A 57671-nucleotide genomic window follows, 5' to 3' on the forward strand; every position below is an offset into this window, starting at 1 on the left:
GCATACCTTTTTCACCTGTGACTTCAAGCCGCACACCCTGTTCGGCGCACTCCACCGCCAGACGGGCAATCGCCATGGTCTGATCCTTGAGCGGTGAATACATCGCACAGGTCACAACACCGACCTTGGCCCCGTCCTTGAACACTTCGGCCCCTTCGGCCGGGACTTCCTTGCCGTCAAACAGGATGCCAAAGATCTTGAAGCGTTCCTTGCCTTTCAGACGATAATGTTCCTCGGCACCGCGGAAGCCGGTCTTTCCCGGGCTGACAGTGAAATCAAGGCCAAGCTCCCACAGGGTATCGCCCGGACCTTCATTTTCGAACGGGTACATCTGCGAGTTATCGTAAGGGTAAAACAGCAGGTAGCTTTCGACACGCAGCATATCAAGCGTGGTAAAGCGGGTCGGGATGATGCCCATATCGTTGCCCTCGGCAACGATGCGATCCCAGATCATCCCGGCATCCTGACCACGACAGAAAATCTCATAGCCGCGTTCACCGGTATAGCCGGTGCGCGAAATCATTACTGGTGCGCCAAACAGCTGCGTCTGGGTGTGATGGAAATAGGGCAGATCGCGAATGCCCGGCACATATTCCGCCAGATAATCGACCGCAAGCGGCCCTTGCAGCGACAAATCATGAAGGTTGTCATCAAAACGAACCGACACATCACGGCCCATGGCGGCCTTGGTCAGTTCTTCGTGCCCGGTGCCCGATCCGTGCACCACCATCCATGAATTCGGCCCCATGCGATAAATCACGCAATCATCGGTAAACTTGCCCTGATCATTAAGCATGCAGGCATAGACCGATTTGCCCGGATAGATCTTTTCGACATTACGCGTGGTGGCATAGTCGATCACGTGGGATGCATGCGCGCCGGTGATGTGAACCTTTTTCAGGCCTGAAACATCCATGATCCCGGCCTTGGTGCGGATCGCGATATATTCCTCGTCCCAATCCTTGTCATAGGTCCAGGCGGTGCCCATACCGCTCCAGTCTTCAAGATTGGAACCAAGCGCGCGATGCCGATCGGCAAGGGCTGAAAATCTCCAGCTTGCAGTCATAGTGATGGCCTCCTGATATGATTGCCTTTGCGCACAATCAGCGCGCTATTATCGGCTTATTTTGTTCCATATTTTGGCGGCATCTTGTTCGCGAACGCAATAATTATTTTTCATATTATTCAATTTTTATTCCTTAAAGGCTATTTTCTACGGCATTGCAGCAACTTCCACCCCCACCCCTCATGTCGCCTTTGCGGAAATTTATTTTCCCTGGAGTTGATAAATATTTCCTGCCAGTGTAAGTCATGCCTATGGCGTATCGCCGACCAATAAGGGTAAAAGCCCGGGCGCATACGACTGATAAAAAAGCAGGCCGCATCAAGTGGCCGTTCGAGGAAACCAGAAACGAGCGGACCCGCACCGGGACAAAACCGGTGACGGAGGACAAGCCAGCATGGCAAATAGCAAAACAACACAAGCACCGCAGACCACCGCCAATAGCGAGCAAGGATCAGGCATGGACACCAAGAGCAAACCCGCCGCCCTCACCCAGGACCCGCACGCGCTTCGTGAACCCAAGGAAAACAATCTTGAAATTGCCATCGGCCATGAAGTCCGAGCGCTTCGTAAGAAGCTTGGCATTACGATTTCTGATCTGGCGTCGGCAACCGGGATTTCGATGGGGATGCTGTCCAAGATCGAAAACGGCGTTACCTCGCCATCGCTGACCTCGCTTCAGGCGCTGGCAAGTGCGCTGGGTGTGCCGGTGACAGATTTCTTCCGCCGTTATGAAGAACCGCGCAATGCTGTGTTCGTGAAATCCGGCGAAGGTGTTGCGATTGAACGTCGCGGCACGCGCGCAGGCCATGAATATAACCTGCTGGGTCATATCGATAACAACACCAGCGGCGTGGTGGTCGAACCCTATTTGCTAACGCTTACCGAGGAGTCGAGCAGCTTCCCCGCCTTCCAGCATGAAGGCATGGAATTCATCTATATGCTTGAAGGTGAAGTTCGTTACCGCCATGGCGATCAGCTTTACTACATGAAAGAAGGCGACAGCCTGTTCTTTGACGCCGATGCCCGCCACGGACCGGAAGAACTTCTTTCATTTCCAATACGTTACCTATCGATCATCTGCTATCCCGCCCGGGGATAAGCATTCACTCCGGTGAAAACATCAGTTCACTGAGAAGAAATTTTTATTCTTCATAGTTGATTCCGCATTCGCGAACAGGTAGTCTCCGTTTCAGAAACAGAATGGAGACTGTCCTGCCATGTGCGGCATTGTTGGTTTATTCCTTAAAGATAAAAGTCTGGAACCACAGCTCGGCGCGTTGTTGTCTGAAATGCTGGTGACCATGACCGACCGTGGTCCCGATAGCGCGGGCATCGCAATTTATGGCGCAGATCAGAATGATCTGGTCAAACTCACGATCCAGTCTCCGGAACCGGAAACAGATTTTGTCGGCTTGACCGAAGACCTGCGCAAAGCCGGGATCAAAAACGCATCCATCCTGCCCAAAAACACCCATGCGGTGATTACGGTTTCAAGCGAACAGATCGATGCGACCCGAAGCGCACTTGAAGAACTTCGTCCGAATGTCCGCGTCATGGGGACGGGTACGGCGATGGAAATCTACAAGGAAGTCGGCCTGCCCAAGGACGTGCTTGAACGCTTCAAGATTTCCGACATGTCCGGCACCCACGGGATCGGCCATACCCGCATGGCGACCGAAAGTGCGGTGACCACCCTTGGCGCCCACCCGTTTTCGACCGGTTCGGACCAATGCCTTGTCCATAACGGTTCGCTGTCGAACCACAACAACCTTAGGCGCGAACTGACCCGCGAAGGCATTCGCCTTGAAACCCAAAACGACTCAGAGGTCGCAGCCGCCTATCTGACCGGTGAAATGGCCAAGGGCAAAAACCTGGGCGAAGCCCTAACAAGTGCGCTTGATGACCTTGATGGCTTCTTCACCTTTGTGGTTGGCACCAAATCGGGCTTTGGCGTTGTGCGTGATCCGATTGCCTGCAAACCGGCGGTGATGGCGGAAACCGATGCCTATGTCGCATTCGGCTCCGAATACCGCGCACTGGTCAACCTGCCGGGCATCGAAGACGCCAGGGTCTGGGAGCCGGAACCGGCCACGGTCTATTTCTGGGAACACTGATTAACACGAACCCTGTCGGCTGCTGCGATGCGCGCACCGACCCGACTGCACTAACCCTGCAGTCCTATGAGGAAGGAACACAAATGCCAGTGTTTGATCTTGCAACCACCGAACTGCGCGCGCTCAATCAGGCGCTTCATGCGCTTGATAAAAGTGGTGTGCCTGAGGATTTCGAAATCACCAATCCGCGCGGTGCGCATGCCGTAGCTGTCGGCATCGACGCACCGGTCAATGTCACGATTAATGGCAGCGTCGGTTATTACTGTGCGGGCATGAATGAACAGGCCAATGTCACGGTCAATGGCAATGCCGGTCCGGGTGTGGCTGAAAACATGATGTCCGGCAAAGTCGTGATCAAGGGCGATGCCAGCCAGTATGCCGGGGCCACCGCCCATGGCGGGTTGCTGGTGATCGAAGGCAATGCATCATCACGGTGCGGTATTTCGATGAAAGGCGTCGATATCGTCGTCAAAGGCAATATCGGCCATATGTCGGCCTTCATGGCGCAGTCGGGCAACCTTGTTGTTCTGGGCGATGCCGGTGATGCGCTGGGTGATTCCCTTTATGAGGCGCGCCTTTTTGTGCGCGGCACGGTCAAAAGCCTCGGTGCCGATTGCGAGAAAAAGGAAATGCGGGCGGAACATATCGACCTTCTGACCAAGCTTCTTGCAGATGCAGGCATCACGGATGTGAAGCCCGAAGAATTCACGCGATATGGCTCGGCCAGAACGCTTTACAACTTCAGTGTCGATAATTTCGACGCCTATTGATGCGGCACGCTGAACGCCGCGCGGATCAAAACGCCGAGCGCGTCAGCCCAAAGACAGGATCAGACCATGACCTACAAAAATCCCGTTACGACGCCGCGTAAATCGGCAACCTTTGATGACTACACCCTTTCGGAAATCCGCCGCGCAGCCGCGACCGGTATCTATGACATCCGCGGTGGTGGCGCGAAACGCCGGGTCCCGCATTTTGATGACCTGCTGTTCCTTGGTGCATCCATGTCGCGCTATCCGCTGGAAGGTTACCGGGAGAAATGCGAAACCGCCGTCACGCTCGGCACCCGTTTTGCCAAGAAACCGATCGAGCTTAAAATTCCGATTACCATTGCCGGCATGAGCTTTGGCTCCCTGTCCGGTCCGGCCAAAGAGGCCCTTGGACGCGGTGCATCGGCGGCGGGCACATCGACCACCACAGGCGACGGCGGCATGACCGAGGAAGAGCGCGGCCATTCGACCCAGCTTGTCTATCAATACCTGCCGTCACGTTACGGCATGAACCCGCGCGACCTGAAACGCGCCGATGCGATTGAAATCGTTATTGGTCAGGGCGCGAAACCGGGCGGCGGCGGCATGCTGCTGGGTCAGAAAATCTCCGACCGCGTCGCTGAAATGCGCAACCTGCCGATGGGCATTGATCAACGATCCGCCTGCCGTCATCCGGACTGGACCGGCCCGGACGATCTTGAGATCAAAATTCAGGAAATCCGCGAAATCACCGATTGGGAAAAGCCGATCTTCATCAAGGTCGGCGGCGCACGCCCCTATTATGACGTTGCCCTTGCGGTCAAGGCCGGTGCCGATGTCATCGTGCTGGATGGCATGCAGGGCGGCACAGCCGCGACGCAGGAAGTCTTTATCGAACATGTCGGTCAGCCGACCCTTGCCTGCATCCGCCCGGCGGTAAAAGCATTGCAAGACATGGGCATGCACCGCAAAGTACAGCTGATCGTTTCGGGCGGTATCCGCAATGGTGCGGATGTTGCCAAGGCGCTTGCCCTTGGTGCGGATGCGGTTTCCATCGGGACCGCAGCCCTGGTCGCGATTGGTGACAACGACCCGAAATGGGAAGCAGAATATAACGAACTTGGCACCACCGCGGGTGCCTATGATGACTGGCATGAAGGTCGTGATCCCGCAGGCATCACGACACAGGATGCCGACCTGATGAAGCGGGTTGACCCGATTGCCGCCGGACGGCGACTGGCCAACTATCTGAAGGTCATGACCCTTGAAGCGCAAACAATTGCGCGCGCCTGCGGCAAAAATCATGTGCACAACCTCGAACCCGAGGATCTCTGCGCACTGAATATCGAAGCGGCCGCCATGGCTGGTGTACCGCTTGCCGGAACCAACTGGGTTCCGGGTCAGGGAGGATTCTAGAACAGCTAACCTACCACCGGACCGGGTGCGCCCCAAGGCGTGCCCGGGGAACCGATGGTTATTGATAAAATTCGTCAGGGGACTTCGATGACCAAGGATCTATCAGCCTTTGCCCGGGAACGCGGCATCAAATACTTCATGATCAGCTTTACCGACCTGTTTGGCGGTCAGCGCGCCAAACTTGTCCCGACCCAGGCAATTGCCGACATGCAGGAAGAAGGTGCCGGTTTTGCAGGCTTCGCCACCTGGCTTGACCTGAGCCCGGCCCACCCCGACATGTTCGCCATTCCTGATCCTAGCTCTGTCATCCAGTTGCCCTGGAAACCGGAAGTCGCCTGGGTTGCCGCCGATTGCATCATGGAAGGCACACCGGTCGAACAGGCCCCGCGCAACGTTTTGAAAGCACAGATCGCCAAGGCTGCCGAGCTTGGCCTCAATGTCAAAACCGGGGTTGAGGCGGAGTTCTTCCTTGTCACCACCGATGGGTCGGAAATTTCTGATCCGGCCGATACCGCCGAAAAGCCTTGCTATGACCAGCAGGCGGTCATGCGCCGTTATGACGTGATTGCCGAGATTTGCGATTACATGCTTGAACTTGGCTGGGGTGCCTATCAGAACGACCATGAAGACGCCAATGGCCAGTTTGAAATGAACTGGGAATTCGATGACGCGCTTAAAACCGCCGACAAGCATTCCTTTTTCAAGTTCATGGTCAAATCAATCGCCGAAAAGCACGGCCTTCGCGCGACCTTTATGCCCAAACCCTTCCCCGGCCTGACCGGCAATGGCTGTCACTGCCATGTGTCGGTGTGGGATAATGACGGCGCCAATGCCTTTGCCGATGATGACATGCCATTTGGTCTGTCGGCCAAGGGCAAGCATTTCCTTGGCGGCATCATGAAGCATGCCTCTGCCATGGCGGTGATCACCAACCCGACGGTCAATTCCTATAAGCGTATCAATGCGCCGCGCACCATGTCGGGTGCAACCTGGGCCCCGAACACGGTGACATGGACGGGCAACAACCGCACGCACATGGTCCGCGTTCCGGGTCCGGGGCGCTTTGAACTGCGTCTGCCGGACGGGGCAACCAACCCGTATCTTCTTCAGGCCGTGATCATCGCGGCCGGTCTTGATGGCATGGCAACCAATGCCGATCCGGGACCGCATTACGATATCGACATGTACAAGGAAGGGCATTCGATCAAGGATGCACCGCGCCTGCCACTGAACCTGCTCGATGCCCTGCGTGAAATGGGCTCTAACGAAGAGCTGCAACTTGCGATGGGCAAGGAATTCTCAAGTGCCTATCTCAAACTCAAACAAACCGAGTGGAATTCTTACGTTTCTCACTTTTCCCGCTGGGAACGTGAGAACACACTTGATATTTAATGCTTCTGCCCGGCCTTATCTCATTCCCCGATGGACGGGGCCGGGCAATTTTTGATTATTCCAAACGAGAAAGCCAGACGCGATGAAAAGCTACGTTCTGACTGTTTCCTGCGATTCTCAGCGCGGGGTGGTTGCTGCTATTTCGACCTATTTGGCAGATAACGGCTGCAACATTACCGATAGCTCCCAGTTTGACGACCAAGAAACCGGCTTGTTCTTTATGCGGGTTGCCTTCGTCAGTGAAGAAGGTGTTGATCAGGAAACCCTGATTGCAGGCTTTGAGGGTCCGGCAGCAGAACTTGGCATGAAGTACGAAATCCATGACAGCTCCGAGAAGATGAAGGTTCTTCTGATGGTGTCGCGGTTTGGTCATTGCCTGAACGATCTGCTGTATCGTTGGAAAATCGGGGCGCTTCCGATTGATATCGTCGGCGTGGTGTCAAACCATCTTGATTATCAGAAGGTTGTCGTTAATCACGACATTCCCTTCCACCACATCCCGGTCACCAAGGAAAACAAGCCCGAAGCCGAGAAAAAGCTTCTTGATGTTGTTTCTGACTATAATGTCGAGCTGATCGTTCTGGCCCGCTACATGCAGGTTCTGTCAGACAGCCTGTGCAAGAAAATGAGTGGCAAGATCATCAACATCCACCACTCCTTCCTGCCAAGCTTCAAGGGGGCTAACCCGTATCAACAGGCCTATGTGCGCGGGGTCAAACTGATTGGCGCAACAGCGCATTATGTCACCGCTGACCTTGATGAAGGCCCGATCATTGAACAGGACATTGCGCGCATCACGCATGCCCAGAACTCGGCCGACTATGTATCAATTGGTCGCGATGTCGAAAGTCAGGTGCTGGCGCGTGCGGTCCACGCCCATATCCATCACCGTTCGTTCATCAACGGCAACCGCACCATCGTCTTCCCGCCAAGCCCGGGAAGCTACGCGTCGGAACGCATGGGCTAAGCCCAGCACCTGCGACAATAAAAAACGCCCCGGCCAATACGGCACGGGGCGTTTTACTTTTTGGTGTGTGAAACCCTTGCGGCTTAGCGCCAGGATTTGGTCGCGCGACGGTCCACCGCACGGGGCACAATACCGCGTGCCGCATTGCCAATCCCGTCAAGCACGTTGCTTGCGGCGATATCACACTGGCGATCGGCCATGCGTTTGAAGCGTGCATCAAAGACCGGCTTGCGATCTACAATGTCGCGGGGATCGGATGCGACCTCTTCCCCACGTTTAAATGCGTCGGGATCAAGCCAATCCAGCGTTAGCCCGGTCAGATCAAGACGCAGCACATCGCCATCCTTAAGATAGCCGATTGCACCACCTGTAAAGGCCTCCGGCACCATATGACCGATACAGGCGCCCTTGGTTACCCCGGAATAACGTCCATCGGTGATCAACATCGATGATGCTTCGAGAATGCGGTGATGGCGCAAGTTCTGCGACGGCGAAAACATTTCCGGCATGCCGTAGGCCTCCGGCCCCTGCCCGCCGATGACAAACGCAAAGGACAGATGACCCTGTTCGAACATGTCCTTTGGCGCATCCATATCAACGCGGTTTCCGCCATTGCGGCGCACGACTGCAGCAATCAATTCTTCATCAACGCCATCGGTTTCAATCAGACGTGTGATCAGATCGGGCGAGGCAAAGTCAGCATTACAGACATGTTCATTTTCGTAATAGCGCACGATGAAGACATGATCATCAAAGTGCGACAATAACCGGTCGCTCATGCCCGATGTCTTGACCGCACAGTTTTCAAAGAAACTGCCGGTGATGACATCAACGCCGGAACGCTGCCTGACCGGGTTGGCACGAATGACCGAAGCATCGCCCAGCGACAGGTCGATCGGATTTTCCAGATTGACGATGCGTTCCGCCCAGGTTTTTCCAAGGATGGTCGGCGCATCAAGATCCATCGCCACGCCAAGGTCGGCCAGAATGCGATAGATGCTTTCCATACCGCGGTTTTTGCCTTCGGCCATTTGCTGGGCCAAAACAAAAGTGTCGCGGTTTTCTGTCAGGCTGTGGGCGAAAATTTCCGGCACCGGCGTTTTGGTGCGCACATCCTGATAATCATCAATCGAAATATCAAAACCGGCATAGCGCATCATGAATGGCAGATGCAAAAGCATGTTACTGCTGGATCCGGTGGCATTATGAACACGCACGAAATTGGCGAAGTTCGCCTTCAGCAAATTGCCAATCGCATATTCCGGCTTGTTGAAAACGCCAAACAGGGCATCGATCCCGGCTGCCACGGCCTCGAACGGCGGGACATCGGTCAGCAGTTCCAGCTCCGGCGGGGTCAGGCCAAAGGCCGCCAACATGGTGCGCGATGAATTGCCCGTGCCGTTAAAGGCACAAATGCCACCTTTTGAGTCACAGGTCGCCGTTGCCAACTCATCCAGGACCCGACGTTCCATCGCCCCGTCGATAATCCCCAAAAGCCGGGCACGTTCGAGCAATCCTGCAAACGCCTCGTCCGACGTGCATTGCAGGATATAGCGCATGTTTTCGCGGATATCGGCACCAAGGTCATCATGCCCTGCGGCATCAGAGTCAGCGGCGATTTTATCCAGCAAACGGCGCGTGCCTTCGGGAATTTCACCGCCTTTTAGAACATGCGACGGCGCAAACACCGCCCAGACCGGCGCCTGATCGCCGCGCCAGGCGCGTGCATGATCGGCCGCGGCCAGACCGGCCACCACAGCGGCGGGGGATTTATCACAGCCGGCAATCACATAGGCCGCATGATAGCTGTGGCCTTCAAAGGTAATATTGACTGCCGCCGCCGTATGGTTGCGCGATGCCAGTGAATAGCTTTGCCCGATATTGTTTTGCGCCGTGCCATCGCAAATCACCGGCACATGGAACAGGAACGGAACCCCACCCATTTCCCAAATGCGCAGTGCCGCCATCAGTGCCTGCGGACGATCCAGAAGATGGGCAGGATGATCAGGTGCGCCGGCAATGATTGCGATGCGCGGGCGGTTTTCCACCAGACGCCCGACCACGTCCTTGATTTCAGGAACGGCAAACTTGCGACCACTGGCCACAACCGGGTTTTCGTTCACAGCATCGCGCAGCAACCGGACGACTGTGATCGGCTGGTTGGCCAGCCCCTGAATGCAGTCGCGATACGGGTTTGCTTTTTCATCGATGATGATTGGCTGATCAGAGAGATTTGCAGGCGACATATACTGTTTTTTCCAAGTTCGAGCAGAGGTCTCGGGGTGCGCAGCGGTCCTGGCACCCGTCGAAACACACGATCAGACGATGCCGCCATCCACGATGAAGTTCTGTGATGAACAGGCCGACGAAACATCAGATGCCAGGAAAAGAACCATCTGTGCAACATCATCCCCCACCAGCCGGCGTTTGACGCATTGCTGCTCCTGAATGCGTTCTTCATCCTCGGGCGAAATCCAAAGATCAAGCTGGCGCTGTGTCATGATGCAGCCCGGCGTCACCGCATTGACGCGAATGCCATATTCACCCCAGTCCCGGGCAAGCGCACGCGTGAGGCCAATAATACCTGCCTTTGCGGTCTCGTACGTTACCAGATCCGGCAGGCCCATCATATAACTCACAGAACTGAAATTGATAATACTTCCGCACCGTTTTTCCTTCATGCCCGGTGCGACTGCCTGGGCACAAAAGAAATGATGGTTCAGGTTCACATCCAGGCCATCCCGCCACTTGTCAGGACTGATATCTTCGGGCGAATGCCGATCATCGCGCGCTGCATTGTTTACCAGAACGTCAACCGGGCCAATCGCAACCGACATGTCGCGAACCGCATCGGAAATAGATGATTGGTTGCGCAAATCAAGCGATTTGTAGATCGGGGTTACGCCGTGCTCTTCCTTAATGGAGGCGATCAGTTTTTGCGCGGCGGCATCATCGATATCGAAGAACCCGACCCGCGCCCCCTGCGCACAGAATGCGCGCACGATCGAAGCGCCAATCCCCGATGCACCGCCGGTTACAAGCACGGATTTACCGTCAATGTCGTGATAACTCGCTGTCATAACGTTCCCTGTCTCTTTTCATATTATTTTAGGTGAATAAATTAATTGCTGCAGCGCACCACGCTATAAACACCGTCAATTCAACCCTTAATCGCAAATTGCGATACAAAAATGCGTGAAAAGCGATGAATTTAATTTATTCACTAAAAAATATTTGACAGGACGCCTTCTTCACGTCAACATTTTTTCGATAACAAAAATAAATGTCACCAGAAGACACATTTATTCAGGGAAGAAACCGATGAAAAAACTCCTATCAACGGCCATGTTGGCCGGAACCGTTCTGCTGTCTGCAAATGCCTTTGCTGCCGATCTGACTGTTGGTGTCAGCTGGTCGAACTTCCAGGAAGAACGCTGGAAAACCGATGAAGCCGCCATCAAGGCTGCTCTGGATGCTGCGGGGGCTGAATACATCAGCGCAGATGCCCAAAGCAATCCGTCCAAACAGCTTTCCGATATCGAAAGCCTGATCGCACGTGGTGCCGATGCCCTGATCGTCCTTGCTCAGGACTCAGCGTCAATTGGCCCGGCTGTCGAGAAGGCCCTCAACGAGGGCATTCCGGTCGTTGGCTATGACCGCCTGATCGAAGACTCGAACGCCTATTACATTACGTTCAACAACAAGGAAGTCGGCCGCCTTCAGGCTGAGGCCGTTTTTGCCGAACAACCGAAAGGCAACTACGTCTTCATCAAAGGCGCACCGACCGACCCGAACGCCAACATTCTGCACGAAGGCCAACTTGAAATCCTGCAGAAGGCAATTGACGCAGGCGACATCAAAGTTGTTGGCGAAGCCTATACCGACAGCTGGCAGCCAGCGATTGCGCAGCGGAACATGGAACAGTTCCTGACGGCTGCGGATAACAAGGTTGATGCCGTTGTCGCATCCAACGATGGCACGGCCGGTGGTGTTGTTGCAGCACTGTCTGCACAGGGCATGCAGGGCATTCCTGTATCGGGTCAGGACGGCGATCACGCTGCGCTGAACCGTGTTGCACTTGGCACCCAGACGGTTTCGGTCTGGAAAGATGCCCGTCTTCTTGGCAAGCGCGCGGCTGAGATCGCCGTTGAACTTGCCAAGGGCACCAAACTTGACGAGGTTGACGGTACCGAAGATTGGCAGAGCCCGAATGGTGTCACCATGAAGTCTTACTTCCTTGATCCGGTTGCGATCACCCAGAACAAACTTGATCTGGTGATTGATGCTGGCTGGGTATCGAAAGACGTGGTTTGCCAGGGCGTAACCAACAGCAAGGTTGCGGCCTGCAACTAGGCCAGCCTGTTTCCTCCGACCTTGCATAAACCCGGGGCCGACTGCATTTCACGCATCGCGCAGATATCGCAGTTCGGCCCCGCTGCTTTACGAGCTTTTTCATGTCACGACTACTTTCGAAAATGGAAGTCGACCGTCGTCTGGTTGGCCTCGCCGTTGTCCTGCTGATTATCTGGGTGGGTTTTGACATTGCCTCGGGCGGTCGCTTTATCACGCCCCGAAACATCTTTAACCTGTCGGTTCAGACTGCCTCTGTGGCGGTGATGGCGTGCGGCATGGTCCTGATCATTGTCACCCGTCATATCGACCTTTCGGTCGGGGCCGTCCTGGGCGTTCTGGCCATGATCATGGGTGTCGTTCAGACCGATGTCCTGCCACAGTTTCTTGATTACAACCATCCCCTGACCTGGGTGCTGACGCTGCTGGTTGGCATTGTTGTCGGTGGCCTCATCGGTTCCATTCAAGGTGTGGCCGTCGGTTATCTTGGCGTTCCGGCATTTATCGTGACACTTGGCGGGCTTTTGGTCTGGCGCGGATCCGCATGGTGGGTCACACAAGGGCGCACCGTTGCCCCGCTTGATCAGAATTACATTTTGCTGGGCGGTGGCATCGAAGGAACGATTGGCGCCACCTGGAGCTGGATCGTCGCCTTGATCGCCATTCTTGCGATCATTTACGCCGCGATCATGGAACGCCGTCGTCGCCTGTCCTTCGAATTTCCGGTCAAACCAATCTGGGCCGAATACACCAACACGATTATCAAGGCCGGCTTGGTCCTGATTGTTGTCGCGACACTGAATGCCTACCACCTGCCAACGCGCGCGGCAGAACGCCTTTTGGAAAACAAGGGCATTCCGGTTACGCCAGAAAACCTTGAAATTTCGCATGGCATTCCGATCCCGCTTCTGATTGTTGCGCTTGTCGCGATCATCCTGACCATTGCGGTCAAACGCACCCGTTTCGGGCGCTATGTCTTTGCGATTGGCGGCAACCCGCAGGCGGCCGAACTGGCCGGAATCAACGTCAAACGCATGACGGTGGCGGTCTTTGCTCTGATGGGCGTGCTTTGCGCGATCAGTGCGGCGATTTCATCTGCCCGCCTGCAATCAGCGGGCAACGATCTGGGTACGCTTGACGAACTTCGCGTGATTGCAGCCGTGGTCATTGGCGGCACGTCGCTTGCCGGTGGTCTTGGCACGATCTATGGCGCGCTGATCGGGGCGCTGGTGATGCAAAGCCTGCAAAGCGGCATGGCGCTTTTGGGGGTGGATACCTCGTTGCAAAGCATCGTCATCGGCCTGGTTCTTGTCGTCGCCGTCTTTAGCGACAAGTATTTTCATCGCCGCTACAGCGACCCGACCGCGTAAGGAGACCCGTGATGACTGATCCAAACATGACCAAAGATCCGCTGGTCGAAATGCAAGATATCCATATCAGCTTTGGCGGGGTGAAGGCTGTTGATGGCGTATCCATTGATCTATATCCTGGCGAAGTGGTTGGCGTTCTGGGCCATAACGGTGCAGGCAAATCAACGCTGATCAAAATTTTGTCCGGTGCCTATCAGGCCGATAGCGGCCAGATCATTGTGGATGGCAAGGAAGCCAAGATCGAGAACGCGCGTGACGCACGCGACAACAACATCGAAACGATCTATCAGAACCTGGCACTTGCCGACAATCTTGATGCCGCCCAGAACCTGTTTCTGGGACGTGAAATCACCGACAAGTTCGGGTTTCTTGATGATGCCGCCATGGAACACAAGGCGCGTGAAGTTCTTCATCGCCTGAACCCGAACTTCAAAAAGTTCACCTCCCCCGTGTCTGCCCTTTCGGGCGGGCAGCGCCAGTCGGTCGCGATTGCACGTGCCTTGTTGTTTGAAGCACGCGTGCTGATCATGGATGAACCCTGTGCGGCCCTTGGCGTTCATGAAACAAAGATGGTCGGGGAACTGATTGACCAATTAAAGCGCGACGGTTTGGGTATTTTGTTGATTAGCCACGATCTTCATGATGTGTTTGACCTTTCTGACCGGTTGCATGTCATGAAGAACGGAAAACTGGTTGGCAGCGTTAGAACCGAAGATGTCACACATGACGACGTACTTGGGATGATCATTCTGGGCAAAATGCCCGAGCACCTTCTGCATCTGGCTGGCCCCGGCGCAACCAATGCAACGGGTGCCGCGAATGGCACCACCCACAGATAAACAAGCGAGACACCGAGATGACCACAGGCTTCCCCATCAACGCCCAAAACATCCTGCCCGATGACGCAAGTAATGCCGTCCTGATCGGGCGCATCTGGGACCCGCGCGTTTCCGGACCGACACCGGTGCTTCTTGATGGTGAAACGCTGCGCGATATCAGCAGTGTCGCACCGACCGTCAGCGAAATCCTTGAACTTGATGACGTTCTGGCAAAGCTTTCAAATCCGGCAAGCTTCCCGACTGTCGCCACACTCAGTGATATTCTTGACCAGTCCCGTCCGGGGGCCGATGAAAACACCCCGCATCTTCTGTCCCCCAATGATCTGCAGGCGATCAAGGCAAGCGGCGTGACCTTTGTTGCAAGCCTTCTTGAACGCGTGATCGAGGAACAGGCGCGCGGTGATTCAAGCAAAGCCGATCAGATCCGCACCGAGATCACCGGCATTATCGGTGATGACCTCTCACAGATCGAACCGGGTTCGCAAAAGGCCGCCGATATCAAGACCGTGCTGCTCGAAAAAGGCGCGTGGTCGCAATATCTTGAAGTCGGCATCGGTCCGGATGCGGAAATCTTTACCAAGGCGCCGGTCATGTCGGCTGTCGGGCATGGCGCGCATGTCGGCCTGCACCCGATTTCAACCTGGAACAACCCGGAACCGGAAGTGGTTCTGACCGTAACATCAAAGGGCAAGATCGTTGGTGCGACACTTGGCAATGACGTCAACCTGCGTGATGTCGAAGGGCGTTCCGCCCTGTTGCTGGGCAAGGCAAAGGACAATAACGCATCCTGCGCCATTGGCCCGTTCATCCGCCTGTTTGACGGCAAGTTTACGCTGGAAACCGTCAAATCGGCAGATATCGCCATGGCCGTCGATGGACCCGAGGGATATCACCTCGATGCGGTCAGCTCCATGAGCCAGATCAGCCGCACACCCGAAAGCCTTGTTTCACAGGCGATCGGCAAACATCACCAATATCCGGACGGCATTATGCTGTTTCTGGGAACGATGTTTGCCCCGACCGATGACCGGGGTGGTGCCGGCAAGGGCTTTACCCATGAAATGGGCGACCTTGTCAGCATCTCGACACCAAGCCTTGGCAAACTGGTTAATCAGGTCGACCGATCAGATGCCATTAAACCCTGGACGTTCGGGATCAGCGCGTTGATGAACAACCTTGCGCGTCGCGGATTGCTCTGAGCGCTGGCACATATAAATTGCCCGAACGGGCATGTTAACAAGGATACTGATCAACCACATGATGCGCCGTACAGAAAGCGAAACACCGCGCCAGCCCTCCCAGACGGCGATCTTGCGCTATTTGCGCATGCATGGCCCTGCTGCGCGCATTGATATCGGTACGGCAACCGGACTAAGCCCTGCGACTGTCACGTCGCTAACCGCCGACTTGATGGCGCAGGGTTTGGTAAAGGAAAGCGAAGGCAGCAACAATAACGGCACCGCAAACGGCAACAGCAATGGGAACGGCACCACGCGTGGCCGTCCCAAGGTATTGCTGGATCTGGTGCCGAATGCGGCCTGCGTCATCGGGGTCAAAATCACCATCAATCTGATCGAAATTGCGCTGGGCAATTTCAAGGGTGAAATTGAACGCAGCATAGAACACTGCATCAATACCCGCGATCTTGGCGCGGACGAGTTGACCAGAACCCTGATTGCGTTGATTGACCGGTTTCTCGAACGCAATCGCGATTTCTGCATCCATCCGCCCGCGGGCATCAGCATCGCCATTCAAGGGGTGACTGATAGCAACAGCGGCGAGATCATCTGGTCGCCCGCCTTGCGTCATCGCCATATTCCCTTGGTCAAATCACTCAGCGAGCGATATGGCAGCGCTGTTCAGATGTCGAACGATGCAAACTGCATCGCAACGGCGATCTCGCAAAACACCAACCTGCATAATGACGGCGACTTTGCCGTGATCATGCTGGGCTACGGGATCGGTATGGGACTGGTTTTGAATGGTAAGGTCTATAACGGTGATTTCGGCACTGCTGCGGAGTTTGGTCACACCAAATACCAACCCGATGGGCCGCTGTGCAACTGCGGTCGACGTGGGTGTCTTGAAGCCTATATCGGGGACTATGCCATTCTGCGTGATGCACGCGGTGTGATTGACCTGCCCGATACCAACAACCTGCACCCCAGCGAAGACCAGATGATGGATCTGGTGGCCCGTGCCCGCCGCGGCGATACCGGTCTTGCCGAACTTTTCCGCCATGCCGGCAAGGTATTGGGATATGGCATTGCCAACCTGATTGCCCTGCTGGGCCCCAAACAGATTTTCATTACCGGATCGGGTGCCCGGGCATTCGACATGATGGAACCGGAACTCAGGCGCGGTCTGGACGAGGCACAGGTGCCGGAACTCAGCCGAAATCCAACCATCACCTATCTTCCGTGGGACAAGGATCTGGCCCTTCAAGGGGCGATTGGTCAAAGCCTGCTCAGGCATGACGAAAACATGTTTCAGGCCACCGCAACGGTCCGGGACTAACAAATCCGCGACTAACAAAAAAGCCGCCCATTTTGGGCGGCTTTTTCTTTTCAGCAAAGCTGTCGCGAAGAGATATCGCTTAGACGATGTCTTTCGGCAGAACATCGGTCGGGATGTTCTGATAGCAAACCGGACGCAGGAAGCGACGGATCGCCATGGTCCCGACAGAGGTTGCCCCGAAGTTGGTCGATGCCGGATATGGTCCGCCATGCACCATGGTGTCGGATACTTCCACACCGGTCGGGAAGCCGTTGGCCAGAACGCGGCCAGCCTTATGTTCAAGGATCGGCAGAAGCGAACGGGCATCCGCCGCATCGCCTGCATCAAGATGCAGCGTGCAGGTCAGCTGACCTTCAAGCGATTTGGCAATCTTGCGCATTTCGGCAACGTCCTTGACGCGAACGACAAGGCCGAGCGGACCAAAGACTTCTTCGCCAAGTTCATGGTTGGCAAGCCAGTTTTCACCGGTGGTCTCAAACAGATACGGCGTCGCATTGCGCAGATCACAAGACGTGGTCAGAACTTCTTTGACACCCGAAGTCGCAGCCACACGCTTGGCACCGGCGCGATAGGTTTCTGCCATGCCATCGGTCAGCATGGTTTGCGGACCGACACCCGAAAGGCCTTCCTTGGCGGCGGCAACGAATGCATCCGCATCCGGACCTTCGATCACAACCGCGATCCCCGGATTGGTGCAGAACTGGCCGGCACCCATGGTCAGCGATCCTGCCCAGCCTTTGCCGATTTCCGCACCGCGTGCCTTGACAGCAGCCGGCAGCAGGAACATCGGGTTGACAGAACCAAGTTCGCCAAAGAACGGGATCGGTTCCGGACGGGCAGCACACAGATCATAAAGCGCACGGCCACCGCCAAGCGATCCGGTAAAGCCAACCGCCTTGATCAGCGGATGCTGTACCAGGCTTTGGCCAACGTCACGTTTGCCACCCTGGATCAGGCTGAATACACCCGGGTGAACACCACACTTCTTGATCGCGGCATCAATCGCCTGGGCAACGATTTCACCGGTACCAGGATGGGCCGAGTGGCCCTTGACCACGACCGGGCAACCAGCTGCCAGTGCCGATGCGGTATCACCACCCGCGACCGAGAAGGCCAGCGGGAAGTTGGACGCACCAAATACCGCAACCGGACCGATCGGACGCTGCATCAAGCGCAGGTCAGGACGCGGCAGCGGTGCACGATCCGGAAGAGCTTCGTCATAACGACGGTCCAGATATTCGCCATCAAGGATGTGGCTGGCAAACAAGCGAAGCTGACCGACGGTACGGCCGCGTTCACCCTGAAGGCGTGCTTCGGGCAGGCCGGTTTCCTGGGTACCGATTTCGGTGATTTCATCGCCACGCGCGTCGATTTCATCGGCAATGGTGTTGATGAATTTCGCGCGCTCTTCGCGGGTTGAATAGCCGTAAGTCCAAAAGGCTTCTTCGGCGGCCTTTGCGGCCTGATCAACCAGTGCGGGCGTGCCGACCGGGAAGGTGTTGGCCGGGCCGTGGGCCGGCTCGGACTGGAAGGTCGTCTCGCCAGCGACCCATTCACCGGCAATCAGATGTTTTCCTGTCAGGGTATAAGACATTTCAATCGATCCTCTGGAATGCGTGGATAGGGGTAAATTGATTACATGAAGGTCAACGTAACCGCGATTTTACTGACTTGCCAGCCATTCCTCATACTTTTTCTGATTCTCTTCTTTGGTGCAGGGATAAAGTCCGATAATTGACGCCCCATTGGCCACTTGTTCGATCACAAAGGCCTCGTAACTTTCCATGCCTGCACAGGCATCAGCGATCTCGTCTGCCAGATGTGCGGGGATCACCATGACCCCGTCCGTATCGCCAACAAGAACATCACCCGGGAAGACGGCAACATCGCCGCACGCGATCGGAACGTTGATATCAAGCGCTTCGTGCTTGGTCAGGTTGGTCGGCGCTGACGGACCGGCACAATAGGCTGGCATGTCAAGCTCACCGATCCCCTCGGCATCGCGGAAACCGGCATCTGAGACGATCCCGGCACCACCGCGTACAGCCAAACGGGTGACAAGGATCGACCCGGCCGATGCCGCAGACGCATCCTTGCGACCATCCATCACCAGAACATGGCCCGGCGGGCAGGTTTCAATCGCAACACGTTGCGGATGGTCTTCGTTGCGGAACACCTCGATCGGGTTGCGGTCTTCGCGTGCAGGGATATAGCGCAGCGTAAAGGCCTGCCCGACCATGTTCTTCTTTTTCGGCGCCACCGGTCGGACACCCTGAATGAACTGGTTGCGCAGGCCCCGCTTGTAAAGCTGGGTGGCAACAGACGCCGTCGAGGTGCGCATCAGCTTTTCGCGCGTGGCATCAGACAATACATATTCCGTCATGGTCGGTGTCCTTAGAAAATGTCAGGTTCGCCGGCAGTTTTGCCGAAATCGGTTTCAAGAAAGTCAAAATCGCAGCCCTGATCGGCCTGGGTCACATGGCGCGAGAACATGTAGCCATACCCACGTTCGAAACGCGGTTCCGGCGGTGTCAGGGCCTTGCGCCGCGCTTCAAGCTCTTCTTCGGGGACAAGCATATCAAGCGAGCGATTTGGCAGATCAAGGCGGACCGTATCACCATTTTTCAGAAGGGCGAGTGGCCCGCCGATATAGCTTTCCGGGCTGACATGCAGAACACACGCGCCGTAAGAGGTGCCCGACATGCGGGCATCGGAAATCCGCAGCATGTCACGATGGCCCTGTTTGATCAGCGCCTTGGGGATTGGCAGCATGCCCCATTCCGGGAAGCCGGGGCCGCCTTGCGGACCGGCATTGCGCAGAACCATCACATGATCCGGCGTGATATCAAGGTTCTCGTCATCAACGGCCTTTTTCATTTCCGGATAGCTGTCAAACACCAGTGCCGGACCTTCATGCACATGGTATTTCGGATCGCATGCAGCCGGCTTGATCACCGCACCGTTCGGGCACAGATTGCCCTTAAGCACGGCAAGCGAGCCTTCCTTGTAGACCGGATTATCAAGCGGGCGTATGACATCGTCATTATAGACCACCGCGCCTTCAAGGTTTTCACCAAGGGTCTTGCCGGTCACCGTCATGCAACTGGTATCCAGACGATCTTCCATCTGTTTCATCAGGGCGCGCAAGCCCCCGGCATAGAAGAAGTCCTCCATCAGGTAATCCTTGCCCGATGGCCGGACATTGGCAATCAGCGGCGTGGTGCGGCCAAGCTCATCCAGATCTTCAAGCTTAAGCCCCACACCGGCACGTTTGGCCATTGCGATCAGATGCACCACGGCATTAGTAGAACAACCGGTTGCCATGGCAACGATGGCCGCATTTCGGCAGGATGCATCGGTGATGATCTGATCGGGTGTCAGGTCTTCCCAGACCATCTCAACAATCCGGCGTCCGCAATCGGCCGACATGCGTTGATGGCCGCTATCGACCGCCGGGATCGAAGAGGCACCGGGAAGCGTCAGCCCCATTGAGTCGGCAATCGCCGTCATGGTCGATGCGGTTCCCATGGTCATACAGGTCCCGGCCGAACGGGCAATCCCGCCCTGAATACCCAGCCATTCTTCGTCGCTGATGTTACCCGCGCGGCGTTCATCCCAATATTTCCAGGCATCAGAGCCCGACCCAAGGATTTTACCGGCGTAGTTACCACGCAACATCGGCCCGGCAGGCAGATAGATCATCGGCACACCGGCCGAAATCGCACCCATCACCAGACCAGGTGTGGTCTTGTCACAGCCGCCCATCAAGACCACACCATCCAGCGGGTGGGACCGGATCATTTCCTCGGTCTCCATGGCAAGCAGGTTGCGGTAAAGCATCGAGGTCGGCTTGGTAAAGCTTTCATCAACTGAGAGCGACGGCAGTTCGACGGCAAAGCCACCAGCCTGCGCAACACCGCGTTTCACATCAACAACACGTTCGCGGAAATGCGAATGACAGGTATTGAGTTCCGACCAGGTATTCAGGACACCGATGATTGGCTTGTCACGAAAATCGTCTTCGGAATAGCCAAGCTGCATCATCCGTGATCGATGGCCAAATGTCCGCAGATCGTCGGGGGCGAACCAGCGTGCCGATCTCAGGTCCTGAGGCTGTTTCTTACTCATTGTCTTATCCTCGGAATGTAAAACGCGACCATGCTTGCAACGGGCGGTACTCAGAAATGCGGTCTCCGGTCTTGGACACAAACGCCGTGGCCTGAGGATTTCCGCCGCCGCTGACAGGCACAGAAAGATATTCACTTTTGTCTGTTTGATATAGTAATATATTAGTGCATGTCGGGCAAGACGCCTGTATACAAATTGTGTGACCAGAAATGAATTGCGGGAACATCATGGTCGAAAACCTGTTGAAAGACGCACCGATCGCCAAAAAGCGCCTGCCCAAACTCAAACGTGGCTCGGCAAGTACGCAGCTCCATGATTCTTTGCGCAAGCGCATCATCGATCTGGAACTTGCGCCGGGCCAATACCTGTCGCGGGCCGAAATCGCCGAAGAATACGGGGTCAGCCAGACGCCAGTACGTGATGCGTTGCTTAAGCTTGAAGAAGAAGGCCTTGTTGATACCTTCCCGCAATCCAAGACCGAGGTTTCGCGCATTGATGTCGAGCAAGCCCTGGAAACCCAGTTCCTGCGTCTGTCGGTCGAGCTGGAGGTCACCCGCCGTCTCGCCAATGCCAAAGACCCTGCCCTGACTGTCAAAGCGCACTCCATCCTTGCTCAGCAAAATGCGGTCAGTGCCGCAAACGATCTAGATACCTTTGGCAAGCTTGATCGCGATTTCCATTACGCGCTCTATGAGGCTGCCGGTGTTGCCCAACTCTATGGCGTGGTTGAAGCCAGGTCGGGTCACATTGACCGCCTTCGCAAGCTCAACCTGCCCGACCCAGGAAAATCGGCATCCATCCTTGATTGTCATGCGCGCATTCTGGCTGCGATTGACAAGGGCGACGCCGACACCGCCTGCGAGGTCGTTCGCGAACATCTGATGGGGACCCTTGCCACCGTCGATGCCATCCGCGAACGCCATCCGTCCTTCTTCTAGGACGGCACAGTTACCCCCAGGCGACCTAACCGATCAGGCCGTTTCCTTTCATAAAGCTTGAAAGCTTTTCCTGCTGGGCCTCAGTCAGCGGCCAGGCTGATGGCGGGCGTGTAGCCCCGCAATTGTCACCCAGTAATTTGAGCGCTGCCTTCACACCGGTCACGTTGGTGCCATTCATTTCCTCGGCCCGGACTTCTTCAAAGGCCTTCATTTCGGCAATCAACTGGCGGGCCTTGGCATAGTCGCTGGCCTCAAGGGCGCCGTGAATGGCCATGGAGCGTTCCGGCCAGACATTGATCAGGCCAGATGTAAATCCACGTGCGCCAACAGCATAAAATGCCGGCGCCCATGTTTCAGCAAGGCCACCCACCCAGACGATATCCGGATCACAGGCATGGATTGCCTCGGCCAGCTTCATCGGGTTTGGCGTTGCCCATTTCACGCCAGCAACACCTTCGACCGCACACAGTTCCGTAATGGCCTTGGTACCAATGGCGTCGTTACGCAGATACAGCATCATCGGCAAACCACCGGACGCATCGGCAATCCGTTTGATGTAGTCAACAACTCCGCGCGGTGCGACAAACGGATCTGGCGGCTGATGGATCATCAATGCCTCCGCCCCGGCCTCTGCCGATGCCTTGGCAAGTGCACAGGCATCACGCAGACCGCGACCAATCCCGGCCAGCATCGGGGCACGACCATCCAGCATTTCAGCGACCGACTTCGCCATCGTGATCGCCTCGTCGGTGGTCAGGGCATAAAATTCGCCGGTATTGCCATTCACAACCGGAAAATGAACCCCCGCTGCCAGCGCACGATCAATCACCGGCACGAGCTTCTTGGGCGCGACATCGCCATTGTCGTCATAGGGCGTGACAAGAATGCCCGAAATCCCCGACAAAACGGCGCGCAATTCAGTTTTTGAAAGTGCCATGGTTTCTTTATCCCCGTGCCGTGGCCCGCGTGCCGCAGATCAAATATCCGGCTGACTGGCGAGACCACCTTGTAATATTTAATTACATCTTGAATAACAAGTATACAGGGATATGGCAATTCCAATTATGCGTTCAAGACGCCGGAAAGCGTGGTTCAGGCAGACGTGTACTATTACACCTGTGTTGCAAACAGGTGATCATCAGAAAGTTACAAGTTGGGAAAAGCTGTTTACAGGTCAGGCAAAGCGGCGAAACAGACCATACCGTTCGCGACAGATCATGGTCAAACCGGCCTTGCGCGCAAGGTTCACCGCCGTCAATGTCGGGCCCGAAAGGGTTACAAGCCCGCCCACTCCGAATTGCACGGTCTTGGTGACAATTTCATAGGAACAGCGGCTGGTCATCAGAATGAACCCGCCGGTCGGATCAATCCCCTGTCGGGCCACCGCACCAAGCACCTTATCAAGCGCGTTGTGGCGTCCGATATCTTCGCGGACCAGAACGATGTTACCGCTACCATCGACAAAGGCGCTGGCATGTAGCAACCCACCGCCTTCGCGATTGCGGGTCTGATATTCCGGAAGTGCGTCAATCGCACGCAAGACGATATCCTGCGTCATGTTGGATGGTGTGACCGTCCCGATCTTGTCCATGGCGACGGCTTCAAGCGATTGCACACCACACAAGCCACAACCTGATCGACCTTCGAGTGTCCGTTGACGATCGGCAAGACGATCAAAGACATCTTCATGCAGGTCAGCCTCGATCACATATCCCTGCAGGGTCTTGCGCACGTCACGGAGCGTGATCTGGGAAACGTCATCGGCAATGCCTTCGGACAGAGCAAAGCCGACCATGAAATCTTCAAGATCATGCGGCGACACCATCATCACCGCATAGGAATGCCCATTGAACGTCAAAGCAGCCGGGACTTCCGGCTGCAACATGATCGGTGCGTCATCATTGACATCATCGCCCGAGACGGCACGCGCGAGATCGACGTCGCGCCCGTCCAGAATGCGATTTTCCGATGGCTTAGCCATCATGCGGTTTCCTTGACCTTCCGGATTTTCGGCGCGGCCTTGATCACCAAAGGATGGAAGTCGGCCTTGCCTTCGGCGATCATATCAAACAGCTGCTTGCGCATGCGCGGTTCCCAGAAATCGCTGATATGGTTGGCAACACCATCAACGCCCTCGCCCTCGGGCTGGGATTTGAAGAAGGTTGCGATCTGATTGGCCATATAGACAAGTTTGTCGGGTGCCATTGCGGTTCACTCTTTGACTGTAAACTTTGTATTCAAGCAGGAGAGCCAGACATCATGCCAAGGGAGTATAGCACAATGTCTGGCGCGTTATCCTATTCGGCGGCATCAACACGCGGTTTGATCCGGCGTGACTGTTCGGCCTGACGATCATATTCGACCTGCCATTCGGTCGGGCCATTGGAGGACGAAACCTGAACCGCAGTAACCTTGTATTCCGGGCAGTTTGTCGCCCAGTCGGTATAGTCGGTGGTGATCACGTTGGCCTGTGTGCCCGGATGGTGGAAGGTTGTGTAAACCACACCCGGTGCGACACGGTCGGTAATGGTGGCACGAAGGGATGTTTCGCCCGACCGGGATGCCAGACGGATCCAGTCGCCTTCACGAATGCCACGCTGTTCGGCATCGTGCGGATGGATTTCCAGCAAGTCTTCTTTGTGCCAGGTCGTGTTTTCCGTACGCCTGGTCTGTGCACCGACATTATACTGACTGAGAATTCGTCCCGTCGTCAGCAGAAGCGGGAAGCGCGGACCGGTACGTTCATCGGTTGCGACGTATTCGGTGACAACAAACTTGCCCTTGCCACGAACAAAGCCATCGATATGCATGACCGGGGTCCCTTCGGGCGCCTTGTCATTACACGGCCACTGAACCGAGCCCTTTTCTTCCAGCAGGTCATAGCTGACTTTGGCAAAGCTTGGTGTGGTCTTGGCAATTTCGTCCATAACCTGCGACGGATGGGTGTAGTTCCAGTCAAGACCCATCGCACGGGCCAGGTTCTGGGTGACTTCCCAATCGGCAAAGCCGTTCAGCGGTGTCATCACCTTGCGCACGCGGTTAATACGGCGTTCGGCGTTGGTGAAGGTTCCGTCCTTTTCAAGGAAGGTGGAGCCTGGCAGGAACACATGCGCGTAGTTCGCGGTTTCATTGAGGAACAGGTCATGGACGACCACACATTCCATTGCCGCCAGACCGGCTGCCACATGTTTGGTATCCGGATCTGACTGAAGGATATCTTCGCCCTGAATATAGATGCCCTTGAACGTGCCTTCGACAGCCGCATCGAGCATGTTGGGGATACGAAGGCCCGGTTCGTCATCAAGTTTCACACCCCAGATATCTTCGAAAATATCGCGGGTGGCACTGTCCTGAATATGGCGATAGCCCGGCAGTTCGTGCGGGAACGATCCCATATCGCACGATCCCTGCACGTTGTTCTGGCCACGCAGCGGGTTCACCCCCACACCCGGGCGACCGATATTGCCGGTCGCCATGGCAAGGTTGGCAATCGCCATCACAGTGGTTGAACCCTGGCTGTGTTCGGTGACACCCAGACCGTAATAGATCGCACCATTGCCGCCGGTGGCAAAGGTGCGTGCGGCCTTGCGCATCGTTTCCGCGTCAACACCGATCATGTCGGCGATGGCTTCGGGGCTGTGTTTCGGATCGGAAACAAAGGCTGCCCAATCCTGGAATTCATCCCAGTCGCACCGTTCACGCACGAACGCTTCGTCAAACAGGCCTTCGGTTACGATGACATGGGCAAGCGATGTCAAAACCGCAACGTTGGTCCCCGGACGCAGCGGGATATGGGCGACGGCCTCGATATGCGGCGAACGGACAAGATCAATCCGGCGCGGATCGATCACGATCAGTTTCGCGCCCTGACGCAGGCGCTTTTTCAGGCGCGAGGCAAATACAGGATGGCCATCAGTCGGGTTGGCCCCGATCAGGATGACAACATCGGTATGCTCGACAGAATCAAAATCCTGCGTCCCGGCCGAGGTCCCAAACGTGGTTTTAAGGCCATAACCCGTCGGCGAGTGGCAAACACGTGCGCAGGTATCGACGTTGTTATTGCCAAACCCGGCACGGATCAGTTTTTGAACAAGGAAGGTTTCCTCGTTCGTGCAACGAGACGAGGTAATCCCGCCCAGCGCACCCTTGCCATATTTGGCCTGAATGCCCTTGAACTTGTCGGCGGTAAAGCGAAGCGCTTCTTCCCAGCTGACTTCCTGCCAGGGTTCATCAACGCTTTCGCGGATCATCGGGTTGAGGATGCGGTCCTTGTGATTGGCATAGCCATAGGCAAACCGGCCCTTCACACAGGAATGACCGCGGTTGGCCTTGCCATCCTTATAGGGGACCATGCGGACAAGTTCTTCGCCGCGCATTTCCGCCTTGAACGAGCAGCCCACCCCGCAATAAGCACAGGTGGTGACGACTGAGTGTTCCGGCTGGCCGATTTCAATGACCGATTTTTCCTGAAGCGTTGCGGTCGGGCAGGCCTGAACGCAGGCACCGCACGATACGCATTCGGAATCGAGGAAGTTTTCATGCATGCCCGGCGAGACGCGGGATTCAAAGCCACGACCTTCGATGGTCAGCGCAAAGGTGCCCTGCACTTCTTCGCAGGCCCGCACACAGCGCGAACAGACAATGCATTTCGACGGGTCATAGGTGAAATACGGGTTAGTTTCATCCTTGGCCATATAGCGCGGGTTTTCTTCACCGTTCTGGCGAACCTGAACGTGGTTTTCACCCTCATAGCCATACCGCACGTCGCGCAGGCCAACCGCACCTGCCATGTCTTGCAATTCGCAATCGCCATTGGCGGCACAGGTCAGGCAATCGAGCGGATGGTCAGAGATATAAAGCTCCATCACGCCTTTGCGGATTTTCTTAAGCCGTTCGGTCTGGGTATGAACCACCATGCCGTCTGCCGCAGGCGTCGTGCAGGATGCCGGGGTGCCGTTGCGGCCTTCGACCTCAACCAGACACAGGCGGCACGACCCGAACGCATCAACCATGTCGGTTGCGCAGAGTTTCGGGACCTGAATGCCTGCCTCCATCGAGGCCCGCATGACAGAGGTGCCTTCGGGCACGGTAATGTCCTTGCCATCAATGGTCAGGGTTACCGTCTTTTCGGACTTCTTGGCGGGGGTTCCGTAGTCAACTTCTTTGATCAAGGACATCGTTTCACTCCGCAGCTACATCAAGCGCGCGTGGCTTGAAGTCATCAGGGAAATGGGTCAGTGCGCTGAGAACCGGGTACGGGGTAAAGCCGCCCAGTGCGCACAGTGATCCGAACTTCATGGTCTCACACAGATCACGCAGCAGTTCGATCTGCAATTCAGGCTGTTCACCACGTTCAAGCTTGTCGACGACTTCGGTGCCACGGATTGAACCGATGCGGCATGGTGTACATTTGCCGCATGATTCAATTGCACAGAATTCCATGGCAAAGCGGGCCTGCTTCATCATGTCGACCGTGTCATCAAACACGACAACACCGGCATGGCCTATCAGGCCGTCACGCTTGGCGAATTCTTCGTAGTCAAACGGCGTGTCAAACAGTTCCTTGGGGAAATAAGCGCCCAACGGACCACCGACCTGAACTGCCTTGACCGGACGCCCCGTGGCTGTCCCACCGCCGATCTGTTCAACGATCTCACCAAGGGTCAGACCAAAGCCAACTTCATAAAGCCCGCCATGTTTGACGTTTCCGGCAATCTGGATCGGTATGGTGCCGCGTGACCGGCCCATGCCGTAATCGCGATAATATTCCGCACCCTTTTCCAGAATGACCGGCACAGAGCACAGCGAAATCACGTTATTGACGACAGTCGGTCGACCAAGGAAGCCTTCAAGGGCGGGCAATGGTGGCTTGGCACGGACAACACCGCGCTTGCCTTCCATGCTGTTGAGAAGCGATGTTTCTTCGCCACAGACGTAGGCGCCAGCACCCATGCGGACTTCCATATCAAAAGCCTTGCCGGATCCAAGGATGTTATCGCCCAGAACACCGGCGGCACGGGCGACCTTGATCGCCTCGTTCATGACGTCAATCGCAGTCGGATATTCTGAACGGGTATAGACATAGCCCTTGGTCGCGCCAGTTGCGAGACCGGCAATGATCATGCCTTCTATCAGAACGAACGGTTCGCCTTCCATGATCATGCGATCGGCAAAGGTGCCGCTGTCGCCTTCATCGGCGTTACAGACAATGTATTTCTGATCGCCTTTGGCTTCGCGGACGGTGTTCCATTTGATGCCCGTCGGGAAACCGGCACCACCACGTCCCCGCAGGCCACTGTCGGTAACGGCCTTGACGATTTCTTCATCCGTCATTTTCAGCGCATTTTCAAGCCCGGTCAGGCCTTCATTGGCGCGGTAATCTTCAAGCGATACCGGATCAATGACACCGCAACGCTGGAAGGTCAGACGTGACTGGCTTTTGAGGAACGGGATATCCTGCGTGCGCCCCCGGAAAAGCTTGTGATCGCCGCCGGTAAGGAAGTCGGCCTCAAACAATGCGTCAATATCGTCGGTGCTAACCGGGCCATAGGCAACGCGCCCGCGCGGCGTTTCGACCTCGACCATCGGTTCCAGCCAATACATGCCAAACGATCCGTTGCGCACGACTTTGATGTCGGCACCGGTTTGCGATGCCTTGGCGGCAATGGCGGCTGCAACGTCATCAGCACCAAGTGCGACAGAACCGGAATCAAGCGGAACATAAACCTTGATGCTCATGAGCCCACCTTTTCAAGAATGCGATCCGCACTGACACGACCCACAACCTTGCCATCAATCATGGCAGCCGGGGCACAGGCACACAGGCCAAGGCAGAAGACAGGTTCCAGCGTGATCTTGTGATCAGCCGTGGTTTGCGACCAGTCAACTTTCAGATGGCGGCGAATTTGATCGCCAAGGGCATCGGCCCCCATCGCTTGACAGGCTTCGGCCCGACAGATCTTGATGACATGCTTGCCGGCCTTTTCTTCGCGGAAGTCATGATAGAAGCTTGCCACCCCGTGGACTTCTGCCCGGCTGAGGTTCAGCTTCTTTGCAATTGTCTGAAGCGCGCCATCGGGGATATAGCCAAATTCTTCCTGCACTTCGTGCAGAATTGGCAATAACGGTCCTTCCAAAGTGATCAGTTGATCACAAATGGCAGCGACGCGGACATTCTGGTCCTCGGTCGTTTCCGACATGCAAGCCTCTCTCTCAAGCATGTTATCAAATTCTTGTTTATTATGAACATTGTCGGGCATTGTCCCGACCTGTTCAATAAAGCCATCCCGTTACGCGATAGCGAAAACCTATCAAGCGGTTTGAAGCTCCGAAATCCGGGCGGCTTCTTTCAAAAGTGCTGAAACCACAGGGGTCGCAGGTTCGCGTTTTGCCGCGATCAAGCCAACCGTGTGGGTGGCATCCGGTTCAATAATCGGGATCGATTTTACCCGATCACGCATGCCAAAACTTTCGACCATTTTTTCAGGCATGATGCTGGCCCAGTTGCCGGTCTGAACGTGGGTAAACAGCGCAATCATCGAATCACTTTCAAGCGTCGCGCTAACCTTTGCCCCAGCGGCATCAAGATGCTGATCAATAATGCGGCGGTTCTGCATATCCGGTGTCAGAAGACACAACGGCAATTTGGCAGCTTCGCGCCAAGTGATCGTTTCCTTCCCGGCCAGATCATCGATGTTTGAGGTCACCAACTGATAACGTTCGCGATAGAGCGGTATGGACGTGACCCGCCCCAAGGGTTCATTATCAAGATAGGTAATCCCGGCATCGATACGAAGATCATCAAACAATGCCTGAATTTCGGCCGAGGTTCGCGACAGGATGGCAAAGCTGACATCGGGATGCTTTTCGCGAAATGGCGTGGTCAATTCATGCACCATCGCAAGGGCGGTCGGGATAACAGCAATTTGCACCTGTCCGGTCAAACCGAACCGCATGGCGCGCATTTCATCACGCATGGATCGGGTGCTGCCCACAATATGGCGCGCCCATTCCAGAACCCGTTCGCCTTCTGGCGTCAGGCCCTGATAACGCGATCCGCGTTTGACCAGCACGACGCCAAGATGATCTTCAAGCTGGCGAAGGGCGCTTGAAAGGGTTGGCTGCGTCACGCCGCATTCTTCGGCAGCATGTCCAAAATGCTGCTCGCGGGCGAGAACCATAAACATTTCGAGTTTATCAATCATGGCGTATCCGGCATCGCAAGGCGGATGCTTTTTATGGCGGTGATCGCGATCCTGTTTTCGGGTCGCGTTATTGTTGACTGAACACTCTACGTCGCAGGGAAGAGTTCTGGTTGCAGGATAACCGATTACCCCTTCGGGCATAAAGGTTATTCCTGCAACAGAACGCAGATCCGGGCCGGATGAACAGAGCCCGGATCTGCCCCTGACGCTTTGGCATGATGTCCCACTCATGCCCGGTTTTGCCGGAAAGTGGAACCGGCAAAACGGGCGCTGGACATCCGTATGTTGGCCAGCACCCTTGGTCAGGTTAGGCCTTGGACGGGGCCTCGCTTCCGCCAGCTTGCTGCGTTTCCATGTGATGCTTCTCATGGATCGGGCTGACCAGCTTGTTGGCGACCAATGCAATCGCAAGCAAAGCCGCCATGGCATACATGGTGGTGTTATAGAGGCTTGAGGTCGGATCGACCGTGCCTGCCGGTGCGATTTCCATCAGACGCCCGATGGTCACCGTTTTGGCCGCGACCAGTTGATCAAGCTGGGCAATACCGGCACCGAACTTTTCCTGGAAGGCGGCCGGATCGACCTTTGAGGCCAGATCCTTGATCGAACTGGTGACCGAGGCCTGACGCAACTGGGTGATGGCAAGCGGACCAAGAACACCGGCCGTGCTCCATGCAGTCAGAAGACGACCATGGATGCCACCGACATATTTGGTGCCAAAGATGTCGGCAAGATAGGCCGGAATGGTTGCAAAGCCACCGCCATACATCGTGAAGATGATCATGGTTGCGCCGTAGAACATGACAAGCCATGTCACAGCCGGGTTGATGCTGACCTGTTCTGCGGCAAACGGGATCGACAGATAGAGAACAATGCCCAGAATGAAGAAGCAGTAATAGGTGTTCTTGCGCCCGATATAATCAGACATCGACGCCCAGAAGAACCGACCGCACATGTTAAAGACCGAAATCATGAACACATAGGTCGCCGCAAAGGCGGAGTTCACGATAAACGGCAAGGTCGTGCCAAAGATTTCCGTCATCATGGTCTTGGCAACGCCAATCACCCCGATGCCCGCCGTGACGTTAAAGCACAGCACAATCCACAGCAGATAGAATTGCGGGGTTTTAAGTGCCTGATCAATGTGAACATTCGCGTGCGTGATCATGCGTTTGGACGCAGTATCCGCAGTCGGCGGTGTCCAACCGGCCGGAAGCCAGCCTTCGCGTGGCACACGATACGAAAACGACGCGATGATCATGACGATGAAATAGGCAACGCCCAAGGTAAAGAAGGTCGCAGCCGCCCCGGTATTACCGGTTCCGGCAACATAAACACCCTCTTCGATCGGCACCGGTGCCGCGGCAACCTGTGCGGCACCGGCAACCACGACTTCGACCATCTGGCCGCCAACTTCGGCCATGCGTTTGCCACCCTCGGTGACGAGGTTTACGGCACTTTCCGGGCCAAGATATTCCGGCACCTTGTAGAACGCGGACAGCAGGCCTTCCTTGATCGGGGTTGCGATCATTGCACCGCCGCCAAAGCCCATGATCGCCATGCCGGTCGCCATACCACGACGGTCCGGGAACCAGCGAATAAGCGTTGATACCGGCGATACATAGCCAAGACCAAGACCACAGCCGCCAAGCGCGCCATAGCCGAGATACACCAGCCAAAGCTGATGGGTCATGATGCCAAGGCCACCGATGATGAAACCACCACCCCAGCAAAAGGCGGCAACGACACCAACCATGCGCGGGCCGACTTCTTCAAGCCATTTGCCGCCAAATGCTGCGGCAAGGCCAAGAAAGACAATGGCAACAGAGAAAATCCAGACAACGGATTGCAGGCCCCAGTCGCCGGAGCTTGCGCTGACCACGCCAAATTCCTTGATCAGTGGCGGGTTGAAGATGCTCCAGGCATAGACGGAACCAATACACAAATGAATTGCAATGGATGCTGGTGGCACTTTCCAGCGATTGAAATCGTCACCAGCGACGATGTGTTCTTTTTTGAGCTTGTCAAACATAGCGATGTTCCTCCCGGTCTTTGGATTTTCCTTGCCCTTCCCCGTCGCACAATTGGTCATGGTGCAGGGCAAACACGGTTAAATCCGGAACTCTCAACATCGCAATCGCCATGCCATTGCATAACAAGCGCCGTTTTCTGTCAGTCTTCCAAACTGAAATGGACTGTTGCAGCGCACACGCATGGACAAAATGTCCATATATTTTTTCGCGCATAACGTGCAAATGGACAAAATGTCCACTCGCAACCGCAGCAATTTCAATGCGATGCCCCACAACGCGCGTTCCGGGTTTGGACAGGATTGTGGGGGATTGAAAAATCATCCTGCGATAACCCTTTTCATTGCGCGTAACGCTTTAGTAAGACAGGGCGATGAGCCTGTTACCATCCGCTTACCCGCGAAGGACGCATATGAGCGACATCATCACAGACAGATTGATCATCAGACCCTTTGTTGAAGCTGATGCCGCAGAACTGTTCGACTACATTTCGAACCCGCGCGTAAACTGCTTTATCGATGACAAGGTCACAACGCTGGAACAAGCGAAGGACAAGGCCCGGAAACGTGCAAAAGACAAAACTTGTCTTGCGGTATGCCTGAAAGAGACAGGAACCTTGATTGGTGAACTGTTGCTTCATCAAGATGGTGCCGAACAACCCGATACCTATTCTGTGGGGTGGAACTTCAATGAAAAGGTTGAAGGTAAGGGATATGCCAGTGAAAGCGCACAAGCCTTGTTTGACCATCTGTTTACACAGCGCGGCGCAAGAAGGCTTTATGCCTATGTCGAGGACAACAATTTCAAATCGCAGAAGCTGTGCGAAAAACTTGGCATGCGCAAAGAGGCTTGCTTTGAGGAGTTCATTTCGTTTGTTAACAACCCCGACGGCACACCGAAATACGAAAACACTTTTGTGTATGCCATTCTGAAAAAGGAATGGCTGCGCGCTGACATGTCAAAAAGCCCAATAAACTAATCGGCCTTGACGCCAGCCTGCCCCTAGTCCGCCTCCGGCAGCCAGATCATGAATGCGGTGCCCTTTCCGGGCTTGCTTTCCACGTCAAGCCCGCCCCCCTGTCGATCAACCAGGGTCTTGGTAATCGACAGACCAAGCCCCGTCCCTTCGCGCTGTTTCGTGGTATAGAACGGATCAAAGATGCGGTTCAGCACCTCGGCATCCATACCCGATCCGGTGTCGCGCACCGTGATCAGAATGCCCGGCACGCCATCGCGGTCTTGATCAATATCGGTCAGGGTCAACGTCCCGCGCTCAGACATGGCATGCAGGGCATTGACCATCAGATTGACCAGAACCTGTTGCAATTCGGTCCGGTTCATCAGAATCAGGCGTGTTGAATGATGTTCGCGCACGACTTCGATATCAGCGCGGCTGAGCAAATGGGCGACCAGTGGTATGCAATCGTCAATCACTTCGGCAACGCTATGGCGTTCGACAAAGCCTGCATATTCCTCAGGCTTGGCGAATTGCAGGAGTTTGGTCACGATCAGGTTGATGCGATTGACCTGTTCATCAATCAAACGGAACTCGGTATCGCCAAGTTTGGCATGCTCGCCCAACAGATCGCGCAAGACATCAAGATTCCCCTGAAGTACCGCAACGGGATTGTTGATTTCATGGGCCACACCTGCCGTGATTTCACCAATCGCCGCAAGCTTTTCGGACATGATCAACTGCTTGGTGGTGGCTTCAAGGGCGCGGTTGGCTTCTTGCAATTCGCTGGTGCGGGCATCGACCCGTGCATTAAGCTGGTCATTCCAGGCGCGCAGACGTTTATCGCGTTCCTGAACCTGATCAAGCAGATCATCCAGATGATCGGCCACAAGTGTGATTTCATCCTGTACCTGATCAATATTGGTGCGGGCAGACAAATCGCCACTTTCCACGCGCCGGATGGTACGGGTCATGCGTTCCAGTGGTTTGAAAATCCCCCGCGCCCAACGCAGGAAGATCGGTACCGACAGGGCGGTAACAAACAGGAAAGCCCCGATCAGAATCAACAGGCTTTCATATTTGGTCTGGGCAAACGGTGCTTCGAGGAACCCGACATAAAGCATGCCGACGCGTTTGCCATAGCTGTCCTTGATCGGCTCGTAGGCCGAGATGTACCAGTCATTAACGACAAAGGCCCGATCAAGCCAAACCTTGCCATCTTCCAGCACGGTTTTGCGCACCACACTTGAGACCCGCGTACCCAGTGCACGACGATCCGCAAACAAGCGGACATTGGTGCTCACACGCACATCATCAAGGAAAAGCGTCGCGGTGCCCTGACTGCCCTCGGGCAGACTGCTTTGCCGATAGACAAGATCGTTGATCGTATCGATGAAACCCAAATTCTGATTGAGCAAAATACCGCCCACCAGTGCAGCGTTTTCGCCTGTCGGAAGCTCGACATGACTTGCCGAATGGACAACCATACCCCGCGTTTCCGCATCGCGTGTTGTTGGCACCGCATTGGGCGTTTCAATCAGATCAAGCCGTGCCCGTTCCGCCAATTCAGGTGAAATGGCTTTCAGATCAGCACCACTGAAAATATCGATGCTGGTTGAAGACTGCCCGTCATATGCACTGTCTATGACCGGCCAGCCCCCTTGGCCCACGTTTTCGCCAGCCCCAGCGGGGAGCAGATAGAGGAAATCAAGGCCGAGTGCGCGTTGCCGTTCCGCAAGCAGGCGGTCAAATTCAGCTTCATTTCCGTCACGTAACACATCGCGAAAGGCAACTGATTGCCCAAGAGCCTCGATTTGTTCACCGGTATTTTCAAGAATATGGGTAAAATACTGATGGGCAATTGTCAGATCGCCACTGACCTTGGAAGTCAGAAGAGCGTCGAACTTGGTGTTCCAACGCACCATCATCACGCCCAATAACAAAGGCAGGATCACAAGCGTTGGCAAAAGCGCAATCGCCAGCAATTTGAAACGAACAGAACGTGTTCTTTTGGCGGGAGCCGTGGCCGTGCTCCGCGAGGACGCCTCGGTCATTCCTGTTCCCAGCTTGCGCATTTGCGATCAATCGTCTTGCGCGACACACCTAATCGTCGGGCGGCCTCATTGCGATTGCCATTCGTCTTGTGCAGCATCGCCAGAATGTGACGGCGCTCCATCTCGTCCAGGGTTTCATCGCCATCCGCCTGTGAACCCTGATCGGCACGTTCATCGCGGAACTCGTCCGGGAACTTGCCAAGGATCAGGGTCCGTTCAATCAGATTGCGCAATTCGCGCACATTGCCGGGCCACTCATAACGCGTCAGACCAGCCCGCACCGCGGCATCCATGGACACTTCACGCACGCCAAGCTGCTTGGACAGTTTGGTCATGAAAAGCTCTGCCAGCTCAAGGACATCATCGCCGCGCGCCGCAAGCGGGGGCATTTCTATATGCATGACATTGATGCGGTAAAACAGATCGGCCCGGAACCGACCGGCTTCGACTTCGGCCTCAAGATCGGCATTGGTCGCAAAGATAAAGCGCAGATCAACCGGGGCTTCGCGTTCTGATCCCACCGGGCGCACACGGCGACTTTCGATGGCACGCAAAAGCTTGCTCTGGGTGGCCAGCGACAATTCACCGACTTCATCAAGAAACAGGGTGCCACCCTGCGCATGCATGAACAGTCCATCACGCGCCGACTGGGCACCAGTAAAGGCGCCTTTGACGTGGCCGAACAATTCAGCCTCAATCATTTCGGACGGAATGGCGGCACAGTTAATTGGGACGAACGGCTTTTCGGCGCGATCCGACAGCGCATGCAACGAACGTGCAGTGACTTCCTTGCCTGTCCCACTTTCACCAGAAATCAGAATGGAGGTCGGCAGTGGTGCCACACGGGCAATCTTTTCGCGGATTTCCTGAATTTGCGGCGAATAGCCAATCAGCTTGTCACGCAACAGAACGTGATCTGATGTCGCACGCAATTCATGGCGCAGCACGTGGTTTTCACGCCGCAACCGCATGCGATCCAGACACCGCGCCACCGCGTTTAAAATCTGGTTGGATCGAAATGGTTTCAGGACAAAGTCAACCGCACCGGCACGCAGCGCTTTGATCGCGGTATCCAGATCGGCATAGGCTGTCATCAGGATGGCGTCCGAAAAAAAGCCGATCTCGCGCTGTTCGGTCAGCCACTCCACCCCGCTTTTTCCGGGCATGATGTTATCAAGGATCACGACATCAAAATGGTGCTGATCAAGAAGGGCTGTGGCTTCTTCGCAGTCGGCGGCCTCTTCGACCTGCTTGGCCCGAGGACCAAGGGTACGGACAAGGAAATTGCGCATGCCCGGCTCGTCATCAACAATCAGAATGGATGCCTTTTCAAGCCATGGGCCAAATTCCGGGCCGGGCCCGTTATCACCTGCGTCATTGCCAACAGGCGGCGCTGCCCCATCGGACGCGCCCAGAACGGTCGATCTCATGATGTCCCTCCGATGAAACATGCTTTTTGTTTTTTTAAAAGCTTAGTTCAGCGGAAGGAGAAAAGCAAAACCGTTGGTGAGGGTTAAGTCATTCTGATCCAGAAGCCACCTTCACCAACGGATGTGCAAAATATGGGATCAAGCTTGCTTGCGATGAATGGCAAATGGCGACCAGCTTTGGCTGACCGGCATCACTTCCAGCGAGTTGACATTCACATGGGCTGGCAAGTTCGCCACCCAAAAGATGCTTTCGGCGATATCTTCGGGCTGGATCGGATCGGCACCACTGTAAAGCTTGTCGTAGGCTTCCTTGTTACCGCCGGTGCGGACCAGCGTGAATTCGCTTTCACAAAGCCCCGGTTCGATCGAGGTAACGCGAACGCCCGTTCCCGCCAGATCACAGCGAATACCCAACGAAAATTGCTGAACGAACGCCTTGGTCGCGCCATAGACGTTCCCGCCCGGATACGGCCAGTTCGATGCGATGGAAGCCAGGTTAACAATCGCCCCTTTTCGTTCGATCAGTTTATCAAGCAGGATGCGGGTAATGGCTACCAGACCCTTGGTGTTGGTATCAATCATCGTCATCCAGTCTGACAGATTGCATTCCTGTGCAGGACCGGTGCCAAGCGCCAAACCGGCATTGTTGACCAGAAGATCGATCTCGGCGAAGTCCGCCGGAAGACTGTCAATTGCGTTGCGGGTCGCATCGGCATCCTGAATATCAAAGCAAAGTGCATGGGCAACCGATGCGCCACCGAGTTCTTCGACAAGGGCGTCAAGCCGTTCGGCACGCCTGCCGGTCACGATGACTTTCCAGCCTTCCTTGACAAAACGCCGGGCCGTTGCCGCGCCAAAGCCAGAAGTTGCGCCGGTAATGAGTGCTGTTTTGGTCATGGGGATCTCCGGTGGTTTGAATGTTTTGGTGAGAGGCTTACAGACCAATCACGATGGTCTGGGCGAAACCGATAATGGCAATAAGAACGAGGCTGATGGCACAAACACGCCGCCAAGTGGTTGCCGACATGCTGCGATAGATCATCTCGCCGGGGAAATAGGCGATCATGGCAATCACCAGCAACGGCAAGACAAGTGCGATGAAATCATCTGGCAACATGCCCGCAGCCGCCCGCGTGATAAATCCCAGCACATCAACCGCACCGAAATAGATCGCAAGCGTGTTGCGCACTCGGACATCCTGCGTGCCACCGGCCAAAAGCCACGCTGCAACCAATGGTCCGCCAACGGCAAAGCCCGACATCAGTATACCGACCGAACAGGCCAGAAGTACCCCGATGACAAAATGTCCCATCCATTTTGGCGGATGGTGCAGCATGGCAACCAATGCCGCCACCGCAATCGCAAGATTGGTGGCAATCCGGATGGTCTGATCATCCAGCGCGAAGGCGACATAAGGGCCAAGCACCGCGCCGAAAAGGCCAAAACTCAGCAGGATCGAACAGGCCCGCCAGTCGACCTTGGCTCGATCAAAATCGCGCAGGATCAAACCGGTCAGGACAATATCAATGGTCAGGATGATCGGCGTTGCCGTTGCCGGGGCAAGCAAGCTTGACAGACCAAGTGCTGCCAGCAGTGCGAAGCCAAATCCGGTGACGCCACGAAACAGGGCGGCAACCGCGACGACCATGCCAGACAAGATCAGTTCCATGGAATTCCTCGTTGTTACAGACCTGAATTACGCCACTGATTGCGTCGGCAATAGAGCCACATCGTCGCTTTTGATGGAGCCACATGGCGATCTGGACCTAAATATTATCGAGTTCTGGCACTAACGCCATGAGAGGGGACGGGTTTAGCTAGCAGCATAATATTTCCGCCCACACTCTTGCCGACAGGAGCCAGCATGAACGTGTCCGTCAAGCCGAACATGACCAACCATTGGATGCCTTTCACCAACAACCGTCTGTTTCACGAAGAACCGCAGATGTTTGCCAAGGCAGAAGGTGTGAAATACTGGACCCCGGAAGGCCGTGAAATTCTGGATGGTTCGTCGGGTCTGTTTTGCTGTGCGGCCGGTCATGGACGCCCGGAAATCGCCGATGCGGTTTACAAGCAACTCAGCACGCTGGATTATTCACCGCATTTTCAGCGCGCCGCCCCCGTGTCGTTTGAATTTGCCGAAAAGCTGGCCGGTATCCTGCCAGACGGGCTTGATCGCGTGTTCTTTGCCGGATCGGGTTCCGAGGCGGTTGATACCGCAATGAAGATGTGTCTGGCCTATCACCGTGCGACCGGCAATGCCCAGCGCACCCGGTTCGTGTCACGCGCATGGGGTTATCATGGCGTAAACCTTGGCGGCACGTCGCTTGCCGGTATGGTCAATAACCGTCGTGATTTTTCGGGGATTACCTGTGATGTCGTGCATATGCGTCACACATGGACCGAAGAACAAAAATTCACCCGTGGTCAGCCGGAAACCGATGCCGATCTGGCCAATGATCTTGAAGAAATCTGCAAGACCTACGGCGGCGATACCATTGCCGGAGTCTTTGTCGAACCGATTGCCGGATCGATCGGCACCATCGTGCCACCCAAAGGGTATCTCGAGAAACTTCGTGCGATTTGCGACAAATACGGCATCCTGCTGGTATTTGACGAAGTGATTACCGGTTTTGGCCGAACAGGTTCTGCTTTCGCCTCCCAGGCATTCGCAGTCAAGCCGGACCTGATCACCATGGCCAAGGCACTGACCAACGGCGCTATTCCCATGAGTGCGGTTGCCACCAGTGCCGAAATTCAGGCGGCTGTCTTTGAGGCTGCCGGCGATGCGGATCGCCCGGAATTCTTCCATGGCTATACCTATTCCGCCCATCCGGTGGCCTGTGCCGCCGGGATCGCAGCCCTTGATATCTATGCCAATGACAAACTGTTTGAACGTGCCAACAGCCTGTCGTCGTATTTTCTTGATGGTGTGTTTGGTCTGCGCAACCTGCCCCATGTCAGCGATCTGCGCGGCTATGGCATGATGTCAGGCATTCAGTTGACACCGGGTGATGCGCCGGGGGCAAAAGGTAGCTGGGCACAGCGTGCGCTGTTTGACGAGGGTCTGCATGTCAAGGCCACCGGCGATGCAATCATTTTCGCCCCGGCATTCGTCAGCACCGAACAGGATATCGACGATATGGTTGCCATCCTTCAGAAGGTTCTTGGTACACCGACGTAATCTGCCTGCAAGGGACAGAAATCAATCTCAGGGGAGCGGTCCCCAGGGATCGCCATACAGCTTACTGTGCGGCGGTCCCTTTCCTGTTTTCGGCGATCACCGCCATGATGGCATTGCGCAACTGAGTGATGCCGGGCGCAATCTGATCGCGCTCAATCACGGCAAACCCAAGTCTGAGACGATCACGCGGTGCGCGGTCGGGATCGCAATAGTGCACATCGCCCGGTTCGACCAGAACGCCGCGTTTGGCGGCTTCGCGATGGACGGCCCATGCATCGATATTTTCGGGCAGCTTAACCCAAACCGCCGACCCGCCCGTCGTCGGGGTGACGTTCAATTCGGGCAATTGCCGCGAAATTTCGTTTTGCATCAATTGCCACTTTTCCGACAGGCGATCACGCGTCCGGCGCAGGTGTGAGTCCAGATGACCTTCACCGATGAACAAAGCCATGGCGCGCTGATCCTGCGCGGATGGGTGGCGGTAATTCAGGCGACGCAGCGCACGCAATTCCTTGATCAGTTCACTGTCGGCAAGGATGTAACCAATCCGCAAGCCGGGGAACATCAGCTTGGTCAGACTGCCGATATAGATGATATGGCCGGAATTATCGTAGCTTTTAAGCGCTGCGCGCTGATGACCAAGATAGTTGAGTTCGTGCTCGTAATCATCCTCAACCAGAATGAAGTCATCCTTGCGCGCCCGTTCAACCAGCTGCAAACGGCGATCCAGCGACATGGTGACACTTGTCGGGCACTGATGCGATGGTGTGGTGTAGACCATATCGCACTTCGACAGCACCGGTGAGTTGGCAAGACCTTCGCTATCAATCGGAAGCGGGCAGATTTCAGCCCCCGTGGAGGCAAAGATATTGCGCGCATCGACATAGCCCGGATCTTCGACGCCGACTGTCCTGCCCCGCCCTGCCAGAAGCTGCCCGACCAGAAAAAGGGCGTTCTGCGCGCCGATGGTAATCAGCAACTGTTCCGGATGGGCGCGCAAACCGCGATGGGGCAGAATGCGGGTGATGATCTGTTCAAGAAGTTGCGGGTCATCCATATCGACCTGATCGCCAACCCAGCTTTGCGAATGGGCAAGCGACCCGGCCAGCCGCATGGAATCGCGCCAGCGCGAAATGGTGGTTTTGTCGGGTGAAACTTGCCCGTAAATGAACGGATAGGGGAAATCGCGCCAGTTGGCCGGTTTGACGATATTGCGCGCCTCGGTCGGGCGGAACTGCAAATGGCGTCGCCACAAATCAGGATCGCGTTCCTTGGTAAACAGCGAAGCGGTTCGCGTATCCACACTCAGGCGCAGTTGCTGGCGAATATATTGCTCATTAACGAAATGCCCGCGCCGCCAGACAGCTGTCAGGTATCCATCATCGAGCAGGCGTTGATAAACCAGCACCACCGTATTGCGCGATACCTTAAGGGCCGATGCCAGATCGCGGGTCGATGGCAAGGGTTCATGCGATGGCAACCGACCTTCAAGAATCGCATCGACGAGGCCCTGATGCAGCTGTTGCTGCAGGGTTTGACCGGCAATTGCCGGATCCTCAAGTCGAATGTCGAGCATCGGTTATGCCCCTTTTATTCGGCACTGCAGCACGTTAACCGGCGTGGCACCATAGTTTTTGCCTTGTGGCTCTATTACTAGAGTAACCGGCAGATATACCATTTTGTCAATGCGATAAAGCAGGAACAAGAACCGCGATCATAATGCGGTCGGTTCAGGGAAGTTATGTCCACCAGGGAGGCGCATGGTGCGCCGCACATAAGGGAAAAATCCCGGCTATCAGGAGACATACGGATGACCAAGTTCACTTCCGGCCCGAAACTTAACCGGCGCACACTTCTTAAAGGTTCGCTTGCCGCCGGTTCGGCACTTGCAATGCCTGCAATTATCAGCAGAAAAGCACTCGCATCCTCTGGCGAAATCAACATTCTGATGTGGTCTGATTATCTGCCAGAGACGTTCCTCAAATCGTTTACCGATGCAACGGGGATCAAGGTGAATTACACCGGCATCGGCTCGAACGAGGAAATCATCAACAAGATGAAGGCTTCCAAAGGTCGTGGCTTTGATATCGTATCGCCGACCAACAACCGTGCCCTTCAGTGGAAGGCACTGGAACTGCTTCAGCCGTTTGACATGTCCAAAGTTGCCATTGAGGCGGTGAACCCGGCAATGGCCAAGATCGGCAGCACCGATTGGGCGTTTGAGGTCGGCTCCACCTATTGGTTGCCACATATCTGGGGCACCGAAGGCATGGCGTGGCGTACCGATATGTTCCAGCCAGACGGCATGTTCCCGTCCTATGGCGATGTCTGGTCCGAAGCCAATGCCGGCAAAACCATGGGCCGTGCGCATTCCATGATGCTGGGTGCCGGTCTTTACATGGAAACCACGGGCGAACTGGCCCCGGGTTCGGTCTGGAAGGCCTACACCTCCGAAGAGGAAATGCGCCCGGTCTGGGAAAAGATCACCGAATGGTGCATCGCGCGTAAAGGCAACATCAAACTGATCTGGAACGATGCCGATACCCAGAAGAACGGTCTTCTGAACGAAGGCGTCATCGTTGGTCAGACCTGGGATGGCCCGCCGCTTGCGCTTAAAACGGCTGGTGAACCTGTCATGTACCGTGCGCCGAAAGAAGGTGCGCTGGCATGGGTCGACGGCCTTGCCCTGCCGACCGGTGCCGAGAACATCGAACAGGCTTATGAGTTCATCAAATATGCCTACATGCCGGAACTGGCAGGTGAGGCAATTGACCATCACGGTTACAACTCCCCGGTTCTGGGTGCCGACAAGTTCGCAGGCGAAGCCTATGCCAAGAACTTTGCCGATGCCTATCCGGGCGAAGCATTGGCCAACCTCAACCCGTGGCCGTCCGAACCGCAGTGGTATGCCGACATGCGTACCGAATATGTGAACCGCTTCGAAAGCGCCTGATTCCGATCTTTGGGGCGGCACGACTTTGCGCGTGTCGCCCTTTTTGGGTTTCTAGGGACATGATCCTAGGGCCGATCCATTTCAAACAACAATAATTCCGGTGTCGCCTGTGTTTGCGGGCGAACGGGCTTTGACGTTTTCAGGGGGTTGTCAGTTCTATGACCAAAGAAATTTCGCTTGAGCATGTCTGGGTAGAGTTCGGCGAATTCACCGCTGTCCATAAAGCAAATCTGAACATCGCGGGTGGCGAGTTCTTTTCATTCCTCGGCCCATCGGGCTGTGGCAAGACAACGCTTCTGCGCTGTATTTCCGGTTTTCAGGAACCGACACGCGGCAAGGTCAAAATCGGTGGTCAGGACATGCGTGGCGTTGGCCCGAATAAACGTCCCACCGCCCTTATTTTCCAAAACCTTGCGCTTTTTCCGTTGCGTTCGGTCGCTGATAACATCGCCTTCCCGCTGGAAGTACGTGGTGTCGACAAGAAAACCCGGCGCAAACGTGCCGATGAGTTGCTTGAACTGATTGCCCTGCCCGGTCAGGGTGACAAAAAAGTCAGCGAACTTTCCGGTGGTCAGAAACAACGTGTGGCGATTGCCCGCGCCCTTGCGGTTGAACCAGATATCCTGCTTCTTGATGAACCGCTTTCGGCCCTTGATCTTAAACTGCGTCAACACATGCGCACCGAACTGCGCGCAATTCAAAAACAGGTCGGCCTGACCTTTATCTACATCACCCACGATCAGGGTGAGGCACTGACCATGTCAGACCGCATTGCAGTAATGAACAAGGGCAAGATCGAACAGATCGGAGATGGCAAGGCGGTCTATGATCACCCGACGACAAGCTTTGTCGCGTCATTTGTCGGTGAAAACAATGTGCTTGATGGCACGGTTTTGTCCAATGACGGCAAGGTGATGAAAATCGATGCCGGTCTTGGCACCCCCTTTACGGTCGAAAACCATCCGGCGGGCGGCCCCGCCCTTGCGCCCGGGGATGCCTGCCATCTGTTCGTGCGCCCGGAAGCCCTTCGGCTTTCGAAAGACGATAGTGCAATTAATCAGTTCGAAACCAACTTCGTCACCGAAGAGTTCGAAGGCAATATGCGCCATATCGTGATGAATGCGAGTGGCACGGACCTGAAGCTTTCGCTGATCAATGATGGCACCAATGCGATTGATGCCAGTGCCCCGGTCAAACTCGATTTCGCACCGGAAATGGGCATTGCGCTCAAACCGGGCGAATTGGCCAGCGCGTAAGGGGGGACGTATCATGCGTGATCTTTTTTACGACCTTGTCAGACGCAACGGGATGGCAGTCTCGATCTATCTGATGCTTGCGGTCAGTCTTTGGGTGTTCATTCTGATCATCCTGCCGCAACTGACCATGCTGGATTACTCGTTCCGATTTAACCTGCCACCGGCCAAAATTGGCGGCCCAGAAGACGTTTATACCCTTGAGCAATATCGATATTTCTTCCAGGGAAGCGGGGCATCGGACGGGATAAACACCCTAGATATCGGCATCCTGTTCAAAACGCTGCTTGCGGCCGTGTTTGTCACAGTTTTCGATTTGATCATCTGTTATCCGGTGGCCTTTGTACTGGCAAAGTCATCGACCGGTGCCAAGGCGCGCTTGCTGGTACTGGCGCTTATCGTGCCTTATTGGATCAACGAAATCCTGCGTGCCTTTGCATTTCGTATTCTGTTTGGCGCCACGGGTGTCATCAATGAAACCGGCATGGGGCTTGGACTTTGGGATACGCCGATTGACTTTATCCGTCAGGATGTCGCGCTTTATGCCGGTTTGGCTTATGCCTACATCCTTTTGATGATCTTTCCGCTTTATAACGCGATTGAAAGCCTTGATCGCAACCAGATCGAAGCCGCGCGTGACATGGGGGCCAACTGGTGGCAGGTCCATGCCAAGGTTGTCATTCCCTATGCCAAGCCGGGCATTGCATCGGGCATGACCATGGTCTTCATGCTGACATCCGGCGCACTTGCCGCACCGCAGATTTTAGGAGGCCCATCGAACCTGTGGTTCACGCAGCTGGTCTATCAATGGTTTAACTCTGGCGGCAACTGGCCGCGCGGATCGGCTTATGCGATGGTTCTGCTGATTGTCTGTATCGCGCTTGTGTTGCTGGTGATGCGCCTGTTCAAGGTATCGATCGGGGAGATCAAACAATGAAGATGAGATCCCCGACTGCATTGATCCCCGGTCTGTATTTGACCCTGTTCTTTGCCTATTTGTTCGGACCGTTGATCATTATGGTGATCACTGCGTTCAACTCGTCGACCTTCCCGCGTGTATCACCGTGGGAGTGTTTTACCACCGACTGGTTTGGCAAGCTTGCCAGCGATGACAAGCTTCTTTCCGGGCTTGGTAATTCGCTTTTGATCGGGGTGGGCGTTGTCTGTGTTGCCATTCCAATTGGTCTGGCAGCCGCAATCACGCTGTCACAGGTTGGTCCGAAATTACGCGCAGCCCTTTATACGATCTTCATTGCACCCATTCTCGTACCCGGCGTTGTCATCGGTCTTTCGACCCTGATTTTCTGGGACAGGATCGGCACCCTTTTCAATGCACCGTATGAAAGCTTCTTTTATGATGGGACGTTTCTGACCATCTTTGGTCAGGTGACCTTCATCGCCGCTTATTCGATGCTGGTGTTCCTGTCACGTATCCAGCGGTTTGACACCACGCTTACCGAGGCGGCCCTCGATATGGGGGCGACGCCAACGCAGGCGTTTGTCAAAGTGCTTTTGCCGTTCATGGCACCGGCGATTGGCTCGGCCACGGTTCTTGCGTTTCTGGCATCGCTTGAAAACTACAACACCACCGTGTTTACGATTGTTTCAAGCAGCACCTTCACCACCGTTCTGTCATCGAAGGTGCGGTATGGACTTGATCCATCAATCTCGGCCGTGGCGGTGATCATTATTGCCATCACGCTCATCGGGGCGATCATTTATGAATGCCGCAATCGCTATTACACCAAGGGCTGGGCCCATGTGATTGCCGAACGTCCGGCTTTGAGGATCGCGACCCATCCGGGAACGGTTGCCGTGATTTTGGGTGTTCTGACACTTGCCGCGGTTCTGTTTATCCAGAACCATGATTCCAGTGTCTGCACGGCGCAAGTCCTTGAAGAAAAGCGCGCCCTGCAACAACAGTTGATGGAACAGCAATCGATCAACACACCACAACAGGCTGTGCCAGCCCCGACAATGCCCAACCTTGGCCCGCTTGGCGGTGATGAAGGCGGGGCATCGGCACCAAGCCCGTTTGGCAACAACATCTTCTCGCCAGAGAACCTCGGAACGAGTGCCCCGGAAGGCAATTAAAAATTACCCTTCGGCAACCTGATCAACAAAAAGGGCAGCACGCGATGTGCTGCCCTTTTTTGTTCCGTCATGTCCTGATGCCTGATCAGGACGGAATGGCGGCGGTTGCCTCGATCTCGACCAGTGCTTCGTCTTCGACAAGTTCCTTGACCACAACCATGGTCATCGCCGGGAAATGCTTACCAAGAACGCGTTGATAGGCCTGCCCGACTTCGCGCTGATGGGCGAGATATTCCTTTTTATCCGTGACATACCAGGTCAGGCGGGCAATGTGTTCGGGCTTGCCGCCCGCGGCTTCAAGAACGGCGACAATGTTTTTAAGCGCCTGTTCCATCTGGCCGACAAAATCCTTGGCAACAAAGACCTGATCTTCGTTCCAGCCAATCTGGCCACCGATGTAAAGTCGGGCACCATCGGCCAAAACGCCGTTGGCATATCCCTTGGGCTGTTTCCATCCGTCAGGCTGAATGATTTTATGCATTGTTTTCTACCACTTGATTGATTTCTTTTTCGATTTTGGCACGCAAATCATCTGGCCATGCCACTGACTTTCCGGCCCCGTGTTTCGTAAAGACTAGGGTGACCGTTGTTTTCAGGCGTTGCTCGGCACCTGATCGTGCGGTGATTTCCAGCTCTAAACTGGAACGTCCGATCCGGGTCGGGATCAGACAAAATTCCAAAACATCGCCAAGTTTGCTTGGCGCGGTAAACGCGACACTGAGCGCTGCTGTCGGAACGGCAACCTTCATCGGACCATGCATGGTCGGAAACCCGAACCCGATGTCCTGATCAAACCATTCCTCGACCGTGGCATTCACCATCTCGAAATAGCGGGGATAGAAAACAATCCCCGCCGGATCGCAATGTTGAAACATGACTTTCTGAGTATAGGTGAATGCCGCCATATCAGACCCCCAGATACCGGTCAGCCAGATCGTCGGTCAGCTCATTCACCGCCCCACTCCAGGCCGTGATGCCCTTTTCAACAATCACATAGCGGTCCGCGACACCCGAAAGTTCCTTCAGCGACTTGTCGACCACAAGGATCGTCAGACCCGATTGTTTAAGCTGATTGATCGCAGCCCAGATTTCCTGACGCACGACGGGTGCCAGTCCCTCGGTTGCTTCATCGAGGATCAGCAAACGCGGGTTGGTCATCAAGGCACGGCCAATTGCCAGCATCTGTTGTTCACCGCCCGAGAGGGTCATGGCCTTTTGATCACGGCGTTCGGCAAGACGCGGGAATAGTCCCGCCACCCGGTCAAAATCCCATTCACCAGGACGGGCGGCAGCAATCAGGTTTTCGGTTACGCTCAACTGGGCAAAGCACCGGCGTCCTTCGGGCACCAGACCAAGACCAAGGCGGGCCGCCTTGTGCGATGGCATCTTTGCCAGATCCTGCCCGGCAAAGCGGATCGAACCATCACGATGTTCCATCATGCGAACGATTGTTTTGATCGTTGTCGTCTTGCCCATGCCGTTACGGCCCATAAGGGCGACGGCCTCGCCTTCGTTGAGGGATAAATCAATGCCAAACAGAGCCTGTGATGCGCCATAAAACGCGGTGACGCCACTAAGTTCGAGAAGTGCAGTCATATCAGGCTTCCTCCCCGAGATAGGCACGTTTGACATCATCATTGCCGCGGATTTCGTCCACTGTGCCGGTGGCAATGATCCGGCCATAGACCAGAACTGAAATCCGGTCTGCCAGCGCAAAGACCGCATCCATGTCATGTTCGACCAGAAGGATCGGTGCCTGTCCGCGCAAACCATCAAGGAACCCGGTAAGACGTTTGGAACCCTCCGGCCCCATACCGGCCATCGGTTCATCCAACAGAAACGCCTTGGGCTCCAGGGCAAGGGCGACGGCCATTTCGAGCTGGCGACGTTCCCCATGCGAGATATCAGCGGCACGCATTTGCGCCCGGTCCGCCAAGCCAACCCGTTCAAGCTGTGCCATGGCCGGTTCGACCAGCGACTTGTCGCCCAGCACCGGTTTAAAGAAGCGGAACACTTTGCCGCTGACCGACTGGCGCGCCAGCGTGACGTTTTGCAGGACCGAAAATTCCGGCATCAAAGAGGACACCTGAAACGTTCGGGCCAGCCCCATGCGGGATCGTGCCACCGCATCAAGCGCGTTGATGTTCTGACCGTTGAAATGGATATCGCCGCGGTCAGATTTGATCTCGCCCGCGATCTGTTTGATCAGGGTCGATTTACCTGCCCCGTTCGGACCGATCAGGGCGTGAATTTCGCCCGGCCGCAGATCAAGCGTGACACTGTCACTGGCCAAAAGCGACCCGAACTGCTTGGTGACATCGGAAAGCGAAAGAATGGCATCAGGCATGTTTACGCTCCCCCGCCAGAACACCGACAAGTCCACCGCGCGCAAACAGCACGACCAGAAGCAGCAGGACACCCAACGGCAACTGCCAGAATTCCCAAACACCGCCCAGAAGGTGTTCCAGAATGATGTAAAGTGCCGCACCGGCAAGCGGACCAAACAAACGCCCGACCCCGCCCAGAATGACAAACACCATGATTTCACCTGACATATGCCAAGACAACATGGTCGGGCTGACAAACCTGTTGAGATCGGCATAAAGCGCACCGGCAAGGGCGGTGATCATCGCCGAAATCACAAAGGCAACCAGACGAATGCGAAACGGTGCAATACCAACCGCCGTCATGCGTTGCGGGTTCTGACGCGCCCCCTGAAGGGCAAGACCGAAGCGCGAGCGGATCAGAACGGCCGAAAATACCATCGCAATCGCCAGCATAACGGCACAAAGGGCAAAGAAGCTGATCGGATCAAGGGTGTTGATCCCCGGGAAACCATTGCGCACATAGATCGACAAGCCGTCTTCCCCGCCATAGGCCGGCCAGGAGATCGCGAAGTAATAGATCATCTGCGCAAAGGCCAGCGTGATCATGATGAAATAGACCCCGCTGGTGCGCAGCGTAATCGCCCCGATCACCAGTGCAACAAGTGCCGACACCACAAGGGCGACAATCCAGATGACGATCATCTGGGTTGTGCCTTCGATCAGGAACGGGCTTTCCATGATCGGTTCATAGTTCAGCGCATGGCTGGCAAGGATACCGGCCGCATAACCGCCAATACCGAAGAACGCGGCATGCCCGAACGACACAAGTCCGCCATAGCCCAGCACAAGGTTCAGCCCGACACCGGCCATTGCAAAGATCGCGACCTTGGTGGCAAGGGTGATGATGAATGGTTCATCCATGCCAAGCGCGATCAGCGGAACGGCGATCAGCGCAATCGCAAGGATGGAATTAATCAGAAACTCGCGGTTCATGGTCATCAGGAAGTCGCCCCGAACAGACCGCTTGGCCGCAGGAACAGAACCAGCGCCATCACGATATAAATCAACATGGATGCCAGTGCCGAGCCAATCGCCGTGGCACTTGACGGATCAAGGAAGGTCGCAAACGCATGCGGCAACAGAAAACGCCCCATCGTGTCGGTAAACCCAACCAGCAAGGAGCCGACCAATGCCCCCTTAATGGAGCCGATGCCGCCAATGACGATCACGACAAAGGCCAGAATAAGAACCGGTTCACCCATGCCAACCTGAACCGACTGGGTCGTGCCGACAAAGGCACCGGCAAGCCCGGCCAACGCAGCCCCAAGGGCAAAGACGATGGTGTAAAGACGATCAATATCGACACCAAGGGCCGCGATCATGCCACGGTCCGCCTCGCCCGCACGGATGCGGATGCCAAGACGGGTTTTGCCGATCAACAGGAACAAACCGACCGCAACAGCAAGCCCGGCAACAATAATGGCCAAACGGAAAAGCGGATATTGCGATCCGCCCGGCAGGATAACAGTGCCGGTCAGGAAATCAGGCACGCTTAAAAACAGCGGGAAGGATCCGAAAATCCAGCGGGTGCCTTCGGAAAAAATCAAAATAAGCGCAAAAGTCGCCAGAACCTGATCAAGGTGATCACGGTTATAAAGACGGCGGATAATCAACATTTCGACCAGTGCACCGGCAATAGCAGCCGCCATCAAACTGGCGACAAGCCCCAGCCAGAAAGACCCGGTCCATGCAGCCACAGCCGCACAGGCAAACGCACCGATCATATAAAGGGAGCCATGGGCAAGATTAATCAGGCCCATCACACCGAAAACCAGCGTCAGCCCCGATGCCATCAAAAACAGCATCACCCCGGACTGAAGGCCGTTTAACAGCTGCTCCAGAAAAAGAGAAAACATTATTGGAAACTCCGTCACAAGGTGTAGGGTCCAAACTCATTCACATAATCGGTCCGGTCTCCCGGATTTGTGCGGATATGCGGAGCAAAATCGCAGGAAGATTAATATCTTTCAAGATTTTGCGACAAAATAGCCCGTGCAAATCCGGGTGATCCGAAGGACAACTGATATGAGAGAAAGCCTCTGCGTCAAATCCCTTGACCGGGGATCACCCCGCTCTGCGGGATTTTCCTAGCTTTTTCTCTCATATCAGTTGCCGGATCGGTCATGTGAATGAGTTTGGACCCTAGGGGCCGATTACAAAATCGAAACCGGCCCCCGGCCTCTTGTCAGCTCTTTATTACATCGAGCATTCCGACGCATAGGCGTCAGAGTGATCCGTCAGCGCCGTACCAATGATCTTGTTGGTCAGCACATCGCCTTCTTTGACGACTTCACGGACATAGATGTCCTGGATCGGATGCTGGTTCGGGCCAAAGATGAACTTGCCACGTACCGAGTTGAAGTCAGCTGCACGCAGCGCATCACGGAATGCATCAGCATCCGAGACGCTTGCCTTGTCCATGGCTGACAACAGAAGGTTCGCGGTGTCAAAGCCATAAGACGCATAAAGCGACGGCAGACGACCGTATTCAGCCTGGAACGTTTCAACGAACGCCTTGTTGGTGGCGTTGTCGATGTCTTTTGACCAGTTCGAGGTGTTCTTGAAGCCAAGCGCATCATCGCCAACCGCACCAAGAATACCCTGATCCATCGAGAAGGCCGGACCGATCAGCGGGATATCAACACCGGACTGGGCATACTGCTTCATGAAGGCAATACCCATGCCGCCCGGCAGGAAGAAGAAGACGCTTTCTGCACCCGATGCACGGATCTGTGCGATTTCGGCAGCATAATCGGTCTGACCAAGCTTGGTGTAAACTTCGTCGGTGATGTCACCGAGGAAGAAACGTTTGAAGCCCGACAGGGAATCTTTGCCTGCCGGATAGTTCGGGGCAAGGATGAATGCACTGTTATAACCGGCACTTGATGCATAGCCACCGGCTGCTTCGTGCAGGTTGTCGTTCTGATAGGAAACGCTGAAATAGTTCTTGTTGCAGCCCTTGCCTGCCAGCTGCGACGGTGCCGCGTTAACCGAAAGATAGAACTTGTCCTGAGCAACCGCAGACGGCACAACCGCCATCGCAAGGTTCGACCAGATGATACCGGTCAGAACATCAACCTTGTCCTGCTGGATCATTTTATCGGCCAGCTGAACCGCGATATCCGGTTTGCGCTGATCGTCTTCGATAACGACTTCAAGATCGGGATTGTTTGCCTGTTTGACAGCAAGCATGAAGCCGTCACGTGCATCAATACCAAGCCCTGCACCACCGCCAGAAAGTGTGGTGATCATCCCCACCTTGACCGGCTCTGCCTGCGCAGCTCCGGCTGCAAGCAAAGCAGCTGCTGCTGCGATGGTTGTCTTAATACCCTTCATTTAAGCCTCCGTGTTTATACAATTTTTCATTTAGCAACACGTTGATCCCGCAACATTTATGTCTTTATGCGTCACGGTTTTAGTGAACCTGATGCCTGCCCCTGATTTTGCAGTATTTGCATCCGGTCCGTCCATCCTCAAAGCGCGGTTCTAACCCGCCAGAGTTCCGGAAACAGTTCTACTTCCAACATTTTCTTCAGGTAACTGACGCCTCCCGTGCCGCCAGTGCCACGCTTGAACCCGATCACGCGTTCGACCGTCGTGACATGGTTAAAGCGCCATCGCCGGAAATAGTCTTCGAAATCGACCAGCTTTTCCGCCAATTCATAAAGCGACCAGTATTTACCCGGATCGCTGTAAACCTTTTGCCAGGCGGCGATCACCGCATCATCAGCCGCATAGGGTGCCGACACATCACGGTTCAGAACGTCCGCTGGCACCTCAATCCCGTCTTCTGCGTTCAGCAAGCGAAGGGCTTCGTCATAAAGGCTGGGTGTTGCCAGCTCTGCCTTCAGCATTTCGGTGATGTCTTCGCGGTGCGCATGCGGGCGCAACATCGCATGGTTGCGATTGCCCAGCATGAATTCGATCAGGCGATACTGATAGGACTGGAACCCCGATGACGGGCCAAGTGCATCGCGAAACGTCGTATAATCGCTTGGCGTCATGGTGCGCAGGACATCCCAGGCATTGTTCAGCTGTTCGAAAATACGCGACACACGCGCCAGCATCTTGAACGCCGGGCGCAGATCACCACCGTGGATCGCCTTGCGCGCCGCACTGATTTCGCGAATGGCAAGCTTCATCCAAAGTTCGGATGTCTGGTGCTGAATGATGAAAAGCATTTCATCATGGGCATCCGATTGTGGATGCTGCGCTGTCAGGATTGCATCAAGCGACAGATAATCCCCATAGGACATCTGATCGGAGAAATCCGTGCGAGCCCCCTCGGTGCTGGGATCATATGGCGAGGTCTGCTTTGCCATCTCAGGTCACCGCATTGCGTTTGTGGAATTCCGGCTTGTCCCAAGCGCGGGTTTCCATGATTTCAGCCAAAATCTTCACCGCACCATCAACATCACCCTTGTCGATATAAAGCGGGGTAAAGCCAAAGCGGATCACATCCGGTGCGCGGAAGTCACCAATCACACCACGCGCAATCAAGGCCTGCATGACGGCATAGCCCTGATCAAACTTGAACGACACCTGCGATCCACGTTCTTCGGGATTGCGCGGGCTTGCCAGTTCCAGCATCGGACAATTTGCCTCGCCCCCGGCGATGAATTGTTCGCACAGCTCGATGCTGCGTTTGCGAATATCGGCCATATCAACGCCGTCCCATGCCTTCATGGCTTCTTCCAACACGGTCATCTGAATAACCGGCGGTGTGCCGACACGCATCCGCGATACATCCGCTGCCGGGGTATAGTCGGGATCAAAGGCAAAGGGTGCGGCGTGCCCCAACCAGCCCGAAAGCGCCGGACGGGCAGTTTTGGCATGATCCGGGCGGACATAGATAAAGGCCGGCGCACCGGGACCACCATTGAGATACTTGTACGTACAGCCCACAGCGAAATCGGCATTGCAGCCTGCCAGATCAACCGGCACAGCCCCGGCCGAATGCGCCAAATCCCAGATCACCAACGCACCAGCGGCATGCGCCAGATCGGTAAGGCGTTTCATATCATGCATTCGCCCGGTGCGGTAATCCACCTGGGTCAGCATCAGCACCGCCAGATCCTCGTTGATCAGGCTTTCGACATCTTCGGGGTTCGGTGTTTTCAACACATGACCACGATCAAGCGACTTTATCAGGCCGTCAGCCATGTAAAGATCGGTCGGGAAGTTGCCATTATCAGAAACGATTACCTTGCGATCCGGGCGCATTTCAAGCGCACTTGCGAGTGCCTGATAAACCTTGATCGACAGGGTATCACCCATCACCACAGTACCGGGTGCTGCCCCGATCAAACGTGCGACAAGATTGCCGACACGTTCGGGTTGCTCCATCCATTTGGCATCGTTCCAGCCACGGATCAGCATTTCCCCCCATTCCTGTTCGATCATCTCCTTGGCGCGGTTGGCCGCCGTTTTCGGCAGCACACCAAGCGAGTTCCCATCAAGGTAAATCACACCTTCCGGGATATGAAACAGGGATTTGGTGGCGGCAAAGTCGGTCATGCAGACGGTTCCTGTTTCAGTCTGAAGCGCTGGATTTTTCCAGTCGCGGTTTTTGGCAACGCCTCGATAAAGACGACGGAGCGCGGATATTTAAACGGCGCGATGGTCGCTTTTACATGATCCTGAAGCGCTTTGGCCATCTCGGGCGTTGGGTCGAACCCTTCTGCCAGGACAATATGCGCCTGAACGATCATTCCGCGTTCCTCGTCGGACGCGCCAACAACCGCACATTCCGCCACCGACGCATGCGCCAGCAAGGCAGCCTCGACCTCTGGCCCGGCGATGTTGTAGCCCGACGACACAATCATATCGTCGTTGCGTGCCGCGAAATGATAGTAGCCGTCTTCATCAACAAAGAACGCATCCCCCGTCAGGTTCCAGCCATCGCGGACATAGACGCTTTGACGCACGTCATCCAGATAACGGCATCCCGTGGGTCCGCGCACCGCAAGGCGCCCGACGGTTCCGACCGGCACTTCGTTCATTTTATCATCGACGATCTTGGCCTCGTATCCGGTGACCGGACGCCCCGTGCAGGCCGGGTGGCTGTCGCCGAACCGGTTGGAAATAAAGATATGAAGCATCTCGGTCGCACCGATGCCATCAAGCATCGGCTTACCGGTTTTTGCCATCCACGCTTCATAGACCGGGGCCGGCAGTGTTTCACCGGCCGACACGGCGGCGCGCAGTGATGACAGATCAGCACCATCTTCCATTGCTGATAACATCACCCGATACGCAGTCGGTGCAGTAAAGCAGACCGTTGCCTTATAGGTTTCGATAATTTCGATCATGTTGGGTGGCGATGCCTTTTCAAGCAAGGTCGCCGTCGCCCCGAACCGCAGCGGAAAGATCGCAAGCCCGCCAAGCCCGAACGTAAAGGCCAGCGGCGGGGAGCCGACAAACACGTCATCAGGGGTGACATTCAGCACTTCCTTGGCATAACCATCAGCAATGATCAAAAGATCCCGATGGAAATGCATGGTCGCCTTGGGGCTGCCCGTGGTGCCCGATGTAAAACCCAACAAGGCAACATCATCGCGCCCGGTCTTGACCGCTTCGAACTTGACCGATTTGGTCAGCGCAATGCGATCAAGCTCCGCATCATGATTGGCCGTACCATCAAAGCCGATCACCTTTTTAAGGAACTTGCTGTCCTTGGCGCACGCCACCAGTTCATCCATCAGGCGCGTGTCACACAGGGCAAATTCGACCTCGGCCTTGTCGACGATCTGGCCCAACTCGCCGGCTCGCAGCATCGGCATGGTATTGACCACAACCGCCCCGGCCTTGGTCGCGGCCAGCCAGCAAGCCACCATTGCGGGGTTGTTGGCCGACCGGATCAGGATGCGGTTGCCGGGTTTGACACCGTAATCCTCAGCCAATGCATGGGCGATCCGGTTGGTCCAGTCTGCCAGTTCCTTATAGGTCCGCTGACGACCATTGCCGATCAGGGCGGTGTTATCGCCAAATCCCTGTTCGACCATCTTGTCGGTCAGTTCGACCCCGGCATTCAGATATTCGGGATAATCAAACCCATCCAGATTGATATCCGGCCATTCTGCAAACGGGGGCAATTTATCCCGTGTGAAGCTATCGGTATGTGCGGTTGGTCCGAGCATTGTGAAGTCCCTGATACAGCCATTATTACGCCAGCGTTTGCCGTGCGATGATTATTTTCTGGACGTCGGATGCGCCTTCATAAATGCGAAGGGCACGAATTTCCCGGTAAAGCGATTCAACGATGTGCCCGCTGCGCACACCATCGCCGCCATGAATTTGCACCGCCTTATCAATGACGGTTTGTGCATGATCGGTTGAATAAAGTTTGGCCATCGCCGCTTCGCGACTAACCCGCGCAGCACCACTGTCCTTAAGCCAGGCAGCGCGATAAACCAGAAGGGCCGAGGCATCTATATCAAGCGCCATGTCCGCAACATGCCCCTGCACCATCTGCAAATCAAAAAGTGGCGCGCCAAACAGTTCGCGTTCCTGAACGCGGGTGACGGTTTCATCAAGCGCCCGTCTGGCAAAGCCAAGGGCAGCGGCCGCGACAGTGGAACGGAAAACATCCAGAACCGACATCGCGATCTTGAAGCCATCCCCACCCTTGCCCATCAGGGCGGAGGCCGGAATACGGCAATCTGTAAATTTCAAACGTGCCAACGGATGGGGCGCGATGGTGTGCAGGCGCTCCGCGATTTCAAAGCCGGGCACGTTCGCCGGAACGATGAAAGCCGAAAGACCCTTGGCCCCGGGGGCCTCACCCGTGCGGGCAAAGACACAATAGAAATCGGCAATGCCGCCGTTTGAAATCCATGTCTTTTCACCGTTCAGAACGAAATCATCACCATCACGTTTTGCCTCAAGCGCGATATTGGCAACGTCCGAGCCCGATTGCGGTTCGGTCAGTGCAAAGGCGGCAATCGCCTTGCCGGAACGGACTTTTGGCAACCAGTTATCTTTCTGGTCGTTTGTTCCGAACAAGGAGATTGCGCCACTCCCCAACCCTTGCATCGCAAATGAAAAATCAGCAAGCCCGTCATAACTCGCCAGTGTTTCGCGGATCAGGCAAAGCGATCTGACATCAAGCTTTGATCCCGCGTCAGCCGGATCAATCGCGGCATGACGCAACCAGTCGCCACTGGCCAGACGTGCCACAAGATCGCGACAGGCCGCATCGACATCTTCGTGATTGATGCCCTTTATGTTGCTTGCGGCCCAATCATCAAGCTTTGCCGCCAGTTCACGATGGCGGTCTTCAAAGAATGGCCAATCAAGATAGGTCTTATCTGCCATCAGTCGCCCTCGAACACCGGTTTTTCCTTGGCAACGAATGCCTTGTAGGCGCGATTGAAATCCCCGGTCTGCATGCAGATTGCCTGCGCCTGTGCTTCGGCCTCGATCGCCTGTTCGATCGACATATTCCATTCCTGGGCCAGCATGGTTTTGGTCATCATGTGACCAAAGTTCGGGCCTTGGGATATACGGGTCGCAAGTGCAATCGCTTCGGCCTCAAGCGCGTCAGCTTCGACCAGACGATTATAAAAGCCCCAACGTTCGCCCTCCTCTGCCGACATGGATCGGCCGGTATAAAGAAGCTCCGCCGCGCGGCCCTGCCCGATGATGCGCGGCAGGATGGCACATGCCCCCATGTCACATCCTGCAAGACCAACACGGGTGAACAGAAAGGCGGTTTTCGATGCCGCCGTTGCCAGTCGCAGATCAGATGCCATGGCAATGATGGCCCCGGCGCCGACACAAACGCCGTCGACCGCGGCAATTACCGGTTTGCCACATCCAATGATCGCCTTGACCAGATCACCGGTCATGCGGGTGAATTCCAGAAGGCCCTTCATGTCCTTGTCGATCAGCGGCCCGATGATGTCATGCACATCCCCGCCAGAGCAGAAATTGCCCCCGTTCGAGCCAAACACGACCGCCTTGACGTCATCGGCATAGACCAGATCGCGGAATGTATCGCGAAGCTCGGCATAGCTTTCAAAGGTCAGCGGGTTCTTGCGATCCGGGCGATCAAGGGAAATGACCGCAACGTCGCCTTCCATGCGCCAGTTGAAATGTTTGGGCGTGATGTTTGCCATCTTAGTCATGGTGGGGCGCCTCGTTATGATGGGAAATGTTGCGCAGGATGCGGATCAGGGCATCGGCATCGCCAGACGACAAATCGGAAAACAGGTCCGAAACCCAACCTTCATGTACCAGCGCACGTTCAGCGAAATCTTTTTCACCCGCCGGGGTCAGGC

The 57671-nt window shown here is 55.4% G+C and carries 51 protein-coding genes (2 of these 51 only partly in view); 18 read left to right on the forward strand and 33 right to left on the reverse strand.

What is annotated here, in order from left to right:
• A protein-coding gene (locus FHI25_RS19270) for an aminomethyltransferase family protein (RefSeq protein WP_210520552.1) crosses the window boundary here: on the reverse strand, window positions 1–1066 show its 5' portion. The gene continues 68 nt to the left of window position 1, outside the view; 1066 of the gene's 1134 nt are visible here — the first part of the coding sequence; the start codon lies at window positions 1064–1066; the stop codon falls past the left edge of the window.
• 394 nt (window positions 1067–1460) lie between these two features.
• On the opposite strand from FHI25_RS19270, the gene FHI25_RS19275 reads away from it, so the two are divergent.
• The 6 genes from FHI25_RS19275 (at window position 1461) to purU (ending at window position 7704) form a co-directional block, all read left to right on the forward strand.
• Window positions 1461–2165: an XRE family transcriptional regulator gene (locus FHI25_RS19275; protein ID WP_174713875.1), complete on the forward strand. Its 705-nt coding sequence runs from the start codon at window positions 1461–1463 to the stop codon at window positions 2163–2165.
• Between the two features lie 118 nt (window positions 2166–2283).
• On the forward strand, window positions 2284–3180 hold the full coding sequence (locus FHI25_RS19280) for a glutamine amidotransferase family protein (RefSeq protein ID WP_210520554.1): 897 nt from the start codon (window positions 2284–2286) through the stop codon (window positions 3178–3180).
• A gap of 83 nt (window positions 3181–3263) precedes the next feature.
• Window positions 3264–3950 carry a GXGXG domain-containing protein gene (locus FHI25_RS19285; protein WP_210520556.1) on the forward strand — a complete coding sequence of 229 codons (687 nt, stop codon included), beginning with the start codon at window positions 3264–3266 and terminating at the stop codon, window positions 3948–3950.
• Window positions 3951–4016: 66 nt separating this feature from the next.
• Window positions 4017–5345 carry an FMN-binding glutamate synthase family protein gene (locus tag FHI25_RS19290; RefSeq protein ID WP_063090379.1) on the forward strand — a complete coding sequence of 443 codons (1329 nt, stop codon included), beginning with the start codon at window positions 4017–4019 and terminating at the stop codon, window positions 5343–5345.
• A gap of 87 nt (window positions 5346–5432) precedes the next feature.
• Window positions 5433–6737: a type III glutamate--ammonia ligase gene (glnT, locus tag FHI25_RS19295; RefSeq protein WP_210520558.1), complete on the forward strand. Its 1305-nt coding sequence runs from the start codon at window positions 5433–5435 to the stop codon at window positions 6735–6737.
• Window positions 6738–6819: 82 nt separating this feature from the next.
• Window positions 6820–7704: a formyltetrahydrofolate deformylase gene (gene purU / locus FHI25_RS19300; protein WP_008892009.1), complete on the forward strand. Its 885-nt coding sequence runs from the start codon at window positions 6820–6822 to the stop codon at window positions 7702–7704.
• 83 nt (window positions 7705–7787) lie between these two features.
• Here the strand turns inward: purU and FHI25_RS19305 are convergent, their stop codons facing one another.
• Together FHI25_RS19305 and FHI25_RS19310 are read right to left on the reverse strand one after the other, a co-directional pair.
• Window positions 7788–9950, reverse strand: a complete 2163-nt coding sequence (locus FHI25_RS19305) for a dihydroxy-acid dehydratase (RefSeq protein WP_210520567.1) — start codon at window positions 9948–9950, stop codon at window positions 7788–7790.
• A 72-nt stretch (window positions 9951–10022) separates the two neighbouring features.
• Window positions 10023–10784, reverse strand: a complete 762-nt coding sequence (locus tag FHI25_RS19310) for an SDR family NAD(P)-dependent oxidoreductase (RefSeq protein ID WP_210520569.1) — start codon at window positions 10782–10784, stop codon at window positions 10023–10025.
• Between the two features lie 241 nt (window positions 10785–11025).
• On the opposite strand from FHI25_RS19310, the gene xylF reads away from it, so the two are divergent.
• The 5 genes from xylF (at window position 11026) to FHI25_RS19335 (ending at window position 16780) form a co-directional block, all read left to right on the forward strand.
• The gene (gene xylF / locus FHI25_RS19315) at window positions 11026–12057 is read left to right on the forward strand and encodes a D-xylose ABC transporter substrate-binding protein (RefSeq protein WP_064781950.1); all 1032 of its coding nucleotides are present in this window, start codon (window positions 11026–11028) and stop codon (window positions 12055–12057) included.
• A 101-nt stretch (window positions 12058–12158) separates the two neighbouring features.
• The gene (locus FHI25_RS19320; RefSeq protein ID WP_081579325.1) at window positions 12159–13424 is read left to right on the forward strand and encodes a sugar ABC transporter permease; all 1266 of its coding nucleotides are present in this window, start codon (window positions 12159–12161) and stop codon (window positions 13422–13424) included.
• 11 nt (window positions 13425–13435) lie between these two features.
• Window positions 13436–14263: an ATP-binding cassette domain-containing protein gene (locus FHI25_RS19325; RefSeq protein WP_008892004.1), complete on the forward strand. Its 828-nt coding sequence runs from the start codon at window positions 13436–13438 to the stop codon at window positions 14261–14263.
• A gap of 17 nt (window positions 14264–14280) precedes the next feature.
• On the forward strand, window positions 14281–15462 hold the full coding sequence (locus tag FHI25_RS19330) for a fumarylacetoacetate hydrolase family protein (protein ID WP_210520571.1): 1182 nt from the start codon (window positions 14281–14283) through the stop codon (window positions 15460–15462).
• A 58-nt stretch (window positions 15463–15520) separates the two neighbouring features.
• Complete coding sequence (locus FHI25_RS19335) at window positions 15521–16780, forward strand: ROK family transcriptional regulator (RefSeq protein ID WP_210520573.1); 1260 nt, start codon at window positions 15521–15523, stop codon at window positions 16778–16780.
• 79 nt (window positions 16781–16859) lie between these two features.
• Here the strand turns inward: FHI25_RS19335 and FHI25_RS19340 are convergent, their stop codons facing one another.
• The 3 genes from FHI25_RS19340 to araD all read right to left on the reverse strand — a co-directional run bounded on the left by FHI25_RS19340 (window position 16860) and on the right by araD (window position 20908).
• Complete coding sequence (locus tag FHI25_RS19340; protein WP_210520575.1) at window positions 16860–18374, reverse strand: aldehyde dehydrogenase (NADP(+)); 1515 nt, start codon at window positions 18372–18374, stop codon at window positions 16860–16862.
• 69 nt (window positions 18375–18443) lie between these two features.
• Window positions 18444–19163: a ribonuclease activity regulator RraA gene (locus FHI25_RS19345; RefSeq protein WP_008892000.1), complete on the reverse strand. Its 720-nt coding sequence runs from the start codon at window positions 19161–19163 to the stop codon at window positions 18444–18446.
• Between the two features lie 11 nt (window positions 19164–19174).
• Window positions 19175–20908, reverse strand: coding sequence for an L-arabinonate dehydratase (gene araD, locus FHI25_RS19350; RefSeq protein ID WP_008891999.1), 1734 nt, complete (start codon window positions 20906–20908; stop codon window positions 19175–19177).
• A 227-nt stretch (window positions 20909–21135) separates the two neighbouring features.
• Here araD and FHI25_RS19355 point away from each other — a divergent pair, with 227 nt between their 5' ends.
• Window positions 21136–21846 carry a GntR family transcriptional regulator gene (locus FHI25_RS19355; RefSeq protein WP_008891998.1) on the forward strand — a complete coding sequence of 237 codons (711 nt, stop codon included), beginning with the start codon at window positions 21136–21138 and terminating at the stop codon, window positions 21844–21846.
• 25 nt (window positions 21847–21871) lie between these two features.
• Here FHI25_RS19355 and FHI25_RS19360 read toward each other — a convergent pair whose 3' ends face one another.
• The 9 genes from FHI25_RS19360 to FHI25_RS19400 all read right to left on the reverse strand — a co-directional run bounded on the left by FHI25_RS19360 (window position 21872) and on the right by FHI25_RS19400 (window position 32404).
• Complete coding sequence (locus FHI25_RS19360; RefSeq protein ID WP_210520576.1) at window positions 21872–22783, reverse strand: dihydrodipicolinate synthase family protein; 912 nt, start codon at window positions 22781–22783, stop codon at window positions 21872–21874.
• A 237-nt stretch (window positions 22784–23020) separates the two neighbouring features.
• The gene (fdhD, locus tag FHI25_RS19365) at window positions 23021–23827 is read right to left on the reverse strand and encodes a formate dehydrogenase accessory sulfurtransferase FdhD (protein ID WP_210520578.1); all 807 of its coding nucleotides are present in this window, start codon (window positions 23825–23827) and stop codon (window positions 23021–23023) included.
• Window positions 23827–24051, reverse strand: a complete 225-nt coding sequence (locus tag FHI25_RS19370; RefSeq protein ID WP_063090392.1) for a formate dehydrogenase subunit delta — start codon at window positions 24049–24051, stop codon at window positions 23827–23829. Before FHI25_RS19370 ends, fdhD begins: the two co-directional genes overlap by 1 nt.
• 92 nt (window positions 24052–24143) lie before the next feature.
• Complete coding sequence (fdhF, locus tag FHI25_RS19375) at window positions 24144–27023, reverse strand: formate dehydrogenase subunit alpha (protein WP_210520580.1); 2880 nt, start codon at window positions 27021–27023, stop codon at window positions 24144–24146.
• Between the two features lie 4 nt (window positions 27024–27027).
• Window positions 27028–28584, reverse strand: a complete 1557-nt coding sequence (locus FHI25_RS19380; RefSeq protein WP_210520582.1) for an NADH-quinone oxidoreductase subunit NuoF — start codon at window positions 28582–28584, stop codon at window positions 27028–27030.
• Window positions 28581–29045, reverse strand: coding sequence for a formate dehydrogenase subunit gamma (locus FHI25_RS19385; RefSeq protein WP_210520584.1), 465 nt, complete (start codon window positions 29043–29045; stop codon window positions 28581–28583). The genes FHI25_RS19380 and FHI25_RS19385 overlap by 4 nt, the downstream gene beginning before the upstream one ends.
• Before the next feature lie 111 nt (window positions 29046–29156).
• Window positions 29157–30050 carry a LysR family transcriptional regulator gene (locus tag FHI25_RS19390; protein ID WP_210520585.1) on the reverse strand — a complete coding sequence of 298 codons (894 nt, stop codon included), beginning with the start codon at window positions 30048–30050 and terminating at the stop codon, window positions 29157–29159.
• Between the two features lie 307 nt (window positions 30051–30357).
• Complete coding sequence (locus FHI25_RS19395; protein WP_210520587.1) at window positions 30358–32082, reverse strand: OFA family MFS transporter; 1725 nt, start codon at window positions 32080–32082, stop codon at window positions 30358–30360.
• Entirely contained in the window at window positions 32075–32404 is a 330-nt protein-coding gene (locus FHI25_RS19400) for a hypothetical protein (RefSeq protein ID WP_210520589.1), read from the reverse strand. Before FHI25_RS19400 ends, FHI25_RS19395 begins: the two co-directional genes overlap by 8 nt.
• 49 nt (window positions 32405–32453) lie before the next feature.
• Here FHI25_RS19400 and FHI25_RS19405 point away from each other — a divergent pair, with 49 nt between their 5' ends.
• Window positions 32454–33059, forward strand: a complete 606-nt coding sequence (locus FHI25_RS19405) for a GNAT family protein (RefSeq protein ID WP_349238037.1) — start codon at window positions 32454–32456, stop codon at window positions 33057–33059.
• Between the two features lie 23 nt (window positions 33060–33082).
• On the opposite strand, the gene FHI25_RS19410 is transcribed toward FHI25_RS19405, so the two are convergent.
• The 4 genes from FHI25_RS19410 to FHI25_RS19425 all read right to left on the reverse strand — a co-directional run bounded on the left by FHI25_RS19410 (window position 33083) and on the right by FHI25_RS19425 (window position 38188).
• The gene (locus FHI25_RS19410) at window positions 33083–35089 is read right to left on the reverse strand and encodes a HAMP domain-containing sensor histidine kinase (RefSeq protein WP_210520591.1); all 2007 of its coding nucleotides are present in this window, start codon (window positions 35087–35089) and stop codon (window positions 33083–33085) included.
• Window positions 35086–36519: a sigma-54 dependent transcriptional regulator gene (locus FHI25_RS19415; protein WP_210520592.1), complete on the reverse strand. Its 1434-nt coding sequence runs from the start codon at window positions 36517–36519 to the stop codon at window positions 35086–35088. Before FHI25_RS19415 ends, FHI25_RS19410 begins: the two co-directional genes overlap by 4 nt.
• Before the next feature lie 138 nt (window positions 36520–36657).
• A complete protein-coding gene (locus FHI25_RS19420; protein ID WP_210520594.1) occupies window positions 36658–37416 on the reverse strand; it encodes an SDR family oxidoreductase in 759 nt (252 codons plus the stop codon).
• A gap of 37 nt (window positions 37417–37453) precedes the next feature.
• On the reverse strand, window positions 37454–38188 hold the full coding sequence (locus tag FHI25_RS19425) for a TSUP family transporter (RefSeq protein ID WP_210520603.1): 735 nt from the start codon (window positions 38186–38188) through the stop codon (window positions 37454–37456).
• Window positions 38189–38383: 195 nt separating this feature from the next.
• On the opposite strand from FHI25_RS19425, the gene FHI25_RS19430 reads away from it, so the two are divergent.
• Window positions 38384–39703: an aminotransferase class III-fold pyridoxal phosphate-dependent enzyme gene (locus FHI25_RS19430; RefSeq protein WP_210520606.1), complete on the forward strand. Its 1320-nt coding sequence runs from the start codon at window positions 38384–38386 to the stop codon at window positions 39701–39703.
• Between the two features lie 61 nt (window positions 39704–39764).
• Here the strand turns inward: FHI25_RS19430 and FHI25_RS19435 are convergent, their stop codons facing one another.
• Complete coding sequence (locus FHI25_RS19435) at window positions 39765–41279, reverse strand: PLP-dependent aminotransferase family protein (protein WP_210520608.1); 1515 nt, start codon at window positions 41277–41279, stop codon at window positions 39765–39767.
• A gap of 234 nt (window positions 41280–41513) precedes the next feature.
• On the opposite strand from FHI25_RS19435, the gene FHI25_RS19440 reads away from it, so the two are divergent.
• The 4 genes from FHI25_RS19440 to FHI25_RS19455 all read left to right on the forward strand — a co-directional run bounded on the left by FHI25_RS19440 (window position 41514) and on the right by FHI25_RS19455 (window position 46003).
• Window positions 41514–42656 carry a substrate-binding domain-containing protein gene (locus FHI25_RS19440; protein ID WP_210520611.1) on the forward strand — a complete coding sequence of 381 codons (1143 nt, stop codon included), beginning with the start codon at window positions 41514–41516 and terminating at the stop codon, window positions 42654–42656.
• Between the two features lie 158 nt (window positions 42657–42814).
• Entirely contained in the window at window positions 42815–43912 is a 1098-nt protein-coding gene (locus FHI25_RS19445; RefSeq protein ID WP_210520613.1) for an ABC transporter ATP-binding protein, read from the forward strand.
• Window positions 43913–43925: 13 nt separating this feature from the next.
• A complete protein-coding gene (locus FHI25_RS19450) occupies window positions 43926–44846 on the forward strand; it encodes an ABC transporter permease (RefSeq protein WP_008891979.1) in 921 nt (306 codons plus the stop codon).
• A complete protein-coding gene (locus FHI25_RS19455) occupies window positions 44843–46003 on the forward strand; it encodes an ABC transporter permease (protein WP_210520616.1) in 1161 nt (386 codons plus the stop codon). The genes FHI25_RS19450 and FHI25_RS19455 overlap by 4 nt, the downstream gene beginning before the upstream one ends.
• An 85-nt stretch (window positions 46004–46088) precedes the next feature.
• Here the strand turns inward: FHI25_RS19455 and FHI25_RS19460 are convergent, their stop codons facing one another.
• The 13 genes from FHI25_RS19460 to FHI25_RS19520 all read right to left on the reverse strand — a co-directional run.
• A complete protein-coding gene (locus tag FHI25_RS19460) occupies window positions 46089–46484 on the reverse strand; it encodes a RidA family protein (RefSeq protein ID WP_063090420.1) in 396 nt (131 codons plus the stop codon).
• Window positions 46477–46908: a thioesterase family protein gene (locus FHI25_RS19465; RefSeq protein WP_210520618.1), complete on the reverse strand. Its 432-nt coding sequence runs from the start codon at window positions 46906–46908 to the stop codon at window positions 46477–46479. Before FHI25_RS19465 ends, FHI25_RS19460 begins: the two co-directional genes overlap by 8 nt.
• A gap of 1 nt (window position 46909) precedes the next feature.
• Window positions 46910–47599, reverse strand: coding sequence for an ABC transporter ATP-binding protein (locus FHI25_RS19470; protein WP_210520620.1), 690 nt, complete (start codon window positions 47597–47599; stop codon window positions 46910–46912).
• Between the two features lies 1 nt (window position 47600).
• Window positions 47601–48350, reverse strand: a complete 750-nt coding sequence (locus FHI25_RS19475; protein ID WP_210520623.1) for an ABC transporter ATP-binding protein — start codon at window positions 48348–48350, stop codon at window positions 47601–47603.
• A complete protein-coding gene (locus FHI25_RS19480; RefSeq protein ID WP_210520631.1) occupies window positions 48343–49329 on the reverse strand; it encodes a branched-chain amino acid ABC transporter permease in 987 nt (328 codons plus the stop codon). Before FHI25_RS19480 ends, FHI25_RS19475 begins: the two co-directional genes overlap by 8 nt.
• A complete protein-coding gene (locus tag FHI25_RS19485; protein ID WP_008891972.1) occupies window positions 49329–50246 on the reverse strand; it encodes a branched-chain amino acid ABC transporter permease in 918 nt (305 codons plus the stop codon). Before FHI25_RS19485 ends, FHI25_RS19480 begins: the two co-directional genes overlap by 1 nt.
• Before the next feature lie 340 nt (window positions 50247–50586).
• Window positions 50587–51726, reverse strand: coding sequence for an ABC transporter substrate-binding protein (locus FHI25_RS19490; RefSeq protein WP_120225345.1), 1140 nt, complete (start codon window positions 51724–51726; stop codon window positions 50587–50589).
• A 137-nt stretch (window positions 51727–51863) separates the two neighbouring features.
• Window positions 51864–52712 (reverse strand): tryptophan 2,3-dioxygenase, encoded by an 849-nt coding sequence (gene kynA, locus FHI25_RS19495; RefSeq protein ID WP_210520647.1) that lies wholly within the window; start codon window positions 52710–52712, stop codon window positions 51864–51866.
• A gap of 1 nt (window position 52713) precedes the next feature.
• Window positions 52714–53907, reverse strand: coding sequence for a kynureninase (gene kynU, locus FHI25_RS19500; protein WP_210520649.1), 1194 nt, complete (start codon window positions 53905–53907; stop codon window positions 52714–52716).
• On the reverse strand, window positions 53904–55529 hold the full coding sequence (locus FHI25_RS19505; protein WP_210520651.1) for an AMP-binding protein: 1626 nt from the start codon (window positions 55527–55529) through the stop codon (window positions 53904–53906). The genes kynU and FHI25_RS19505 overlap by 4 nt, the downstream gene beginning before the upstream one ends.
• A 25-nt stretch (window positions 55530–55554) precedes the next feature.
• Complete coding sequence (locus tag FHI25_RS19510) at window positions 55555–56706, reverse strand: acyl-CoA dehydrogenase family protein (RefSeq protein ID WP_210520653.1); 1152 nt, start codon at window positions 56704–56706, stop codon at window positions 55555–55557.
• Entirely contained in the window at window positions 56706–57518 is an 813-nt protein-coding gene (locus FHI25_RS19515) for an enoyl-CoA hydratase family protein (protein ID WP_210520655.1), read from the reverse strand. The genes FHI25_RS19510 and FHI25_RS19515 overlap by 1 nt, the downstream gene beginning before the upstream one ends.
• Window positions 57511–57671, reverse strand: partial view of a MarR family transcriptional regulator gene (locus FHI25_RS19520; protein ID WP_064781979.1) — the end only. 340 nt of this gene lie beyond the right edge of the window; only the last 161 of its 501 coding nucleotides appear in the window; its start codon lies beyond the right edge, outside the window; its stop codon occupies window positions 57511–57513. Before FHI25_RS19520 ends, FHI25_RS19515 begins: the two co-directional genes overlap by 8 nt.

This window comes from Thalassospira sp. ER-Se-21-Dark, assembly GCF_017922435.1.
In the GTDB taxonomy this organism is placed as follows: Bacteria; Pseudomonadota; Alphaproteobacteria; order Rhodospirillales; family Thalassospiraceae; genus Thalassospira.

Excerpts from the sequence above, each read along its gene's own strand:
- FHI25_RS19340 (WP_210520575.1), bottom strand. The coding sequence starts at position 18,374 with ATGTCTTATACCCTGACAGGAAAACATCTGATTGCCGGTGAATGGGTC.
- FHI25_RS19345 (WP_008892000.1), bottom strand. The coding sequence starts at position 19,163 with ATGACGGAATATGTATTGTCTGATGCCACGCGCGAAAAGCTGATGCGC.
- araD (WP_008891999.1), bottom strand. The coding sequence starts at position 20,908 with ATGAGTAAGAAACAGCCTCAGGACCTGAGATCGGCACGCTGGTTCGCC.
- FHI25_RS19465 (WP_210520618.1), bottom strand. The coding sequence starts at position 46,908 with ATGGCGGCATTCACCTATACTCAGAAAGTCATGTTTCAACATTGCGAT.
- FHI25_RS19400 (WP_210520589.1), bottom strand. The coding sequence starts at position 32,404 with ATGATTTTTCAATCCCCCACAATCCTGTCCAAACCCGGAACGCGCGTT.
- FHI25_RS19430 (WP_210520606.1), top strand. The coding sequence starts at position 38,384 with ATGAACGTGTCCGTCAAGCCGAACATGACCAACCATTGGATGCCTTTC.
- FHI25_RS19480 (WP_210520631.1), bottom strand. The coding sequence starts at position 49,329 with ATGACCATGAACCGCGAGTTTCTGATTAATTCCATCCTTGCGATTGCG.
- FHI25_RS19395 (WP_210520587.1), bottom strand. The coding sequence starts at position 32,082 with ATGTTTGACAAGCTCAAAAAAGAACACATCGTCGCTGGTGACGATTTC.
- FHI25_RS19510 (WP_210520653.1), bottom strand. The coding sequence starts at position 56,706 with ATGGCAGATAAGACCTATCTTGATTGGCCATTCTTTGAAGACCGCCAT.
- xylF (WP_064781950.1), top strand. The coding sequence starts at position 11,026 with ATGAAAAAACTCCTATCAACGGCCATGTTGGCCGGAACCGTTCTGCTG.
- FHI25_RS19275 (WP_174713875.1), top strand. The coding sequence starts at position 1,461 with ATGGCAAATAGCAAAACAACACAAGCACCGCAGACCACCGCCAATAGC.
- FHI25_RS19285 (WP_210520556.1), top strand. The coding sequence starts at position 3,264 with ATGCCAGTGTTTGATCTTGCAACCACCGAACTGCGCGCGCTCAATCAG.
- FHI25_RS19380 (WP_210520582.1), bottom strand. The coding sequence starts at position 28,584 with ATGAGCATCAAGGTTTATGTTCCGCTTGATTCCGGTTCTGTCGCACTT.
- FHI25_RS19470 (WP_210520620.1), bottom strand. The coding sequence starts at position 47,599 with ATGACTGCACTTCTCGAACTTAGTGGCGTCACCGCGTTTTATGGCGCA.
- FHI25_RS19415 (WP_210520592.1), bottom strand. The coding sequence starts at position 36,519 with ATGAGATCGACCGTTCTGGGCGCGTCCGATGGGGCAGCGCCGCCTGTT.
- FHI25_RS19505 (WP_210520651.1), bottom strand. The coding sequence starts at position 55,529 with ATGCTCGGACCAACCGCACATACCGATAGCTTCACACGGGATAAATTG.
- FHI25_RS19475 (WP_210520623.1), bottom strand. The coding sequence starts at position 48,350 with ATGCCTGATGCCATTCTTTCGCTTTCCGATGTCACCAAGCAGTTCGGG.
- FHI25_RS19425 (WP_210520603.1), bottom strand. The coding sequence starts at position 38,188 with ATGGAACTGATCTTGTCTGGCATGGTCGTCGCGGTTGCCGCCCTGTTT.
- FHI25_RS19405 (WP_349238037.1), top strand. The coding sequence starts at position 32,454 with ATGAGCCTGTTACCATCCGCTTACCCGCGAAGGACGCATATGAGCGAC.
- FHI25_RS19450 (WP_008891979.1), top strand. The coding sequence starts at position 43,926 with ATGCGTGATCTTTTTTACGACCTTGTCAGACGCAACGGGATGGCAGTC.
- FHI25_RS19280 (WP_210520554.1), top strand. The coding sequence starts at position 2,284 with ATGTGCGGCATTGTTGGTTTATTCCTTAAAGATAAAAGTCTGGAACCA.
- FHI25_RS19385 (WP_210520584.1), bottom strand. The coding sequence starts at position 29,045 with ATGTCGGAAACGACCGAGGACCAGAATGTCCGCGTCGCTGCCATTTGT.
- FHI25_RS19440 (WP_210520611.1), top strand. The coding sequence starts at position 41,514 with ATGACCAAGTTCACTTCCGGCCCGAAACTTAACCGGCGCACACTTCTT.
- kynU (WP_210520649.1), bottom strand. The coding sequence starts at position 53,907 with ATGACCGACTTTGCCGCCACCAAATCCCTGTTTCATATCCCGGAAGGT.
- FHI25_RS19290 (WP_063090379.1), top strand. The coding sequence starts at position 4,017 with ATGACCTACAAAAATCCCGTTACGACGCCGCGTAAATCGGCAACCTTT.
- fdhD (WP_210520578.1), bottom strand. The coding sequence starts at position 23,827 with ATGGCTAAGCCATCGGAAAATCGCATTCTGGACGGGCGCGACGTCGAT.
- glnT (WP_210520558.1), top strand. The coding sequence starts at position 5,433 with ATGACCAAGGATCTATCAGCCTTTGCCCGGGAACGCGGCATCAAATAC.
- FHI25_RS19370 (WP_063090392.1), bottom strand. The coding sequence starts at position 24,051 with ATGGCACCCGACAAACTTGTCTATATGGCCAATCAGATCGCAACCTTC.
- FHI25_RS19490 (WP_120225345.1), bottom strand. The coding sequence starts at position 51,726 with ATGAAGGGTATTAAGACAACCATCGCAGCAGCAGCTGCTTTGCTTGCA.
- FHI25_RS19330 (WP_210520571.1), top strand. The coding sequence starts at position 14,281 with ATGACCACAGGCTTCCCCATCAACGCCCAAAACATCCTGCCCGATGAC.
- fdhF (WP_210520580.1), bottom strand. The coding sequence starts at position 27,023 with ATGTCCTTGATCAAAGAAGTTGACTACGGAACCCCCGCCAAGAAGTCC.
- FHI25_RS19305 (WP_210520567.1), bottom strand. The coding sequence starts at position 9,950 with ATGTCGCCTGCAAATCTCTCTGATCAGCCAATCATCATCGATGAAAAA.
- FHI25_RS19410 (WP_210520591.1), bottom strand. The coding sequence starts at position 35,089 with ATGACCGAGGCGTCCTCGCGGAGCACGGCCACGGCTCCCGCCAAAAGA.
- FHI25_RS19360 (WP_210520576.1), bottom strand. The coding sequence starts at position 22,783 with ATGGCACTTTCAAAAACTGAATTGCGCGCCGTTTTGTCGGGGATTTCG.
- FHI25_RS19310 (WP_210520569.1), bottom strand. The coding sequence starts at position 10,784 with ATGACAGCGAGTTATCACGACATTGACGGTAAATCCGTGCTTGTAACC.
- FHI25_RS19435 (WP_210520608.1), bottom strand. The coding sequence starts at position 41,279 with ATGCTCGACATTCGACTTGAGGATCCGGCAATTGCCGGTCAAACCCTG.
- FHI25_RS19325 (WP_008892004.1), top strand. The coding sequence starts at position 13,436 with ATGACTGATCCAAACATGACCAAAGATCCGCTGGTCGAAATGCAAGAT.
- FHI25_RS19320 (WP_081579325.1), top strand. The coding sequence starts at position 12,159 with ATGTCACGACTACTTTCGAAAATGGAAGTCGACCGTCGTCTGGTTGGC.
- kynA (WP_210520647.1), bottom strand. The coding sequence starts at position 52,712 with ATGGCAAAGCAGACCTCGCCATATGATCCCAGCACCGAGGGGGCTCGC.
- FHI25_RS19445 (WP_210520613.1), top strand. The coding sequence starts at position 42,815 with ATGACCAAAGAAATTTCGCTTGAGCATGTCTGGGTAGAGTTCGGCGAA.
- FHI25_RS19420 (WP_210520594.1), bottom strand. The coding sequence starts at position 37,416 with ATGACCAAAACAGCACTCATTACCGGCGCAACTTCTGGCTTTGGCGCG.
- FHI25_RS19515 (WP_210520655.1), bottom strand. The coding sequence starts at position 57,518 with ATGACTAAGATGGCAAACATCACGCCCAAACATTTCAACTGGCGCATG.
- FHI25_RS19355 (WP_008891998.1), top strand. The coding sequence starts at position 21,136 with ATGGTCGAAAACCTGTTGAAAGACGCACCGATCGCCAAAAAGCGCCTG.
- FHI25_RS19485 (WP_008891972.1), bottom strand. The coding sequence starts at position 50,246 with ATGTTTTCTCTTTTTCTGGAGCAGCTGTTAAACGGCCTTCAGTCCGGG.
- FHI25_RS19390 (WP_210520585.1), bottom strand. The coding sequence starts at position 30,050 with ATGATTGATAAACTCGAAATGTTTATGGTTCTCGCCCGCGAGCAGCAT.
- FHI25_RS19460 (WP_063090420.1), bottom strand. The coding sequence starts at position 46,484 with ATGCATAAAATCATTCAGCCTGACGGATGGAAACAGCCCAAGGGATAT.
- FHI25_RS19455 (WP_210520616.1), top strand. The coding sequence starts at position 44,843 with ATGAAGATGAGATCCCCGACTGCATTGATCCCCGGTCTGTATTTGACC.
- FHI25_RS19335 (WP_210520573.1), top strand. The coding sequence starts at position 15,521 with ATGATGCGCCGTACAGAAAGCGAAACACCGCGCCAGCCCTCCCAGACG.
- purU (WP_008892009.1), top strand. The coding sequence starts at position 6,820 with ATGAAAAGCTACGTTCTGACTGTTTCCTGCGATTCTCAGCGCGGGGTG.